The organism is Pseudomonas sp. UBA6323 (genome assembly GCF_002439135.1).
Taxonomy (GTDB): Bacteria; Pseudomonadota; Gammaproteobacteria; order Pseudomonadales; family Pseudomonadaceae; genus Aquipseudomonas.
Genome location: NZ_DJSX01000002.1, coordinates 1 through 55,115, shown reverse-complemented (window position 1 = coordinate 55,115; position 55,115 = coordinate 1). Strand labels below are relative to the sequence as shown.

The 55,115-nt window shown below is 62.9% G+C and carries 54 protein-coding genes and 3 pseudogenes (1 of these 57 running past the window's edge); 32 read left to right on the top strand and 25 right to left on the bottom strand.

The features are described 5' to 3' along the window. A pseudogene (locus B3P22_RS23750) lies at nucleotides 1–698 on the top strand (cache domain-containing protein); its annotated part reaches 130 nt to the left of the window's first position; the annotation flags it as partial. Nucleotides 699–800: 102 nt separating this feature from the next. After that, entirely contained in the window at nucleotides 801–1,556 is a 756-nt protein-coding gene (locus B3P22_RS23745; RefSeq protein ID WP_419096403.1) for a methyl-accepting chemotaxis protein, read from the top strand. A gap of 12 nt (nucleotides 1,557–1,568) precedes the next feature. Here B3P22_RS23745 and B3P22_RS00425 read toward each other — a convergent pair whose 3' ends face one another. Together B3P22_RS00425 and B3P22_RS00420 are read right to left on the bottom strand one after the other, a co-directional pair. Beyond that, entirely contained in the window at nucleotides 1,569–2,741 is a 1,173-nt protein-coding gene (locus B3P22_RS00425) for a cyanate transporter (protein WP_296269447.1), read from the bottom strand. Next, nucleotides 2,738–3,640, bottom strand: a complete 903-nt coding sequence (locus tag B3P22_RS00420) for a DMT family transporter (protein ID WP_197856011.1) — start codon at nucleotides 3,638–3,640, stop codon at nucleotides 2,738–2,740. The genes B3P22_RS00425 and B3P22_RS00420 overlap by 4 nt, the downstream gene beginning before the upstream one ends. Before the next feature lie 85 nt (nucleotides 3,641–3,725). Here B3P22_RS00420 and B3P22_RS00415 point away from each other — a divergent pair, with 85 nt between their 5' ends. Together B3P22_RS00415 and B3P22_RS00410 are read left to right on the top strand one after the other, a co-directional pair. After that, nucleotides 3,726–4,229, top strand: coding sequence for a MarR family winged helix-turn-helix transcriptional regulator (locus tag B3P22_RS00415; RefSeq protein ID WP_296269446.1), 504 nt, complete (start codon nucleotides 3,726–3,728; stop codon nucleotides 4,227–4,229). Between the two features lie 67 nt (nucleotides 4,230–4,296). Continuing rightward, on the top strand, nucleotides 4,297–4,593 hold the full coding sequence (locus B3P22_RS00410; protein ID WP_296269445.1) for a hypothetical protein: 297 nt from the start codon (nucleotides 4,297–4,299) through the stop codon (nucleotides 4,591–4,593). 205 nt (nucleotides 4,594–4,798) lie between these two features. Here the strand turns inward: B3P22_RS00410 and B3P22_RS00405 are convergent, their stop codons facing one another. Genes B3P22_RS00405 through B3P22_RS00395 form a run of 3 tightly spaced genes read right to left on the bottom strand, consistent with a single transcriptional unit; the run spans nucleotide 4,799 to nucleotide 6,391 of the window. Continuing rightward, nucleotides 4,799–5,197 carry a type II toxin-antitoxin system death-on-curing family toxin gene (locus B3P22_RS00405; protein WP_296269444.1) on the bottom strand — a complete coding sequence of 133 codons (399 nt, stop codon included), beginning with the start codon at nucleotides 5,195–5,197 and terminating at the stop codon, nucleotides 4,799–4,801. Beyond that, the gene (locus tag B3P22_RS23695) at nucleotides 5,197–5,484 is read right to left on the bottom strand and encodes a hypothetical protein (protein WP_349681620.1); all 288 of its coding nucleotides are present in this window, start codon (nucleotides 5,482–5,484) and stop codon (nucleotides 5,197–5,199) included. The genes B3P22_RS00405 and B3P22_RS23695 overlap by 1 nt, the downstream gene beginning before the upstream one ends. A gap of 13 nt (nucleotides 5,485–5,497) precedes the next feature. Next, nucleotides 5,498–6,391: a LysR family transcriptional regulator gene (locus B3P22_RS00395; RefSeq protein WP_296269443.1), complete on the bottom strand. Its 894-nt coding sequence runs from the start codon at nucleotides 6,389–6,391 to the stop codon at nucleotides 5,498–5,500. A gap of 95 nt (nucleotides 6,392–6,486) precedes the next feature. Between B3P22_RS00395 and B3P22_RS00390 the strand changes: the two genes are divergently transcribed. Further along, a complete protein-coding gene (locus B3P22_RS00390; protein WP_296269442.1) occupies nucleotides 6,487–7,653 on the top strand; it encodes an MFS transporter in 1,167 nt (388 codons plus the stop codon). A gap of 98 nt (nucleotides 7,654–7,751) precedes the next feature. Here the strand turns inward: B3P22_RS00390 and B3P22_RS00385 are convergent, their stop codons facing one another. After that, a complete protein-coding gene (locus tag B3P22_RS00385) occupies nucleotides 7,752–8,525 on the bottom strand; it encodes an SDR family oxidoreductase (RefSeq protein ID WP_296269518.1) in 774 nt (257 codons plus the stop codon). Next, complete coding sequence (locus tag B3P22_RS00380; protein ID WP_296269441.1) at nucleotides 8,525–8,854, bottom strand: nuclear transport factor 2 family protein; 330 nt, start codon at nucleotides 8,852–8,854, stop codon at nucleotides 8,525–8,527. Before B3P22_RS00380 ends, B3P22_RS00385 begins: the two co-directional genes overlap by 1 nt. A gap of 116 nt (nucleotides 8,855–8,970) precedes the next feature. Here B3P22_RS00380 and B3P22_RS00375 point away from each other — a divergent pair, with 116 nt between their 5' ends. Continuing rightward, a complete protein-coding gene (locus B3P22_RS00375; RefSeq protein WP_296269440.1) occupies nucleotides 8,971–9,888 on the top strand; it encodes a LysR family transcriptional regulator in 918 nt (305 codons plus the stop codon). A 61-nt stretch (nucleotides 9,889–9,949) separates the two neighbouring features. Here the strand turns inward: B3P22_RS00375 and B3P22_RS00370 are convergent, their stop codons facing one another. Together B3P22_RS00370 and B3P22_RS00365 are read right to left on the bottom strand one after the other, a co-directional pair. Beyond that, on the bottom strand, nucleotides 9,950–10,399 hold the full coding sequence (locus tag B3P22_RS00370; RefSeq protein WP_296269439.1) for a carboxymuconolactone decarboxylase family protein: 450 nt from the start codon (nucleotides 10,397–10,399) through the stop codon (nucleotides 9,950–9,952). A gap of 529 nt (nucleotides 10,400–10,928) precedes the next feature. Further along, nucleotides 10,929–12,878: an ATP-binding protein gene (locus tag B3P22_RS00365; protein ID WP_296269438.1), complete on the bottom strand. Its 1,950-nt coding sequence runs from the start codon at nucleotides 12,876–12,878 to the stop codon at nucleotides 10,929–10,931. 175 nt (nucleotides 12,879–13,053) lie between these two features. Between B3P22_RS00365 and B3P22_RS00360 the strand changes: the two genes are divergently transcribed. From B3P22_RS00360 to cyoE, 9 genes are all read left to right on the top strand, one after another. Continuing rightward, complete coding sequence (locus tag B3P22_RS00360; protein WP_296269437.1) at nucleotides 13,054–14,082, top strand: DUF4238 domain-containing protein; 1,029 nt, start codon at nucleotides 13,054–13,056, stop codon at nucleotides 14,080–14,082. A gap of 228 nt (nucleotides 14,083–14,310) precedes the next feature. Next, complete coding sequence (gene hrpA, locus B3P22_RS00355; protein WP_296269436.1) at nucleotides 14,311–18,336, top strand: ATP-dependent RNA helicase HrpA; 4,026 nt, start codon at nucleotides 14,311–14,313, stop codon at nucleotides 18,334–18,336. A 99-nt stretch (nucleotides 18,337–18,435) separates the two neighbouring features. Then, the gene (locus B3P22_RS00350; RefSeq protein WP_275544526.1) at nucleotides 18,436–18,705 is read left to right on the top strand and encodes a hypothetical protein; all 270 of its coding nucleotides are present in this window, start codon (nucleotides 18,436–18,438) and stop codon (nucleotides 18,703–18,705) included. Next, a complete protein-coding gene (locus tag B3P22_RS00345) occupies nucleotides 18,702–19,277 on the top strand; it encodes a DUF6436 domain-containing protein (RefSeq protein ID WP_296269435.1) in 576 nt (191 codons plus the stop codon). The genes B3P22_RS00350 and B3P22_RS00345 overlap by 4 nt, the downstream gene beginning before the upstream one ends. Nucleotides 19,278–20,817: 1,540 nt before the next feature. Beyond that, nucleotides 20,818–21,735 (top strand): ubiquinol oxidase subunit II, encoded by a 918-nt coding sequence (gene cyoA, locus B3P22_RS00340; protein WP_296269434.1) that lies wholly within the window; start codon nucleotides 20,818–20,820, stop codon nucleotides 21,733–21,735. Between the two features lie 2 nt (nucleotides 21,736–21,737). Continuing rightward, nucleotides 21,738–23,726 carry a cytochrome o ubiquinol oxidase subunit I gene (cyoB, locus tag B3P22_RS00335; RefSeq protein WP_296269433.1) on the top strand — a complete coding sequence of 663 codons (1,989 nt, stop codon included), beginning with the start codon at nucleotides 21,738–21,740 and terminating at the stop codon, nucleotides 23,724–23,726. A 2-nt stretch (nucleotides 23,727–23,728) separates the two neighbouring features. Continuing rightward, nucleotides 23,729–24,355, top strand: coding sequence for a cytochrome o ubiquinol oxidase subunit III (cyoC, locus tag B3P22_RS00330; protein WP_296269432.1), 627 nt, complete (start codon nucleotides 23,729–23,731; stop codon nucleotides 24,353–24,355). After that, nucleotides 24,355–24,696 (top strand): cytochrome o ubiquinol oxidase subunit IV, encoded by a 342-nt coding sequence (gene cyoD / locus B3P22_RS00325; RefSeq protein ID WP_197855993.1) that lies wholly within the window; start codon nucleotides 24,355–24,357, stop codon nucleotides 24,694–24,696. The genes cyoC and cyoD overlap by 1 nt, the downstream gene beginning before the upstream one ends. Then, nucleotides 24,696–25,652: a heme o synthase gene (gene cyoE, locus B3P22_RS00320; RefSeq protein ID WP_296269431.1), complete on the top strand. Its 957-nt coding sequence runs from the start codon at nucleotides 24,696–24,698 to the stop codon at nucleotides 25,650–25,652. The genes cyoD and cyoE overlap by 1 nt, the downstream gene beginning before the upstream one ends. Before the next feature lie 240 nt (nucleotides 25,653–25,892). Here cyoE and B3P22_RS00315 read toward each other — a convergent pair whose 3' ends face one another. Then, nucleotides 25,893–26,447 (bottom strand): nucleotidyltransferase family protein, encoded by a 555-nt coding sequence (locus B3P22_RS00315; RefSeq protein ID WP_296269430.1) that lies wholly within the window; start codon nucleotides 26,445–26,447, stop codon nucleotides 25,893–25,895. Between the two features lie 216 nt (nucleotides 26,448–26,663). Here B3P22_RS00315 and B3P22_RS00310 point away from each other — a divergent pair, with 216 nt between their 5' ends. Both B3P22_RS00310 and B3P22_RS00305 read left to right on the top strand, forming a co-directional pair. Beyond that, the gene (locus B3P22_RS00310) at nucleotides 26,664–27,131 is read left to right on the top strand and encodes a hypothetical protein (protein WP_296269429.1); all 468 of its coding nucleotides are present in this window, start codon (nucleotides 26,664–26,666) and stop codon (nucleotides 27,129–27,131) included. Then, nucleotides 27,124–27,486: a hypothetical protein gene (locus B3P22_RS00305; RefSeq protein WP_296269428.1), complete on the top strand. Its 363-nt coding sequence runs from the start codon at nucleotides 27,124–27,126 to the stop codon at nucleotides 27,484–27,486. Before B3P22_RS00310 ends, B3P22_RS00305 begins: the two co-directional genes overlap by 8 nt. Before the next feature lie 70 nt (nucleotides 27,487–27,556). Here the strand turns inward: B3P22_RS00305 and arsH are convergent, their stop codons facing one another. Genes arsH through B3P22_RS00285 form a run of 4 tightly spaced genes read right to left on the bottom strand, consistent with a single transcriptional unit; the run spans nucleotide 27,557 to nucleotide 30,389 of the window. Further along, complete coding sequence (gene arsH / locus B3P22_RS00300; protein ID WP_296269427.1) at nucleotides 27,557–28,243, bottom strand: arsenical resistance protein ArsH; 687 nt, start codon at nucleotides 28,241–28,243, stop codon at nucleotides 27,557–27,559. A 10-nt stretch (nucleotides 28,244–28,253) separates the two neighbouring features. Further along, nucleotides 28,254–28,724: an arsenate reductase ArsC gene (locus tag B3P22_RS00295; RefSeq protein ID WP_296269426.1), complete on the bottom strand. Its 471-nt coding sequence runs from the start codon at nucleotides 28,722–28,724 to the stop codon at nucleotides 28,254–28,256. 15 nt (nucleotides 28,725–28,739) lie between these two features. After that, on the bottom strand, nucleotides 28,740–30,023 hold the full coding sequence (locus B3P22_RS00290) for an arsenic transporter (protein WP_161866543.1): 1,284 nt from the start codon (nucleotides 30,021–30,023) through the stop codon (nucleotides 28,740–28,742). A gap of 9 nt (nucleotides 30,024–30,032) precedes the next feature. Next, on the bottom strand, nucleotides 30,033–30,389 hold the full coding sequence (locus B3P22_RS00285) for a metalloregulator ArsR/SmtB family transcription factor (RefSeq protein ID WP_161866542.1): 357 nt from the start codon (nucleotides 30,387–30,389) through the stop codon (nucleotides 30,033–30,035). A 151-nt stretch (nucleotides 30,390–30,540) separates the two neighbouring features. Between B3P22_RS00285 and B3P22_RS00280 the strand changes: the two genes are divergently transcribed. After that, a complete protein-coding gene (locus B3P22_RS00280) occupies nucleotides 30,541–31,989 on the top strand; it encodes an alpha/beta hydrolase (RefSeq protein ID WP_161866541.1) in 1,449 nt (482 codons plus the stop codon). A 163-nt stretch (nucleotides 31,990–32,152) separates the two neighbouring features. Here B3P22_RS00280 and grxC read toward each other — a convergent pair. Continuing rightward, a pseudogene (grxC, locus tag B3P22_RS00275) lies at nucleotides 32,153–32,406 on the bottom strand (glutaredoxin 3). 18 nt (nucleotides 32,407–32,424) lie between these two features. Beyond that, complete coding sequence (locus tag B3P22_RS00270; RefSeq protein WP_296269425.1) at nucleotides 32,425–32,943, bottom strand: carboxymuconolactone decarboxylase family protein; 519 nt, start codon at nucleotides 32,941–32,943, stop codon at nucleotides 32,425–32,427. A 121-nt stretch (nucleotides 32,944–33,064) separates the two neighbouring features. On the opposite strand from B3P22_RS00270, the gene B3P22_RS00265 reads away from it, so the two are divergent. The 5 genes from B3P22_RS00265 to B3P22_RS00245 all read left to right on the top strand — a co-directional run bounded on the left by B3P22_RS00265 (nucleotide 33,065) and on the right by B3P22_RS00245 (nucleotide 37,320). Then, a complete protein-coding gene (locus B3P22_RS00265; RefSeq protein WP_296269424.1) occupies nucleotides 33,065–33,892 on the top strand; it encodes an AraC family transcriptional regulator in 828 nt (275 codons plus the stop codon). 111 nt (nucleotides 33,893–34,003) lie between these two features. Continuing rightward, nucleotides 34,004–34,528, top strand: coding sequence for a DUF3087 domain-containing protein (locus B3P22_RS00260; protein ID WP_296269423.1), 525 nt, complete (start codon nucleotides 34,004–34,006; stop codon nucleotides 34,526–34,528). A gap of 166 nt (nucleotides 34,529–34,694) precedes the next feature. Beyond that, complete coding sequence (locus B3P22_RS00255) at nucleotides 34,695–35,042, top strand: hypothetical protein (protein ID WP_212630121.1); 348 nt, start codon at nucleotides 34,695–34,697, stop codon at nucleotides 35,040–35,042. 62 nt (nucleotides 35,043–35,104) lie between these two features. Next, entirely contained in the window at nucleotides 35,105–35,848 is a 744-nt protein-coding gene (locus B3P22_RS00250) for an SDR family NAD(P)-dependent oxidoreductase (protein ID WP_296269422.1), read from the top strand. 158 nt (nucleotides 35,849–36,006) lie between these two features. Continuing rightward, a complete protein-coding gene (locus B3P22_RS00245) occupies nucleotides 36,007–37,320 on the top strand; it encodes a CitMHS family transporter (RefSeq protein WP_296269421.1) in 1,314 nt (437 codons plus the stop codon). Between the two features lie 101 nt (nucleotides 37,321–37,421). Here the strand turns inward: B3P22_RS00245 and B3P22_RS00240 are convergent, their stop codons facing one another. Beyond that, complete coding sequence (locus tag B3P22_RS00240; protein ID WP_296269420.1) at nucleotides 37,422–38,159, bottom strand: GntR family transcriptional regulator; 738 nt, start codon at nucleotides 38,157–38,159, stop codon at nucleotides 37,422–37,424. A gap of 175 nt (nucleotides 38,160–38,334) precedes the next feature. On the opposite strand from B3P22_RS00240, the gene B3P22_RS00235 reads away from it, so the two are divergent. Both B3P22_RS00235 and B3P22_RS00230 read left to right on the top strand, forming a co-directional pair. Next, the gene (locus B3P22_RS00235) at nucleotides 38,335–39,156 is read left to right on the top strand and encodes an amidohydrolase family protein (RefSeq protein ID WP_296269517.1); all 822 of its coding nucleotides are present in this window, start codon (nucleotides 38,335–38,337) and stop codon (nucleotides 39,154–39,156) included. Between the two features lie 40 nt (nucleotides 39,157–39,196). Continuing rightward, entirely contained in the window at nucleotides 39,197–40,498 is a 1,302-nt protein-coding gene (locus tag B3P22_RS00230; RefSeq protein ID WP_296269419.1) for an SLC13 family permease, read from the top strand. Between the two features lie 870 nt (nucleotides 40,499–41,368). Here B3P22_RS00230 and B3P22_RS00225 read toward each other — a convergent pair. From B3P22_RS00225 to B3P22_RS00215, 3 genes and pseudogenes are all read right to left on the bottom strand, one after another. Continuing rightward, nucleotides 41,369–41,926, bottom strand: a complete 558-nt coding sequence (locus B3P22_RS00225) for a hypothetical protein (protein ID WP_296269418.1) — start codon at nucleotides 41,924–41,926, stop codon at nucleotides 41,369–41,371. Nucleotides 41,927–41,991: 65 nt separating this feature from the next. Further along, on the bottom strand, nucleotides 41,992–43,191 hold the full coding sequence (locus B3P22_RS00220) for an MFS transporter (protein WP_296269417.1): 1,200 nt from the start codon (nucleotides 43,189–43,191) through the stop codon (nucleotides 41,992–41,994). A 74-nt stretch (nucleotides 43,192–43,265) separates the two neighbouring features. Further along, a pseudogene (locus tag B3P22_RS00215) lies at nucleotides 43,266–44,189 on the bottom strand (LysR substrate-binding domain-containing protein). Between the two features lie 293 nt (nucleotides 44,190–44,482). Between B3P22_RS00215 and B3P22_RS00210 the strand changes: the two are divergent. Beyond that, nucleotides 44,483–45,532, top strand: a complete 1,050-nt coding sequence (locus B3P22_RS00210; protein WP_296269416.1) for an SDR family oxidoreductase — start codon at nucleotides 44,483–44,485, stop codon at nucleotides 45,530–45,532. A gap of 41 nt (nucleotides 45,533–45,573) precedes the next feature. Further along, the gene (locus B3P22_RS00205) at nucleotides 45,574–46,884 is read left to right on the top strand and encodes an NTP/NDP exchange transporter (RefSeq protein WP_296269415.1); all 1,311 of its coding nucleotides are present in this window, start codon (nucleotides 45,574–45,576) and stop codon (nucleotides 46,882–46,884) included. A 43-nt stretch (nucleotides 46,885–46,927) separates the two neighbouring features. Here B3P22_RS00205 and B3P22_RS00200 read toward each other — a convergent pair whose 3' ends face one another. Then, the gene (locus tag B3P22_RS00200) at nucleotides 46,928–47,629 is read right to left on the bottom strand and encodes a glutathione S-transferase N-terminal domain-containing protein (RefSeq protein WP_296269414.1); all 702 of its coding nucleotides are present in this window, start codon (nucleotides 47,627–47,629) and stop codon (nucleotides 46,928–46,930) included. Nucleotides 47,630–47,949: 320 nt separating this feature from the next. Here B3P22_RS00200 and B3P22_RS00195 point away from each other — a divergent pair, with 320 nt between their 5' ends. Then, nucleotides 47,950–48,387 (top strand): HIT family protein, encoded by a 438-nt coding sequence (locus B3P22_RS00195; protein ID WP_296269413.1) that lies wholly within the window; start codon nucleotides 47,950–47,952, stop codon nucleotides 48,385–48,387. 52 nt (nucleotides 48,388–48,439) lie between these two features. Here the strand turns inward: B3P22_RS00195 and B3P22_RS00190 are convergent, their stop codons facing one another. Further along, nucleotides 48,440–48,706, bottom strand: coding sequence for a DUF2790 domain-containing protein (locus tag B3P22_RS00190; protein WP_197855978.1), 267 nt, complete (start codon nucleotides 48,704–48,706; stop codon nucleotides 48,440–48,442). A gap of 184 nt (nucleotides 48,707–48,890) precedes the next feature. On the opposite strand from B3P22_RS00190, the gene B3P22_RS00185 reads away from it, so the two are divergent. Beyond that, nucleotides 48,891–49,316 carry a 3-isopropylmalate dehydratase gene (locus tag B3P22_RS00185; protein ID WP_296269412.1) on the top strand — a complete coding sequence of 142 codons (426 nt, stop codon included), beginning with the start codon at nucleotides 48,891–48,893 and terminating at the stop codon, nucleotides 49,314–49,316. A gap of 86 nt (nucleotides 49,317–49,402) precedes the next feature. Beyond that, complete coding sequence (locus tag B3P22_RS00180) at nucleotides 49,403–50,686, top strand: FAD-dependent oxidoreductase (RefSeq protein ID WP_296269411.1); 1,284 nt, start codon at nucleotides 49,403–49,405, stop codon at nucleotides 50,684–50,686. Between the two features lie 11 nt (nucleotides 50,687–50,697). On the opposite strand, the gene B3P22_RS00175 is transcribed toward B3P22_RS00180, so the two are convergent. Continuing rightward, nucleotides 50,698–51,450, bottom strand: a complete 753-nt coding sequence (locus B3P22_RS00175) for a tetratricopeptide repeat protein (protein WP_296269410.1) — start codon at nucleotides 51,448–51,450, stop codon at nucleotides 50,698–50,700. Between the two features lie 140 nt (nucleotides 51,451–51,590). Between B3P22_RS00175 and pnuC the strand changes: the two genes are divergently transcribed. Then, nucleotides 51,591–52,157 (top strand): nicotinamide riboside transporter PnuC, encoded by a 567-nt coding sequence (gene pnuC / locus B3P22_RS00170; RefSeq protein WP_296269409.1) that lies wholly within the window; start codon nucleotides 51,591–51,593, stop codon nucleotides 52,155–52,157. A gap of 1 nt (nucleotide 52,158) precedes the next feature. Then, complete coding sequence (locus B3P22_RS00165; RefSeq protein WP_296269408.1) at nucleotides 52,159–53,187, top strand: AAA family ATPase; 1,029 nt, start codon at nucleotides 52,159–52,161, stop codon at nucleotides 53,185–53,187. 15 nt (nucleotides 53,188–53,202) lie between these two features. Here B3P22_RS00165 and B3P22_RS00160 read toward each other — a convergent pair whose 3' ends face one another. Both B3P22_RS00160 and B3P22_RS00155 read right to left on the bottom strand, forming a co-directional pair. After that, entirely contained in the window at nucleotides 53,203–53,865 is a 663-nt protein-coding gene (locus tag B3P22_RS00160; RefSeq protein ID WP_296269407.1) for a substrate-binding periplasmic protein, read from the bottom strand. A gap of 118 nt (nucleotides 53,866–53,983) precedes the next feature. Beyond that, nucleotides 53,984–55,115 (bottom strand): FMN-binding glutamate synthase family protein (locus B3P22_RS00155; protein WP_296269406.1); only part of this gene is annotated, 1,132 nt, incomplete at its 5' end.

Genomic DNA, 55,115 nt, shown 5'->3' with positions numbered 1-55,115 from the left:
AGACCCGGGCCAAGCTGGTGGCCGACCGCAAGGCGGAGATCAAGCAATACGTCGAGCTGGCGCTGAACGCGATTGCGCCGCTGTACCAGGCGTCCGCAGATGGCGATATGAATGTGCGCGCCCAGGCCGTCGAGGTGCTGAAGCGCTTGTCATACGGCGCGGATGGTTATTTCTGGGGGTATGACAGCGACGTCCGCCGCGTGCTGCAGGGCAACACCAACGATCGCATCGGCGAGGACTTCAGCGGTTACCGCGACCCCAACGGTGTCTACGCCATTCGTGAGCTGGTGCGAGCTGGCACCGATAGCAGTCATTACGTCGACTACAGCTTCGTCCTGGGCGACAGCAAGGTGCTGGTGCCCAAGGTCGGCTACTCGCACTACCTGCCGAAGTGGAAGATGGTCTTTGGTACCTCGGTCAATCTCGACGGCGTGGAGCGCGACGTCCAGGCCGCGCGTGCGCAGTTCCAGGAGAGCGTCGACCGCCTGCTGATGGTCATGGCCGGTTCTGCCGTCGGCCTGCTGCTGGTGCTGGCCCTGTTGTCCCTGCCGCTGGCGGCGTCGATCACCAAGCCGGTGCAACTGATCAAGAGCAAGCTCGATGACATGGCCGCTGGAGAGGGGGATCTGACCCAGCGTCTGCCGGTCACCAGTCAGGACGAGTTGGGGGAACTGGCAACCTCCTTCAATGCCTTCGTCGCCAAGATTCATGCACTGGTGCAGCAGGTGTCGGTGACCACCGACCAGCTCTTCGGTCTGGTTGGCGGCGTATCCAGCCAGGCCCAGCGTTCCGAACAAGCCATGGCCGGGCAGCGTCACGAGACCGAGCAGGTCGCCACCGCCATCAACGAGATGTCCGCTGCGGCCCATGAGGTGGCGCAGAGCGCCCAGCGCGCCGCCGAGGCTGCGCGCGAGACGGACCAGCAGGGGCAGGAGGCCAAGCGGGTGGTCGATGGCAGCATCGCCCATATCCACGATCTGGTCGGTGAAGTGCGCAGCAGCAGTGAGTCGCTGGACAGTCTGCGTCGCGACGTACAGGGCATCGTCAGCGTGCTGGAGGTGATCCGCGCGATCGCCGACCAAACCAACCTCCTGGCTCTCAATGCCGCCATCGAGGCGGCGCGCGCGGGTGAGGCGGGGCGTGGTTTCGCCGTAGTGGCCGATGAAGTGCGCGCGCTGGCCAGCCGCACCCAGCAGAGCACGGGCGAAATTCAGGGCATGATCGACCGTCTGCAGAATGCCACTGGCGAGGCGGTCGCGGCGATGCAGCGCGCCAGCCAGATGGGTGACAGTACCCGTGAGCAGGCCGGCCATGCCGGCGAGGCGCTGGACAGCATCGCGGTGCTGATCGGCACCATCAACTCGATGAATGCGCAGATCGCCAGCGCCGCCGAGGAGCAGACGGCAGTGGCCGAAGAGATCAACCGCAGCGTGCATCAGATCGCCGTCGCGGTGGACGAAGTCGCCAGCGACGCGGCGCAGGGTGCGCAGGCCGCTCGCGACCTCGACGGCCTGGGCGGTCGCCTGCAGAGTCTGGTCGGTCAGTTCCGCGTCTGAGTATCGAGCGCTTCAGTCCGTCGCGACGCCCAGGGTGCGGCGTTCGTGAGCGGGGCTGAAGCGCACCGCCATGGCCATCAGCAGCACGGTTGCCAGCGCCATCAGCTGCCAGCTCAGGCTCAGGTCTGCGCTGTAGCGGCGCAGCACGCCCGCCAGCAACGGCGCGCACGCTGCAATCAGATAACCGCCACCCTGGACGAAGGCCTGCAGCTCGCCCGTCTGCTGCGGGTCTTCCAGGTGATCCTGGGCGACGACCAGCGAAAGCGGGAACAGACCGCCAATGCCGACACCCAGCAGCAGGGCGACGAGCACCACCAACGTCTGCGGTGCCAGCTGCAGGACGATCAAACCGGCAAGAAGCGACACCAGCACCAGCGCCAGCAAGGGGCGTCGATCCGGGAATCGAGACAGCAGGCTGGAGAGCAGCAGGCCGGCGACTACCTCGCACAGTGTCAGCGCGGCCAGCAACAGGCCACTGGCCTGGGCGCTCCAGCCCAGCGCCGTGTAGTAAGGCGGCAGCCAGGCCAGCACCAGGGTGTAGCCGGCCGTACCAATGCCGAAGAAGCTCATCAGCAGCCAGGCTCTGGGCCAGCGCCAAGGCGCGAGCGTCGGCGTGGCGCTGGCGACGGTTGCCGGTCTGGCCGGCGCTGCACTACGCCATATCGCCGCGCCGAGCAGGGCCGGCAGTGCCCAGCCCGCCAGGGCCCATGACCATCCCACCGACTGCGCCAGCCATGGCGTGAACGCCGCACCGAAAGCGGCGCCTGCCATGATCGCGCAGCTGTAGAAACCGATCAGGCGGCCGCTGTCCGCGGCGAAGCGCGACTTGATCAGGCCAGGCAGCAGCGCCTGAACGAAGGCGATGCCGGCACCGGCGAGCAACGCGCTAATGATCAGCGTGTTGCCGTCGGACAGCAGGCCACGCAGCAGACAGGCGAAGGCGATCAGCAGAGTGCCGAGGAAAATGCCGGCGCTGTCGCCAAGACGTTGACGCAGCGGGCCGGAGGCCAGCGCCCCTAGCCCCATGATGACCACGGGTACGCTGGTCAGCAGGCTGGCACCGACAGAGTCCAGGCCGGTATCGAGCTGGATGCGGTCGAGCAGCGGGCCGATGGCCGCCAGCACCGGGCGTAGGTTCAGGCCGAGCAGGATGATCGCGATCAGCAATAGATTCTCGCGCTTCACTGCTGGGCCTCCTGCGCGCTGCGCCAGGCCACCAGCAGCACGCCGGCGACGATGCACAGCGCGGCCAGCAGCATGCTCAGGCTGCCCTGTTCACCGAGCAGGCCGATGGCGATGGCCGCGCCAGTGATCGCCGCCACCGAACCGATCTGGCTGAGAAAAACGGTGCCGGCCAGGTTCTGCAGGATGAAGAAGAGCGCATAGACCGCCGCGAACAACAACATCTGTGCCGCCAGCAGGCCAACCGCCTTGGCACTGCCCAGATGCGGCGCGAAGTCGACGCCGAGCAGGGCGGTGGGAATGAGCAGCAAGGCGCCGCCCAACAGCATGCCGGGCGCCAGCGACAGCGGGCTGGCGCCACTCGGCCAGTAGCGGGCTCGGTAGATATTGCCCAGTGCCAGGAACACCGGCACGCTCAGCGCGCCCAGCACCCACAGCGTCGGGCTGTCGCCGCTGTTGAGCTTGCCCAGCGCCAGCAGCAGGCTGCCGGCCAGGCCGATGCAGATGCCCAGCAGGCGGATGCGGCTCAACCCTTCCATGCGCAGGGCCAGAGCCAACAGGTAGGTGATCAGCGGCGGGAAGGCCAGACACATCGAGGCGAAACCGGCGCCGACATGGCCGATGGAGCTGAACAGCAGGGCGTTTGGCACCGCGATGCTGAGCAAGCCGGAGGCCAGGTAGTAGCGTTGCTGAGGCAGGCTCATGCCGGGCCGTTCCCCCCGCAGCCAGGCGAACGCCAATAGCAGCAGACCACCACCGAGCAGGCTCCAGAGCAGGAAGGCCATCGGCTGCCATCCGCTGCCGCTGGCCAGCTTGACCAGGTTGCTGGTCAAGCCCATCAACGTACCAATGGTGAACAGCAGCGAAACGGCCAGAAGTGGCCGATATTGAGTGCCCGACATGCACGTGCCTCCTTGGTGTGAATACGCTACGATGGCAACATTCTTTTTGAAAAGCATCTTGATAGCAAGATAAATCGAGGGCGATATGCAAGACCGCGCACAACTGGCCGCTGAACAGTGGCGACGCCAACGACCCGATCTCGATGGTTTCGCCATGGCCGTGATAGGTCGCCTGGGCGAACTCAGTCAGGTGATCAGCCGCGACCATCTGCTGCCGTTCTTCGCCGAACACGGGCTGCAGGCCGGCGAGTTCGACCTGCTCGCCACCCTGCGGCGCTCGGGTGAGCCTTATGCGTTGATGCCTACCGCGCTGTACGAGAGCGCGATGATTTCCTCGGGCGGCATGACCAGTCGCATCGACCGTCTGGAAAAGGCCGGGCTGATCGAACGGCGCAAACACCCCAGCGACCGCCGTGGCGTGCTGGTGGCGCTGACCCCGGCCGGGTTCGAATTGATCGACGGTATGCTCGCCGCCCATGTGGCCAACCTGCAGCGTGTGCTCTCAGGATTGACCGCCGACGAGCAGCGGGCGTTGCATGAATTGACCGGCAAGTTGCTGGCGGGGTTGGCGCAGCAGGGCGCTGGTTGATTGCCGATGGTTGCCACGCAGGGCTTGTGAGCACTTATCCGGGCACAGGGAGGTCGCCGATATCCTTATGAAAAAGAGTGCAATTCTTTTCGCGGCGCCTCTGGCATTGAGCGCTTTATGGCTGAATGTGGGTTTCTATGAAACCTACTTCGCCGAAGACAATCGCACGGTCTTCTTCATCAAGAAATACCCGACGTTGCAGGTTCGATTCGAGAACATCTTCCTGTCGGATCGAGATGACAAAGCCCTAGCACTCCTCAGCGGTGAAGAGCGCGGCGTGGTGATCGCTTACTGCAAGTACCGACTGGGTATCGAGACCGAGCTGAAGACTCAGGATGAGTTGAATGCTTGCAAGGTGAAGTAAGCAAGTGGGCTGGGTTGAGCGTCGGGATACGCCGATTGCCTGGTCGGCGGGGCGCGCAGTCGATGGCCCACTGGTCTTCCGGTGGCTTCGACGTGCCGCGGCGCTACAGGTAGTTGTGGGAGGTTACCACCTGCCGGACGTAGCTGATTTCGATTGCGCTTGGCGGAACACTAATCGAACAGAGGCGCGCGAGTCCCTTCCGGTACTAAGGCTGATTTTGAGAGGCGATGAAGCTGGAGTACAGAATGTCGGCGAAATCATACTCATTGATATCGCCGGTAACTAAATCCCGGACGGCATCCGCCAGAAGATCATTATCTAGCGTAATCTCATAATCATTGAGTGAAAGGTACTCCAGTCCGACTGCCAGCCCGGTGCGTTTATTCGCGTCGGGTAGTGCATGGCCTCGCGCGATACTGGCAGTGTATTTGGCGGCAATTTCAAACACATCGTCAAGACCATCATAAGCGATGGCGTTGTCGATTCGAGCAAGCGCGCCCTGCAGAGTTGGAATGTTTACCACTCCTTTCATTCCGGGCTCGGTAGTCAAGATTTGCGTATTTATCTCGATGACACGTTCAAATGGAAAAAAGATCAATTCCATTACATGTCAGCCAGTTTCTGAAAGGTTTTTTTGTGAGTTCTGAGCGCAAGTTTGGTTTCTGAGTAAACAATCTGCTTACCTTGCTCGCCGCCCAGGTCCAGTTTCTTGGTGGCTTTGATTTTGGGCCTTTCTACTATGGATACGCCATAGGTGTTCAGCTTGTGGTTCATGGCTTGGATACCCCAAACGACTTGATCAATTTCTGCTCGCAAGTTAGCACACTGGTAGGAGGGACGCACCGGGACATCTGCTTCAGGTTTTGGCACTTTTCGCTGTTGGCGGATCACAATCAGCTCCCCCTCACATCCGGTGATGTTCCACCAGAAAATCCACGAACACCCGCACCCGCGCCGGCATGGCCGAGCCGCCGACGAACACCGCATGAATCGGCTCCCTGTCGCCGGGGTTGAAGGCTTGCAGCAGTGGTGTCAGGTCGCCGCGCTGGATGTCTTCGGCCACGCTGAACTCGCCGATGCGCGCGATGCCAGCGCCCATCCGGGCGAACTGCGCCAGCGCCTCGCCACTGCTGCATTCGATGTTGCCGCACACCTTCAGGGAGAACGCCTGGCCATCGCGGGTGAACGGCCAGTTGGGCTCGGCGCGGCGGAAGTTGAAGCGCAGGCAGTTGTGCTGGAGCAGGTCTTCCGGTTGCTGTGGCGTGCCGTGGCGCCGCAGGTAGTCAGGGGAAGCGACCACCACCTGGCCGGTGTCGCCAACTTTTCGTGCGGTCAACGGGCTGTCCGGTAGAAGGCCGAAGCGCACGGCCACGTCCGCCTGGCCGCCGAGAATGTCGACCACTTCGTCGCCCAGGCTGAGGTCGACGGTGATGTTCGGGTAGCGCGCGCTGAACGCCGCCACCAGCGGCACGATGGTCATCCGGCCATGGCCGAGCGCAGCACTGACGCGTAAGCGGCCCCTTGGCACGCCCTGATCGGCGATGGCTTCTTCCACTTCCGCCATATCGGCAAGGATACGCCGGGCACCACGCAGGTACGCCTCGCCCTCGGCGGTAAAGGTGATTGCGCGGGTGGTGCGCAGCAGCAGGCGCGTGCCGAGGCGCTGCTCGGTACGGGCGATGATTCGGCTGACCGCCGAGGGTGTCAGCCCCAGCGCACGCGCAGCAGCGGACAGGCTGCCTTCCTCCGCCACGCTGGCGAACACGAGCATTTCGCCCGATCTGCCGTTGAAGTCCATTTGTGCTCCATAAGCAAAGGTGTTTGCCAGAAATGCTATCTACCGCCGGCAAGGTTTCGATCCTAGCATTCGTGGCATAGATGAGGAGACTTTCCATGCGTATCAATCCACCACTCATTGCACTCGCCATCGGCGCCTTCGGCATCGGCGTCACCGAGTTCGCCCCCATGGGCATGTTGCCGGGTATCGCCAGCGACCTCGGTGTTTCCATTCCGGCTGCCGGCCTGTTGGTCAGCGCCTACGCCCTCGGCGTGCTGCTCGGCGCGCCGTTGATGACCTTGACCACTGGCAAAATTCCCCGGCGCTACCTGCTGATCGGGCTGATGGCCATCTTCACCCTGGGCAACCTGATGTCGGCCCTCGCGACGGATTACACCAGCCTGTTGATCGCGCGGGTCGTGACCTCGCTTAACCACGGCGCTTTCTTCGGCGTCGGCTCCATCGTCGCCGCCAGCGTGGTCGCACCAGACAAACGTGCCGGGGCGGTGGCGGCGATGTTCATGGGCCTGACATTGGCGACCATCGGCGGCGTGCCGCTGGCGACCTGGTTCGGTGAGGTGTTCGGCTGGCGTACGGCTTTTGCGGGTATTACCGGCCTGGGCGTATTGGCCATGCTCGCGCTGTGGTTCGCGCTACCCAACGTGCCGCTGCCGAAAAGCGATGGCGTGCTGGCGGAGATCCGCGTGCTGGGCCGTGGCCCGGTGCTGGCCGCGCTGGCCCTGACCGTGATCGGTTCCAGCGCAATGTTCACCGTTTTCACCTACATCGCGCCGATCCTCAGCAGCGAGACCCAAGCATCCACCGCCTTCATCACCGCCATGCTGGTGCTGTACGGCATCGGCCTGACGCTCGGCAACATCTGGGGTGGTAAAGCGGCGGATCGCTCCGTCGACCGCACCCTGATCGTCTCGCTGAGCGCGCTGATCCTGGTCTTGCTGGCCTTCGCCTTGCTGATGCGCTGGCCGCTACCGGCGGCTGTGGCCATCCTGATCTGGGGCATCGCCAGCTTCGCCATCGTGCCGCCGCTGCAGATGCGCGTGATGGAGGCCGCCAGAGAAGCGCCCAACCTGGCCTCGGCAGTGAATATCGGTGCCTTCAATCTCGGTAACGCCATCGGCGCAGCATTGGGCGGTGCGGTGATCAATGCGGGGTTGGGTTATCCGGCTATCTCCCTGGCCGGCGCGGCGATGGCCGGGCTGGGACTGCTGATGGTGCTGGGGTTTGCCTGGCGCTCCAGGGCGGTGGCGGCTGCGGTGGCGTAAAGGCAGGCAACATGGATCAGGGCGGCTGCGGCTTGAAAGGAACTGCAGTTTGCCCCCCGATTCTCCGGGCGCTGGCGGGTATTTCCGCCAGGCTCCCGCTAAACCGTCGGCACCGTCCCTCCGTCGATGACGAATTCCGTACCAGTGATGGACGCGGCGCGGGGGGAGGCGAGGAAGGCGATGAGATCCGCCACTTCCTCCGGACTGGATGGGCGACCGAGAGGGATGCCGCCCAAGGCCTGCATGATGAGTCGTTTGCCGCCTTCATAATCGGTGCCGGCCTCCTGCGCGAGCCGCTCGGCCAGGGCGACCGAGGCTTCGGTTTCGACCCAGCCTGGCGATACCCGCACCACACGGACACCCTGAGGCGACACTTCTTTCGACAGGCTCTTGCTGTAAGTGGCAAGCGCTGCCTTGGCTGCGGCGTAGGCGGTGGTGGCTTCCGCCAGAGGCAGGCGGCTCTGGATCGAGGTCACGTGGATGATGACGCCCGCCTGGCGTTCCAGCATCGCCGGGAGCAGGGCGCGATCCAGGCGCACGGCCGGCAGCAGGTTGAGATCCAATTCGCGCTGCCACTGGTCATCGTCCAGTACAGCGAAGCCGCCAGCGGGGGCCGATGAGCCGCCCAGCACATGGATGATGATGTCCACCTCGCCCAGGCGCTTGCGTGCTCCCTCGACCAGGGCGTCGCAGCCTTCACGCGTCGACAGATCGGCCTGAATGAACAGTTCATCCGGCAGCTCCTGGCTCACTTGGCGCGCCGAAGTCAGCACCTTGGCGCCTTCCGCGATGAAGCGCTTCACTACCGCACGGCCGACACCCTTGGTGCCACCGGTGACCAGTACGTGCTTGCCGGTCAGGTCGAGGTTCATCACGGTGCGATCTCCAGCGAGCGGATCTGGCCATCCGTGAGTGTGAACAGGTGTTTGAGTAGCACTGGGCTACCGGGGAAGTCGCCAACTACGCGTGCGGTAACGCTCAATCCTTCACCTCGTGGTGAGACTTCCACGGGCTCGACGCGGTAGCTGGAGGCCTGCCGAGCCTCCCGTAGCCACGCCACGATGGCGTCGATGCCCTGGTGTGTGCGTTTCTCGTCGATCACCCTGGCGTCCGGGTGGAAGCAAGTGGCAAGGCGTGCCGGGTCGTCGCCATTGCTGATGGCGAAGTAGGTATTTACGGCTTCGGGCAGCTGCAGGTTCACGGCCTGTTGTCCTCTCGTAATGGTTGGGGCGCTACGGGAGTGATCTTGCTGCTCGATGGATAATTTGCTCAACTGGGACAGAGTTAATGACCTATCCCTAATAGCAGGATAATCCAATGGCTGACCCGCGCCTGGGCCTCAACGAGTTGGAAGCGGTGCTGGCCGTTGCGCGTCGGGCCTCGTTCCGCCAGGCCGCCATCGATCTCGATGTATCCACCACCGCCTTGAGCAACACCATCGCCAAGCTGGAGGCCAGCCTGGAAACCCGCCTGTTCAATCGCACCACGCGCAGTGTGTCGCTGACCGAGGCGGGGGCGCTGTACCTGGAGCAGGTCGGCCCGGCATTGCAGGACGTTCGTGCGGCGCTTGAAGCGGTGCGTGCGCATAATGCCGGGCCGGCGGGGACACTGCGCATCAATGCGTTTGCCAGTGCGGCCCGCGCAACCCTGATGCCGCTGGTGCTGGAGTTTCTGCAGCGTTATCCACACGTACACATCGACATGGTGACCGAAGGCCGTCTGGTGGACATCGTCGCGGGTGGGTTCGACCTCGGGGTGCGCTCGGCGAACCTGGTGCCCAGCGATATGATCGTCATCCCCCTCGGGGCGCCGCAGCGTTACGCGGTGGTCGGCACACCGGGGTACTTCGAACAGCACGGGCGACCGCGCACCCCGGCCGATTTGCTGCGCCATGCCTGCATCCGCATCCGCCTGCCGAACGGTGCGATCTATCCCTGGCAATTCGAGCGGGCAGGGGATGTGACCAGGCTCGATGTCGCCGGGCCGCTCACGCTCGATGAGCCCGGCGTGGCCAAGGCGGCGGTGCAGGCGGGGGTAGGGCTTGGCTTCTTCATGGAGCATGACGTGCTGGATGAAATCGAGGCCGGGCAGTTCGAGCGAGTACTGGAGAGCTGGACGCCGCCTCTGGAAAGGCTGTGCCTGTACTACCCAAACCGCCGCAATCCGTCTGCAGCACTCAAGGCCTTCACCGCCCTGGCGCGGGCGAACTTGGCCGGCAAGGGCGAATCGGGTTGAGTGCCCGGCGTGGAGCTGTTCCACCAAGAACCGTTTGCCAGGTTCTCATGCGTCTTCCGGTTTACGCCTTCGCAGCAGGGCTCAAGCGAAAGCTGACACCCATGCGGTTGAACGCGTTCATGGCTGCGATAGCGGCCGTGAGGTCTACCAGGTCCTTCGGAGTGAACGCGGACGATGCCGCGGCATAAGCCTCGTCAGAAGCATGCGTTTCGCTGACCAGCGTCACTTCTTCCGTCCAGGCCAAGGCGGAACGTTCCTGGTCGGAGAACAGATGCGCGGCCTCATGCCAGACTGGCACCAGAACGAGCTTTTCTACCGACATACCTCCCTTGATCAAGTCTCGCGAATGGATATCGATGCAGTGCGCGCATCCATTGATCTGCGATGCGCGCAAGAACACGAGATGTATGAGCTGAGGCGGCAGGTTCGTTCCGGTGGTGACGTAATGGTGCAGCCCACCCAGTGCTTTGGCTGCACCGGGTGAAGCCTCAAACCAATTCAGACGAGTCATAGAGCAGTACCCTTTGTGGATGGGGGTCGGTAAGGTCTGCTCAATTAAGACAACTAAGAGGATCAAGGTATTGATCCAATTAAAGGCTTAATGAATGGTCCACTTTGCGGCGTGGCCGTTGTGGATTTTGATGCCGTGTGGAGCGGCTGATCTCCTGTTCAGCGTCCATCGTTCAGGCTTTAGCCTGGGGAGCGTTGCGATGCTTGGGGTTCTGGCTATATGAAAGCCTTGCGCACTGGCTTGTGGCTGCTCAGCTCTGTGAACGGTGTCCGCAGAAAATACGATGGCTCCCACGCTCCGGCGTGGTAACGATCATGAAACGACTGCTTTTGGCGGTTTTCTGCGCTTCACGACCGGCTGCAATCGGCCAAAAGCGGACAGTCTTAAGTGCCGGTTCAGGTGTTGAATAACGTCTGTATTGGTCACAAGGAAGGGGCGACGGCATGCGTGTGCTCTTCAGCGGTGAGAGGATGCATCAAAAGCTCCTCTCGCTGTCACTGAATACACTATGAACTTCCACATGTTCAGTTTAGGCGTTTACCGCCTCGCCTAGATCGAGATCTCCCTGCTCCTGCACCGACAGCACCTTGGCGAGAAGCGCGTCGGTTTGGAGGTTGTCGTAGCGATTCTCCAAAGTCTTACGCAATCGCATCAGTCTGAGATTGGCGGTGCTTACCAACGCTCCGTATGTTGTAGCTCTGACTTGGCCATAACGGCGATTCTCGTCGCCGACTGTTTTGTCCGTCCCCACACCAGGCGCAATGGATTGACCCACTACCCAAGCGGTCACATACGGCGCGCCGTGTACAAAGCCTGAGTTCGCAATGTCTTGAACGTATTCGTCAGCCTGATTCACCTCCTTACGATTGATTTTGAAACCGCCCTTTTTGAGCTCAATCAGCAATATATTTTGCATCTGAGCGACAGTTGGATCTTGAGTTTGAAACCCCTCAATGCCGACCAGTTGGAGGGTGCTTTGATCTGGAAGAACAACGACATCAGGCCGCTTCTTCTCATTGATAAATGAAGCGCCTGTGTTACCCCAAAGTTGCTTAGCTACGCTCCGCAGGGTCATGTTCGAGCAGTATTCCATCGACTCGAATTCTGGGCCGAAGAGCCATCGAGATCTCAGGATCAGCGGGTGAAGGGTATGGAGCTCATCGGTATCGGGGTCATTAGCGAGCCTTGCAATGACCTCAATGACGCTGAGCCTGTCATCAATTTCATCCAGGACACGCAGAGCGTCTTTGACCGACCAATCGGCCAGGAGGGAATCAAGTCCCTCCACGTCTGTCGCTGATAGCTTGGCAAGCTTTTGAAGGAGCGACGCACCGCTTTTGGATTTCTCCAGATTGATCACGGCTTTGACCGCCGTCGCTAGGAAATCAGGGGAGATCAACGGGTGGGCTTGGGCAACCGCCTTCGTGAATTCGGTCACCTCAAGTTGCGCACCTTGCCCAAGGGTTTTAAGTTCAGAGCGATTCTGAACAAGGGCGTCTTCCGATGTTGCTTCAACCACCTCTGCGGCGAGCTCATCGGCGACCTGAGTGATGTGTAGTGAGGCGGCCTTGAAAAGCTCTTCCACAGCTGGTGTCGTCTTAAACCCTGTCCAATCCGCATGGACATGGTCATCAAAGCCATGGGTGTCCACGATGACCTTGTACCGCTTAGCAAATCGAGTACGGCCATCGAAGTTCGCTACTTGGCCAATCGCCCAAGATGGATTTCCTACAAGACGGTGGTCTACCCAAAACGCTACACCTTGATGGATAGACGAGTGGTTCTGCTGTGTTGAGTCAATGACAATCACCCGCGCAGATCGACCCTCACTCAAAGAAATGGTCTGTTCCTTCGCGTATTTTTCAAGCTTGGCAAGTGTCAGCGGGGTGCCGTTCACGCGAATCTGAAAGCTGGGGTCATGGATGAAGCGTGCTGCTAGGACAGTCGAGATCTCCGCTGCATCAGGAAGCTTGCGAACGACTGTCACGCGGAGCCTAGTACCAGAGCCCTCTTGCTTATTGAACTCCTCTGATCGAACGACAAACGGGCTTGGGCCAGATTCAGTGCCTACGACGAATTTGCTCAGTGTTCCGTCGCGCCAGGTTTCGACAAGATACTCATCACCGAAGCAAAGAAGACCATGGCGCCCTACACCATTGCGGCCATAGGCTTTCCGAAGCTTTGCACTCCTGCCTTTCGGGAATTCTACTTTCCAGCTTTGATGCTTCAGCCTGTTGTATCGGAGCATCATCCAGCGATTGCTGAACTGCTCCGGCGTCATGCCATGGCCGTCATCAAGAATAGTGAGCGTGCCGCCGAGCTCGGAGGGGAGGAATAGCTCGACCTTGCTCGCTCCCGCGTCCCAAGCATTTGCGACCAATTCGGTAAGAGCGACTTGAGGTACATGGGCAACTGGCCCAAGTTCCCGTAAGAGGTAGTCCTCCTCGAACAGCGATAGATGACGCGTTTGTTCGGGCATGGTTCCCTCCTTGGGGCGGTGCTTATCGTTGAGCGTTTGCGAGTGTTTGCGGACAATCCTACCTCAGTGAGTATCAATGCCGTCGTTTGATCTCACCGAATAGACTACGCGAGACGCTTCAGCAGCTGAGCTAGGGTTCCGGGGGCGTCTGATCCTCCACTGACAAGGCTTGACCATGCACCAATTGCGCAAAGACAACCACTACGTTCCCAAGCTGTACCTGAAGCAGTGGTCGCATGAAGGGCTGATTCCTACCTACCGCCTGTTGGTTCCAAACGAAAAGGTCCCCCTGTGGAAAAGGCAATCCTTGAAGGGAATCGCTTACCGCCAGCACCTCTATACCTACCTTGTTGGGCAAGAGGAGACCGATAAGTTTGAGCGCTGGCTCGACAGTGAGTTTGAGAACCCTGCGGAAGAGGCGATCCGGCGAGTTGTTCACGAGGAGCGATTGGAGCCAGAGCACTGGAGGAGGTTGGTGCGTTTCGCAGGAGCATTGGATGTTCGTACACCAGCCCAACTCAGACGGTTCATTGTCCGTCAGAAAGAAACGCTACAGGAGTTAATTGATACGACCCTGCAGCGCTCCATACAGGAGCTGGAGAACACAGTCGCGCGAGGGGAGTCGATACCGCGTCTAGCTGATGATGCCCACGATGACGCGCCTTCGATCTTCAAAGTATCCATCGAGGAGCTGCCAGAGGGTGGTGGGCAAATAAGGGCAGAGACTGTTGTTGGGAGGCAGCTCTGGATTTGGCAGATGAAGCACTCCCTTTCGACAACTCTAAGCCGTTTGCCGATTGAGAACTGGACGATCTTGCATGCCCCTGTAGGTGTGTCTTGGCCCACATCTGATGATCCACTCATCCGCCTAAATCTCCATGACTCAGGGAGATACGACTTCAATGGGGGATGGGGCAATAGGGGTGGGATCATTTTGCTCCCTCTGAGCCCGAAGCACCTCCTTTACACCTGCATCGGCAGCCGGCCCGTATTGCGGGGTAGCAAGGTGGACGTAGCGACAGCTCATCTGATAAGGAAGATCATCATCGAGCACGCGGATCGCTATGTGTTCTCCAGTGAACTGAGTGATATCCACTTGATACGACCTAGGCGGGTCTGCGCGGCCACTCATAAGAACGAGCAGGCATTCTGGCAGCGCTGGCACCACGAGCAGTCCCAAGCTGAGAGAGAGCTGCAAAGCTGATCTCTCCCAGAGACCAGAAGGTATCAGCGATCTGAAACGAACTGGGTTTTGTAGGCACCAAAAGGTTTCAATTGATGCAGGCTAAGTCCTGAGCGATCGCCCGCTTTTGGCCGAAAGCCACCGCTCTCTTTACGCCTTAATCTCGCGCTCTTCCGCTGCTGCATAGCCTGCCCGCCATAAGCCGTAATCTGCGACAATCCCGCCTTTGCCCAGATTGCCCCGATCCAGATGACTGACCTCGCCACGCTGCAGAAGAAACTCGACCACGTCATGATCGCCGAGCGCCATCGCTTGCGCCGGCAGTTACATGAGCTGCAGAAGCATCCCGACGAGGCCAAGCTGGCGCAGTGGCTGGAGCGTTTTCAGGCCTCCAGCGATAAAGTGGCGGCGCGGCGCAGCAGCATCCCCGCCATGCGCTATGACGATGCGCTGCCGATTGCCGCCAAGCGCGACGAGATCAAGGCCGCGCTGGAAAAGAGCCAGGTGGTGGTGATCGCCGGTGAGACCGGCTCGGGCAAGACCACGCAGTTGCCTAAGATTTGCCTGGAAATCGGTCGGGGTGTGCATGGGCTGATCGGTCATACCCAGCCGCGTCGGCTGGCGGCGCGCAGTGTGGCGACTCGGGTAGCGGAAGAGATCGGCACGCCGCTGGGCGAGCTGGTCGGCTATCAGGTGCGTTTCGAGGATCAGAGCAAGGACGGCACGCTGATCAAGCTGATGACCGATGGTATCCTGCTCGCCGAGACCCAGCACGACCGCTTTCTGGAAAAGTACGACACGATCATTGTCGACGAGGCGCACGAGCGTTCGCTAAACATCGACTTCCTGCTCGGCTACCTGAAGACCCTGCTGCCGCGTCGACCGGATCTGAAGCTGATCATCACGTCGGCGACCATCGATCTGGAGCGGTTCAGCAAACACTTCAACGATGCGCCGATCATCGAGGTGTCCGGTCGCACCTACCCGGTGGAAACCTGGTACCGCCCGCTGGCGGCCGAGGTGGACGAGGAGGGCGAGCGCCTGCTCGATGACCTGTCCATCGACCAGGGCATTCTCGCCGCGCTGGACGAGATCGCCGAGCACGAGCGCAGCGTGGGCAAGCGCCCCGGCGATGTGCTGGTGTTCCTGCCCGGCGAGCGCGAGATTCGCGAGGCGGCCGAGGTGCTGCGCAAGGCCAACCTGCGCCATACCGAGGTGCTGCCGCTGTATGCACGGCTGACGCCGGCCGAGCAGCAGAAGATCTTCGCGCCCATGCCGGGGCGCAAGATCGTGCTGGCCACCAACGTGGCGGAAACCTCGCTGACCGTGCCGGGCATCCGCTACGTTATCGACAGCGGCACCGCGCGCATCAGCCGCTATAGCTACCGCGCCAAGGTGCAGCGCCTGCCCATCGAGCCGGTGTCGCAGGCCAGCGCCAATCAGCGCAAGGGCCGTTGCGGGCGGGTCGAGCCGGGCATCTGCATTCGTTTGTACAGCGAGGAGGATTTCCTCGGTCGCCCGGAATTTACCGACCCGGAGATTCTGCGTACCAACCTCGCGGCGGTAATCCTGCAGATGCTGCACCTGCGCCTGGGCAGCATCGAGGACTTCCCCTTTATCGAGCCGCCAGACGGCAAGGCCATCAGCGACGGCTTCAACCTGTTGCAGGAGCTGTCGGCGGTCAACCGCGAAAGCCAGCTCACGCCCATCGGCCGGCAACTGGCACGTCTGCCCATCGACCCACGCCTGGGGCGCATGGTGCTGGAAGGCGCCAAGCAGGGCAGCCTGGAAGAAATCCTTATCGTTGCCGCCGCGCTGTCGGTGCAAGATCCACGCGAGCGACCGATGGATCGCCAGCAGGCCGCCGACCAGGCGCATGCGCAGTGGAAGGATGTGGATTCGGACTTCGCCGCGCTGATCAACCTGTGGCGCGGCTTCGAGGAGAAACGCCAGGAGCTGGGCAGCAACCCGCTGCGCACCTGGTGCAAGAAGAACTTCCTCAACTACATGCGCCTGCGCGAATGGCGTGACGCGCACCGACAATTGGTGCTGATCGCCCGTGAGCTGCAGTTGCAGAGTGGGCGTGGTCGCGATGCTGCCGCTGCGGCGAGCAATCGCGGTCAAGACCGCTCCCACAAGATTGCGCCCACCACCGATACCAAGGTCAACGTGATCCTGCGCGAGCAGGCCGAGGCCAGCGAGGCGGCGGTGCGGGCGAAGAACTACGCTGCTGTGCACAAGGCGATTCTCGCTGGCTTGCTCAGCCAGATCGGCCAGAAGACCGAGGAGGGCGACTACCTCGGCGCACGCCAGCGGCGCTTCTGGATTCACCCATCCAGCGTGATCGGGCGCAAGAAACCCAACTGGGTGATGGCCGCCGAGCTGGTGGAAACCACCAAGCTGTTCGCCCGTATGGTGGCGAAGATCGAGCCGGACTGGATCGAGCCGCTGGCGGCGCATCTGGTGAAGAAGAACCATCTGGAACCGCATTGGGAGAAGAAGCGCGGCCAGGTGGTGGCGTACGAGCAGGTCACCCTGTACGGCATGATCATCGTCGGTCGCCGCCCGGTGCATTACGGTCCCATTGATCCGCCCGTGTCGCGTGAGATGTTTATCCGCGAGGGCCTGGTGCGTGGCGAGATCAACAGCCGCGTGCGCTGCCTGACTGCCAACCGTCAGTTGCTGGAACGCCTCGACGAGCTGGAGGCCAAGTCGCGCCGCCGCGATATTCTCGCCGACGAGGAAACCCTGTTCGGCTACTACGAGGCGCGCATCCCGCAGGACATCTACCAGGCCGCCAGTTTCGAGAGCTGGTACAAGAAAGGCAGCGCCGCCGACCCGCAGCTGTTGATCATGCGCGAGGAAGACGCCCTGGCCCGCGATGCCAGGGAAGTCACCGCCGCACAGTACCCGGACACTTTGCGCATCGGCGAGCTGCAATTGCCGCTGAGCTATCACTTCGAACCCAATCATCCGCGTGACGGCGTGACCCTGCGCGTGCCGGCGCCGCTGTTGCCGCAACTGCAGCCCGAGCGCCTGGAATGGCTGGTGCCGGGCCTGCTGGAGGCCAAGTGCATTGCCTTGGTGCGCGGCCTACCCAAGGCACTACGCAAGAACTTCGTGCCGGTGCCGGACTTCGTCGGCGCCGCGTTGGACAAGCTGGTATTTGGCCAGGGCTCGTTGCCGCAGGCGCTCGGCCAAGAGTTGCTGCGCATGACTGGTGCGCGGGTATCCGACGAGGCTTGGGCAGAAGCGGCTGCAAGCCTGGAAAACCATCTGAAGATGAATATCGAGGTGGTGGATGCGCGCGGCAAGTTCCTCGGTGAAGGCCGCGACCTGGCCGAGCTGACCGCGCGTTTCGCCGAAGCCAGCCAGGCCGCGTTGGCCATCCCGCAGCAGAGCGACAAACCGAAAGCGGTGGAGGCCAAGGTCTTCGCCGAGGTGGCCGAGAAGGCGCAGCAGAAGATTGCCGGGCTTTCCATGACCGTCTACCCGGCGCTGGTGGAGGAGGCGGGTGTGGTCAAGGAAGGGCGCTTCCCGACCCAGGCCGAGGCCGACTTTCAGCATCGCCGTGCGTTGCAACGTCTGCTGCTGCAACAACTGGCCGAGCAGGCCAAGTTCCTGCGCGGCAAGCTGCCGGGGCTGACCGAGCTGGGCCTGCTTTATCGCGATATCGGCCGTATCGAGGCGCTGGTCGAGGACATTCTGTTGGCCAGCCTGGATGCCTGCATCCTCGAAGGCGAAGCGACCCTGCCGCGCGATGGCGCGGCCCTGGCGCAGCTGGCCGAGCGCAAGCGTGGCGACTGGACGGCGCATGCCGAGCGTATCGCCCGCCAGGTGCTGGAGATTCTCAAGCTGCACCATGACCTGCAGAAGCGCTTCAAGGGCAAGATCGACCTGGCCCAGGCCATGGCGCTCAACGACATCAAACTGCAACTGGCCAATCTGGTCTATGCCGGCTTCGTGCGCGAGACGCCGGGCGAGTGGCTCAAGGAAATTCCGCGCTATCTGAAGGCCATCGAGCAGCGCCTGGACAAGGTCGGCGCGCAGGTGCAGCGTGACCGCGTATGGACCGGCGAGCTGACCGGCTACTGGGAACAGTACAAGGCGCGTGCTGGCAAACATGCCCAGGAAGGCAAGCGTGACCCGCAGCTCACGCTGTATCGCTGGATGCTGGAGGAATACCGCGTGTCGCTGTTCGCCCAGCAACTGGGCACCAAGATGGCGGTGTCGGACAAGCGCCTGAGCAAGCAGTGGACGCTGGTTGAAGCGTGATCGGCGTGGCCTGGGCTGCACTGCCCGGGCCGGCGCGGCAAGGTAGGGCGCCTGGCGTCCGATTCGAAGTGGGTTCCACTGTGAAGGTTGAAGTGAGACATGAGCGCAAAAGATGAAAGCGCTGGGCTGAGCCGCAGTGGCTGCCTGGGGCTGTTTGTGGTGGGGCTTCTGTTTGTAATTTCGTTGGTTGCCGGTTTTATCTATTTCGTCACCCGCCCGCAGGGTGGCGAGATTGAAGCGGGTGAGCGCGCGGCCATCGCAGCCTGCTGGGAGCGCACCAAGGGCGCCGACAGTGAGCGTGCCTTCACCGTGGAAAGTTGTCAGGAAATGGAAAAGCAGTTCCTGCGCAAGTTCGGCGAAAAACCATGAGTGTGTTTCGCCGCCTGACGCTCAAGCACTTTGTGCTGGGCTTCTTTGCCGTGGTGTTGGCGGCAATCGTGTTGATCTGGTGGCTCAGCGGCGCGGCCTATCTGCGGCCCTATGCCGAGCAGACGGTGATCTTCGGTCAGGGCGAGTTGAAACTGCCGCCCGAGCTGGCCGGGCCCAGGCCGATTCGCGTGGTGCACTTCTGGGACCCGGATTGCCCCTGCAACGCGGAAACCGACGCGCACCTGCGCTACCTGATCGGCCTGCATCGCAATGCCGATGTCGAGTTCTACAGCGTGCAGAAGCCGGGCAGCACAGGTGAGATCGCGCCGTTTCTGCGCGGGCGGATGGAGCCCCTGCCGGGTATCGAGGGTATGGAGTCGCTGCCGGCCAGCCCGGCGCTGGCGATCTGGGATCGCGACGGCAATCTGGCCTATGCCGGCCCTTACAGCGAAGGGCTGGTGTGTAACTCCAGCAACAGCTTCGTCGAGCCGGTGCTCGAGGCACTGACCCAGGGGCGCCATGTCTCCCTGGCCAGCGGCCTGGCGGTGGGGTGTTATTGCGCCTGGAAGTAGTGACTTAGGATGGTTGCGGGGCGAGCAGGGAAAAGGCATTGCCGCGTGAAAAAGGGGCGTCTTTCCGGCGTAGGAGCGAATTTATCCGCGATGCTTTTCGCGGCTAAAACTCCCCACAGAAGGCGTTGCCGGCGGCAATTGCTTAGAGCATGCGGAGGCGCCTTGGATAGCAGGCGGCTACGGAAGCTGTGGGAGCGAATTTATTCTTGATCCTCCTATCGCGGATAAATCCGCTCCCACGGGGTTATGGGGCGGCTGTAGAACGGGTGCACGAGTCTGAATCTGTAGGAGCGAATTTATTCGCGATCATGGTCAGGCGCCGAACACTATCGCGGATAAATCCGCTCCTACAGAAACTGTTGCCGGCGCCATTGCGCCTTGCGGGACGCAAGGCTTCGCGGACGAGTCCGCTCCCACAAGGGCGACTGTGTCAGCGCTGCGAGCGCTGTGCTTCTGTGGGAGCGGACTTGTCCGCGATAATGCTTTGGATCGAGAGGTATCTGCGGGCGCAATCGCGTAGCCCGGATGCAATCCGGGGCGGATTGCGGTGAAGCCAAAGCAATCGCGGCTGAAGCCGCTCCTACAGAAACTGTTGCCGTCCGCCATTGCGTCATACAGGACGCAAGGCTTCGCGGACGAGTCCGCTCCCACAAGAACGCTGTGTCAGCGCAGCGAGCGCTGTGCTTCTGTGGGAGCGGACTTGTCCGCGATAACGCTTTGGATCGAGAGGTATCTGCGGGCGCAATCGCGTAGCCCGGATGCAATCCGGGGCGGATTGCGGTGAAGTCAAAGCAATCGCGGCTGAAGCCGCTCCTGCAGAAATTGTTGCCGGCTGCCATTGCGCCTTGCAGGACGCAAGGCTTCGCGGACAAGTCCGCTCCCACAAGAACGCTGTGTCAGCGCTGCGAGCGCTGTACTTCTGTGGGAGCGGCTTCAGCCGCGATGCTTTTTGGCCGCGCTCAATTGCCCCGGATTGCATCCGGGCTACAACACTGTAGGAGCGAATTTATTCGCGATCATGGTCAGGAGCCGAACTCTATCGCGGATAAATCCGCTCCTACATGATCGGCCTTGGGGTTGGCTCATCCGCTTAACGAGGCGTGCTCGTATTCGGGCTGACGCCGTCTCGCTAGAGATCCATTCTCGACTTTGTTTCAGTGTCAAGGGAAACCTTGGCGCCGGTTGGCCGCATCTTCTGTGTCATTGATTCCTGTCAATTTGCTGACAAAAAGCTCTAAACCGGGGCTGTGGTCTTTTGTCGCACCCGTTCGCTTCTTTGCTGGCTTCTTTCAACAAAGTGTTTCAAATCTTTGCATATATGTTGCGAAATATGTCGGCCACGGGTGGTCAGCTGGCTCATAAGTAGGCTGCTAACTAATTGTGCAAGGCTGTCGAACCCTGCAACATCCGCGCTTCCCACGGTTCACCGCTTCGCTTGCACGGATGCTCGAGCTCTGAGTTTTTGCTGCCGGCCTTTTACTCGATGGGCCGCACGGCAACTGAAGCCGATCGTGGGGCTCACTCAGTTGAAGGTCGTGACATGAAAGAAGAGAAATACCATCGTTGTGCGCGCTGGCTGGTGATGGCGATTGCCTTCTCGGCGCTCGGTGGATGTGACTGGGCACTGTTCAACTCGAAAGGGCAGATCGGTGTCGAGCAGGGCAATCTGATCCTGATCTCCATCGGACTCATGCTGATCGTGGTGGTACCCGTGATCATCATGACCTTCCTGTTTGGCTGGCGTTATCGCGAGTCGAACGAGAAGGCCACCTACATGCCCGACTGGGCACATTCGCACAAGATCGAACTGGTCGTCTGGGGCGTTCCCCTGATCATCGTCGCCGTTCTGGCGGTCATCATCTGGCAAACCTCGCATTCGCTCGACCCCTATCGCCCGATCGAATCGGACAAGCCGGCGCTGAACATCGAAGTCGTCTCGCTCGACTGGAAATGGCTGTTCATATATCCGGACCAGGGCGTGGCGGTGGTCAATGAGCTGGTGATTCCAGAGAAGACGCCGGTGACCTTCCACATCACCTCCGACACGGTGATGAACGCGCTGTCGATCCCGCAGCTCGGCGGGATGATCTACGCCATGGGCGGCCAGCGTACCCAGCTCAACCTGATCGCCAACGAACAGGGCGAGTTCTTCGGCCAGTCCGGCAATTTCAGCGGCGAAGGCTTTTCGGCCATGCGCTTCACCACCCACTCGGTCAGCGATGAAGACTTCGCGCAGTGGGTCGACAAGGTCAAGCAGTCGCCCGATGTCATGGACTTCGCCGCCTTCAAGCAGGTGGGCGAGCCCGGCGAAATGGTCAACCACCGCTACCCGGTCTACCCGATCCGTTACTTCGGCCAGGTCGAACCGAACCTGTTTAACAAGGTGATCGGGCAGTACGTGACCCTGAAAGATTCCCACAGCACGGCCATGCACGAAGCAGCGGAGGTGCAGGAGTGAATATGTTTGGAAAACTGACTCTGGATGCGATTCCGTACCACGAGCCAATCATCATGATCACCCTGGCCGTCGTGGCGCTGGGTGGTCTGGCGTTGTTCGCGGCGGTGACCTACTTCAGGAAGTGGGGCTACCTGTGGAGCGAGTGGCTCACCTCGGTGGACCACAAGAAAATCGGCGTGATGTACATCCTCGTCGCGCTGGTCATGCTGGTGCGTGGCTTCGCCGACGCCATCATGATGCGTACCCACCTGGCGATGGCCCACGGTGACGGCCAGGGCTACCTGCCGCCCGAGCACTACGACCAGATCTTCACCGCGCACGGCATCATCATGCTGATCTTCGTGGCCATGCCGCTGGTCACCGGCCTGATGAATATCGTCGTGCCGCTGCAGATCGGCGCGCGTGACGTTGCCTTCCCCTACCTGAACTCGCTGAGCTTCTGGCTGTTCGTCGGCGGCGCGCTGCTGATCAACCTGTCGCTGGGCCTGGGCGAGTTCGCCAAGACCGGCTGGGTGGCTTATCCGCCGTTGTCAGGGATTCAGTACAGTCCCGGCGTGGGGATGGATTACTACATCTGGAGCATGCAGTTATCTGGCTTGGGGACGACGCTGACGGGGGTCAACTTCATCGCCACCATCCTCAAGATGCGTGCACCAGGCATGAGCCTGATGAAGATGCCGATCTTCACCTGGACCATTCTGGTGACCTGCGTGCTGATCTGCGGCGCCTTCCCGCCGCTGACCGCGACCCTGGCGATGCTGTCGCTGGACCGCTACCTGGATTTCCACTTCTTCACCAATGAACTGGGCGGCAACCCGATGATGTACGCCAACCTGTTCTGGATCTGGGGTCACCCGGAGGTGTACATCCTCATCCTGCCGGCGTTCGGCGTGTTCTCCGAAGTGGTGGCGACCTTCTCGCGCAAGACCCTGTTCGGTTATGCCTCGATGGTCTGGGCGACCGCGGCCATCGGCGTGCTGTCGTTCGTGGTGTGGCTGCACCACTTCTTCACCATGGGCTCGGGGGCCAGCGTCAACGCCTTCTTCGGCATCATGACCTCGATCATCGCCATTCCCACCGGCGTGAAGATCTTCACCTGGCTGTTCACCATCTTCCGTGGCCGTCTGCAACTGAACGCCATGACCTGGATGACCCTGGGCTTTCTGGTGACCTTCTCCATCGGCGGCATGACCGGCGTGTTGATGGCGGTACCAGCGGCGGACTTCGTGCTGCACAACAGCCTGTTCCTGATCGCCCACTTCCACAACGTGATCATCGGTGGTGCGGTGTTCGGCTACCTGGCCGGCATCATCTACTGGTTCCCGAAAGCCTTCGGTTACAAGCTGATCGACCGCTTCGGCCGCTACTCCTTCTGGTGCTGGCTGATCGGCTTCTACTTCGCCTTCATGCCGCTGTACGTGCTGGGCTTCATGGGCATGACCCGTCGCCTCAACCACTTCGACAACCCGGCCTGGGTGCCGTGGGTGCAGGTGGCCGTGGTCGGCGCCGTGCTGATCGGTATCGGCATCGTCTTCACCGTGGTGCAGTTCGTCACCAGCTACATCAAGCGCAAGGAAAACCTCGACGTGAGCGGCGACCCCTGGGATGGCCGTACCCTGGAATGGGCGACGTCCTCGCCGCCACCGTTCTACAACTTCGCGGTCATCCCGACGGCGGACAAGATCGACGCCTTCTATGAAGCGAAGAAGAACGGTGTCGACCTGATGCCCGCGCCGGAGCACTACGAGCCGATCCACATGCCGAAGAACACCGGCAACGGCCTGGTGGTGTCGGCGTTCGTCATCGCCTTCGGCTTCGCCATGATCTGGCACATCTGGTGGCTGGCCATCGTTGGTCTGGTCGGTGCCGTGGTCAGCTTCATCGTGCGTTCCTACGACAATGACATCGACTACTACGTGCAGCCCGAAGAGATCGCGCGGATCGAGCAGGCGCACCATCAAACCAAAGCCAACGCAGTCGTACAGGCCTAACCATGACCGCTTACGAATCCCATTTTCCACATGACGCTCATGGCCACGGCCATGAGCACCACCACGACACTAGTGGAATCAAGCTGTTCGGCTTCTGGGTCTACCTGATGACCGACCTGCTGATCTTCGCCACGGTGTTCGCCACCTTCGCGGTACTCAGCAATTCCTTCGCCGGTGGTCCCACCGCCAAGGAAATGCTCAGCCCGGGCCTGCACCTGGTGCTGGTGGAAACCTTCGCGCTGCTGTTCTCCAGCATCACCTACGGCATGGCCATGCTCGCCACCTACCGTGGCGACAAGGGCGCGGTGCTGCGCTGGCTGGGCATCACCTTCCTGTTCGGCGTGACCTTCATCTGCATCGAGCTGTACGAGTTCCGTCACCTGATCCACGAAGGTGCCGGGCCGCAGGTCAGCGCCTACTGGTCGGCGTTCTTCACCCTGGTCGGCACCCACGGCCTGCACGTCAGTGCCGGTCTGCTGTGGATGCTGGTGCTGATGTTCCAGGTTGGCAGCCGTGGCCTGACCGACACCAACAAAACCCGCGTGGGACTGCTCAGCCTGTTCTGGCACTTCCTCGACGTGGTGTGGATCTGCGTATTTACCGTCGTCTACCTGATGGGGGTGCTGTAATGGCTCACCAAGACATTCACGTCGCGCATGACAGCCATGTGGGCTTCAAGGATTACCTGACCGGTTTCATCCTGTCGGTGATTCTCACGGTGATTCCGTTCGCTCTGGTCATGCACCCTGAGCTGTTGGGCCTGAGCCGCGGCGCGACGCTGATCACCGTGGTGCTCTTCGGTCTGGTGCAGGTGCTCGTCCACCTCGTGTACTTCCTGCACATGAAGACCGACGCGGAAGGCCGCTGGAATGTCGTTTCGATGATCTTCACCGTGCTGATCATTGCGTTCGTGGTCGGCCTGTCGGTCTGGATCATGTGGAGCATGCACTATCACATGATGATCAACTGATGCTGGCGCTCCTGAAGCAGTACCTCAACCTCGCCAAGCCGGGCATCGTCTTCGGCAATCTGATTTCCGTGACGGGTGGTTTCTTCCTGGCTTCGCGCGGCGATGCGAACCTGGCGCTGTTCCTCGCGACAGCGCTGGGGGTTTCCCTGGTGATCGCCTCAGGCTGCGTGTTCAACAACTACATCGATAGGGACATCGACCAGAAGATGGAGCGCACGCGCAATCGCGTCTTGGCACGGGGGCTGGTTTCACCTGCGCACGCCATCGTCTATGCCTTCGCGCTCGGGGTAGCCGGGGTGGCCGTGCTGTACGCCGCCACCAATACCCTGGCAGTGATGCTGGTGCTGATGGGCTTCGTGGTCTACGTCGGCCTCTACAGCCTGTGGCTCAAGCGTGGCTCGGTGTACGGCACTCTGGTCGGCAGCCTGTCCGGGGCGGCTCCGCCCGTGGTCGGCTACTGCGCGGTGAGCAACGAGTTCGATGCCGGCGCCGCCATCCTGTTGTTGATCTTCAGCCTGTGGCAGATGCCGCATTCCTATGCCATCGCCATCTTCCGTTTCAATGACTACCAGGCCGCGAACATCCCGGTGCTGCCGGTCATCAAGGGCATCTCGGCTGCCAAGCGGCAGATCGTGCTGTACATCGCGGCCTTCGTGGTCGCGACCCTGATGCTGACGCTCAGCGGCTACGCCGGCTACAGCTACTTCGTGGTCGCCGCGCTGAGCGGTGCCTACTGGCTGTGGATGGGCGTGTCGGGCTACAAGGCCGCCGATGATCGAGTGTGGGCGCGCAAGCTGTTCACCTTCTCCATCATCAGCATCACCATGCTCAGCGTGATGATGTCGGTGGATTTCATCTCCTCGCCCGAGCAGGTATTGGTGACCTCCATCAATCACCTGTGCAGCCAGTTCGTCGGCAGCGCGCAGGGTATCTGCGCGGTGGTCGCCGGTATCTGACCTTGGCTTCGTGGGAGGGGCTTGAGCCGCGATTGTCGCCGCTGAAGCGCCTCCCACGATGTTCTTGTCATAGGTTGGATTCGCGCTTCACATCCCCCGCCGGTGGGCATGTAGTCAACTTTGTAGGAGCGGCTTGAGCCGCGATTGTCGCCGCTGAAGCGCCTCTCACGGTGTTATCGCGGTAGGGTGGATCACGCTTCACCGATCCACCATCGGTGGATGTAAAAAGCGACATCCACCCTACGGCAGCACCTTCAGCTTCGGCCAAGTCGCCAGCCAGTTCTTGTCGCGCAGTCGTTGCTGGTAGATCGGCTGCTTTTCATCCTTGAATCTCCCCGCCGGACGTACCACGAGGTCGAACAGGTCTTCCAGGCCGAGCGGTGCGGCAACTTCAACCTCATCTTGCTCATCCAGTCGCACGGCCACCGCCGTCGCGGTCTCCGGCCAGTGCCGCATCGCTTCGGTAGCCGAGGCATAAGGCGCATCGCCATTTCGCAGATGCATGCGTGCCTGATTCTTCACCGACCACTGCAGCGATTCGTCCTGTTGGCGCAGCATCGTCTCCAGTTCAGCGTCGCGAGCAGGGGAGATTTGGCTGCGGTCGAACCAGATCACGTCGATATCTTCCGGCAGCGGGGATGGCGTGCGTTGGTGCAGGTGATCCCAGACCGCGCTGCGCACGAAACCGGCGGCTACCCAGCAATCGGGCAGGTCGAGCCCGCGCACCTGTTGCAGGATGCGCAAGCGCTGTGGGTCGTTGGCAATGAGGGTCTGGAGTTGAGCGGCGAGATTCATGTGCGCAGCCTATCAGCGGTGTCCCTTGCTTGCCTGTTCAGTTGATCTGGTCTTTTGAGCTAGCGCGGCGCGTTGATCGCCCGGCACCAATACTGTTTCGGAAGGTCTGAAGCGCTGAGCCGCTCAGGAGTGCCCGTTTGTGTGATCGTTCATGGCAAGGCGGACCGCATTGCTCCAATCTCCGCGGTTGATTCAACTCTACATAGGGAACATGTAATGGAAATGAAGATCCTGGCCAGCGGCGTCGGCGCGGCCATCCCCAAGACCAGCATTGGCTTCAATCTGTTTAGTGGCGTCTACATCCAGATCAGGCGTGCAAGCGCCGATAAGCCGCAGGTGTTCGGTATCGCTACCGGGCCTGAGGTCGGTGGTAACAGCGGCACGCTGATCGCCGGCCATATCGAGACCAGCTGGATGAAGATCGACGCGGGCAAGCACGCCTGGCTGTGCAGTCGCTCATCGCTGGTCGGCAAGCTGCGGGAAGTCGAGCTCAAGGGTACGTTGCTGTTCAGTGGCAGCGTGGACGTCAACTTCACCATCTATGACGCCAACAACGAGGCCGGCTTTTCGCTGAGCCGCGTGAAGGTCGAGTCGAGTGGCGGGCAGTTGGCCGACACCAAGGTGCGTGGGGTGATCAAGGACATGATGGGGCAGACCCAGAATGGGGGCCTGCTCTGTGGCTAACCGTGACCGAGGTCGTTTCCCGCGCTTGAAGACGCTCTGCAATCTGGCATTGCTCCTGCTGCAGTTGATCACCTTGGCAGCCTACTGGGGCATGGTCAGCGCCAGGCCCAGCTACATGGCGATCAGTCAGGAGCTCTACCCGAGCAGCGAGCGACTGATGAACAGCTGGCTGGCCGACACGCTGGTCTCCATGCCGGCGATGCTGGTGGTAGGCGCCATCTTCGTGTTGAGCGTCGCCAAGGAGTTTGCCGGTCTGAGCAAGGTCCGGCGCATTCAACTCAATGCACTGATCCTGAGCGTGCTGCTGGTCGTGCTGTATTTGGCCGCCTCGCCGCTCTACGTCGCGGCCGCCTGATCAGCCTGCACTCGATTCCGTAGGAGCGGCTTTAGCCGCGATTGTCGCCGCTAAAGCGCCTCCCACCGTCTCAGATACTGTTCTGATTGACCCGCTGCATCAGCTCCTCGGCCGACTCCTTGCGTTCTGAGTAGCGATCCACCAGTTCCGGGTGGTCGCGCAGCAGCCAGGTGAAGCGCATCAGCTCTTCCATCACATCCACCAGGCGGTCGTAGTAGGGCGAGGGTTTCATGCGGTTGTCGTCGCCGAATTCGAGGAAGGCCTTCGGTACCGAGGACTGGTTGGGGATGGTGAACATGCGCATCCAGCGGCCGAGCACGCGCAGCTGGTTGACCACGTTGAACGACTGCGAGCCGCCGCACACCTGCAGCACGGCGAGGGTCTTGCCCTGGGTCGGACGCACCGCGCCCATGGCCAGCGGCACCCAGTCGATCTGCGCCTTGAACACCGCCGACATGGCGCCGTGGCGTTCCGGTGAGCACCACACCTGGCCTTCCGACCACTGCATCAGCTCGCGCAGTTCATGCACCTTGGGGTGCTCCACCGGGGCATCGTCCGGCAGGGGCAGGCCGGACGGGTCGAAGATGCGTGTCTCGGCGCCCAGGTGCTGGAGCAGGCGCGCGGCTTCTTCGACCAGCAGGCGGCTGAACGAGCGCTCGCGGTTGGAGCCGTACAGCAGCAGGATGCGCGGCGCCGGGGCGTCGCTGGGGGCGGCCGCTGGCAGCAGGTCGCTGTCGAGGTTGGGCAGATCGCTCATGCGATTCTCCTTACAGTTCGCCGATCTGGTTCAGTGCCTGTTGCAGCTCGGCGCGGCTCAGGTTGCGCAACGGCAGGGCGAGGAAGGCGCGGCAGCGCCGCTCGATATGCGCCAGGGTGGCGTGGAAGGCAGCGTCGATGGTGGCCTCATCGCCTTCCACGTGGGAAGGATCTTCCAGGCCCCAGTGCGCCTTCAGCGCCGGGCCGAAGTACACCGGGCAGGCCTCGCCGGCTGCCTTGTCGCAGACGGTGATGACAATGTCCGGCGGGCTATCTTCGAAGGCCTCGTTGCCCTTGCTCGACAGGCCGGCGGTGGAGATGGCGGCCGCCTCCAGGGTGCTCAGGCTGCGCGGCAGTACCTGGCCGCGGGGGAAACTGCCGGAACTGACGGCCTGATAGCCGGGCGGGGCAATATGGTTGAACAGCGCCTCGGAGAGAATGCTGCGGCAGCTGTTGGCCGTGCACATGAACAAGACTTTCATCAGGAAGGCTCCGGGTCAGAGGCTCAGGCGCAGGGCCAGAGCGGCAAGAGTCAGCAGGAGGATCGGCAGGGTGAGGATGATGCCGACCCTGAAGTAATAGCCCCAGGTAATACGGATGCCCTTGCGGGCCAACACGTGCAGCCAGAGCAGGGTGGCCAGGCTGCCAATGGGGGTGATCTTGGGGCCGAGGTCGCAGCCAATCACATTGGCGTAGACCATTGCCTCACGTACCAGGCCGCTGGCCTGGCTGGCGTCGATGGCCAGAGCTCCGATCAGTACGCTGGGCATGTTGTTCATGATCGAGGAGAGCAGGGCGCTGAGCAGGCCGGTGCCGATGGCGGCGGCCCAGATGCCTTGCGCAGCCAGCGCGTCGAGCAGGGTGGTGAGGTCCGCCGTGAGGCCGGCGTTGCTCAGGCCGTAGACCACCAGATACATGCCCAGCGAGAACACCACCACCTGCCATGGCGCACCGCGCAGCACCTTGGCCGTGGCGATGTGATGGCCGCGCGCGGCCACGCCGAACAGCACCGCCGCGCACACTGCAGCAATCGCGCTGATCGGGATGCCCAGCGGCTCCAGCGCGAACAGACCGAGCAGCAGCACCAGCAGGACGATCCAGCCGGCGATGAAGGTGTGTGGATCGCGGATCGCCTCACGCGGCGCCGGTAGGCTGCCTACGGCATAGCGCGCAGGAATGTCACGGCGGAAGAACAGCCAGAGCATGCCCAGGGTGGCGGTCACGCTGACCAGATTCACTGGCACCATCACCGCGGCGTAGGCGCCGAAGCCTATGCCGAAGTAGTCGGCCGAGACGATGTTGACCAGGTTCGACACCACCAGTGGCAGGCTGGCGGTATCGGCAATGAAGCCGGCGGCCATGACGAAGGCCAGGGTCGAGGCCGGCGAGAAGCGCAGCGCCAGCAGCATGGAAATGACGATGGGCGTGAGGATCAGCGCGGCGCCGTCGTTGGCGAACAGCGCCGATACCGCTGCGCCGAGTAGAATGCACAGGGCGAACAGGCGTGCGCCATGGCCGCCGGCCCAGCGCGCCATGTGCAGCGCAGCCCACTCGAAGAAGCCGGCCTCATCCAGCAGCAGGCTGATGATGATCAGGGCGATGAAGGTGAAGGTCGCGTTCCACACGATGTCCCACACAGTGGGAATGTCGCCGGGGCTGACCACTCCGGTGAGCAGGGCCAGCACCGCGCCGAGCGAGGCACTCCAGCCGACGCCAAGGCCGCGCGGTTGCCAGATGACCAGAATCAGAGTGAAGACGAAGATGGCGGCGGCGATAAGCATGCGGGCTTCTCAACAGCAAGTGGCGAGGCGGGCAGGGCGGTCGCCCATGTTGGCGAGACGGCTGGCATCCTGCTGCAGCCAGGTGCGGTTGGCAGCCAGGGTGGCGGCCAGCACGTCACGCACCCATTGCGGCAGATCCGGCGCCAGGCGGTAGTACACCCATTGGCCCTGGCGGCGGTCCTGCAGCAGGCCGCTCGTGCGCAGTTGCGCCAGGTGACGTGAGATCTTCGGCTGGCTGTCGGCCAATGCGCAGACCAGCTCGCATACGCATAGCTCACCTTGCTCGACGATCAGCAGTACGGCACGTGCGCGGGTTTCGTCGGCCAGGGATTTGAACAGTGCGGGTGGGGACAGTTGATCGGACATTGGCGGAGCCCAAATATGTGGTTTTCCGAATATACGAAAATCCATATGTGTAAGGCAAACCCGGTGGAGCTCGTCGGGGCTTTGCACTACAGTCCCCGAGCCGGTCGCCGGGACGGATTTTCCCGGCCAGAGATTTCAAGGGAGGCGCTTGATGCGTTTACCGCGCATGCGCAACGTGATGGCCTGGACGCTGGTGGTGCTGTTGTTGATCCTGGTGGCCTTGCTCGGCATTCGTATCGCCGGGCTGTCGGCATTGCCCGAGTTGGAGCCCTGGCACCGCCTGGTGCCGCAGGAGCTGGAGGTCAGCGAGCTGGATGAGGGCGACTGGCAGGCCTACCTGGCTGCCGAGGCGGCCCTTTTCGAGCGCCTGCAACGTGATCTGATCGAGCCGGTCACGGTCTCCGGCACGGCGCCATACAGCCGTTATGCCAGCGACAGCCCGGTCTACCCCGGCAATCTGCCGCATGACTGGAACCGTTCCTTCATCCTGCCGCCTTCGGGCCCGGCGCGAGGCGTGGTGGTGTTGCTGCACGGCCTGACCGACTCGCCCTACAGCCTGCGCCATATCGCGCGGCATCTGAGCGAGCGGGGGCTGCTCGCCGTGGTGCCGCGCATGCCCGGCCATGGCACGGTGCCGGCGGCGCTCACCGCTGCGCATTGGGAGCAATGGTTGGCCACCACGCGCCTGGCTGTGCGCGAGGCGCGGCGTCAGGTACCGGACGGGCCGCTGTATCTGGTCGGCTACTCCAATGGCGGGGCGCTGGCACTGCGCTACAGTCTGGCGGCGCTGGAGGATGAACGTCTGGCCATGCCGCAACGTCTGGTGCTGATCTCGCCGATGATCGGCGTCACCAGCTACGCCCGTTACGCCGGCTTGGCGGCCCTGCCGGCGGTGCTGCCGGCGTTCGCCAAGTCGGCGTGGATGAACGTGCTGCCGGAGTTCAATCCGTTCAAGTACAACTCCTTCCCGGTGCAGGCGGCGCGGCAGACCTACGAGTTGACCCGCGAGGTGCAGAGCGCCTTCGATGCTGCCGAGGCCGATGGCCGTCTGTCGCGGCTGCCACCGGTGCTGGCCCTGCAATCACTGGCCGACAGCACCGTGAGCACGCCCGCGGTGGTGCGCCAGCTGTTCGCGCGCCTGCCGGCCAACGACAGCGAGCTGGTGGTGTTCGATATCAATCGCTCGCAGGCCGCCAGCTCCCTGTTGCGAGCCGATATGAGCGGATTGCTGGAGCAACTGCTGCCAACGGCTCGGCGTGACTACGACCTGACCGTGGTCGGCGTGGTCACCGAGCAGGGCCGTGCAGTCGAGGCCCGACGTATCGCCGCAGGCAGCCAGCAGGTTCAGCGTCAGCCGCTGGGCGTGGACTATCCGAGTCAGCTGTTCTCGCTGTCGCATGTGGCCTTGCCGTTCCCGCCGAGCGATCCGTTGTACGGAAGCGACCCGGCAGCGGACGAATCCTATGGCGTATCGCTCGGCACCCTGGCGCCGCGTGGTGAACATGGCGTGCTGGTGGTGGGGTTGGACAGTCTGCAACGGGCAACTTCCAACCCCTTCTACGACTACCTGCTGCAGCGCATCGACGAGCACTTGGAGTGAGCGCCGAGGTGGGCGGCCAGCATGCGTTTCTTCCCCTTTTATGGGCGCGAACACCGGCCGCGTGGCGTGCCTGCCGATCGCTGCTGGCCATCGCGGCAACAGGCGCGCGTTGATAGCGGCGACCAGCAGGGCGGTGGCCGCCCACCAGGCCGGCCGTCGCCGCTCAGTCTTGCAGCAGCGCGTCCAGCTTGCCTGCACGCTCTAGCGCGGCCAGATCATCGAAGCCACCGACAGCTGCTCGCCGATGAAGATCTGCGGCACGCTGCGGCGCTTGCTGCGCTGCAGCATTTGCGCCATCAGCTCGGGCGAGCGGCTCACGTCGATCTCCTCGTAGGTCACGCCCTTGCGCGTCAGCAGCGCCTTGGCATTGATGCAGTAGGGGCAGTACGCAGTGGTGTAGAGGGTGACGGCTTGCATGGTGGACCTCCGGCGTCATCAGACGGCTGCTGGTGGAAAGTCGACAACGGTTTCGGCCAGGTTGTTGAGGTAATTGGTCAGCGTCATCAGCGCGACGTTGGCTACCACCTCGACGATAGCGGCGTCACTCAACCCGGCCTCGCGTGCGGCTTGCAGCTGCGCATCGCTGATGCGGCCACGGCTGTCGATGACCTGCCGGGTCAGGCGCGCCACGGCATCGAACTCGCCATTGCGGGCGCTGCGAATGTCTGCCTCGCTCAAACCGGCCTTGCCGGCGAACAGGGTGTGCGCGGCCAGGCAGTAGTCGCAGCCGTTGACCTGCGAGCTGGCCAGCGCCACCACTTCGCGCGCCCTGGCGTTCAATGTGCCTTTGCCGAGGGCCTGGGACAGCGCCAGGTAGCCGCTCAGCGCGGCCGGGGCGTGGGCCAGGGTGGCGAAGGTATTGGGGATGAAACCGAGTCCCTTGCGGATGCCTTCCAGTTGCGCCTGGGCGCTGGCAGCGGTTTGCTCGAAGGGCAGTGCGGCGATGCGAGTCATGGTGATTCTCCAGTCTTGGTGGGGAGCTTGTCGTTCAAGCCTGGAGTCAGATTATTGAAACGAGCTGGCCTTTCGGATTCAGATCGTCGATGTTATGCGACAGATCGTCCAAGAGACCGAAATGAACATGGATCGCCTGTCCAGCCTGCTGCATCACTTCAATCTGCACGCCAGCACCTTCCACCGTGGTGGCTTCTGCGGCACCAGCAGCCATGGCGAGCATGAGCCGCACGGTTACATCCACCTGCTGCGCGCCGGACGCATGAGCTTTCGCGAGGGCGATGGCCGCGAACTGCATCTGGCCGAGCCGAGCCTGATGCTGGTGGCCAGGCCGCGCCTGCACCAGATGAGCGCCAGCGAGGCCGACGGCGCCGAACTGGTCTGCGCCACCCTGGCCTTCGATGGTGGCATCGACAATCCGCTGTCGCGGTCGCTGCCCGGGGCCATCGTCAAACCCTTGCGCGAGCTGCCGAGTCTGAGCGGTTGCCTGGACTGGCTGTTCGCCGAGGCGGCGGGGGAGGATTGCGGGCGTGAACTGGTGCTCAACCGCCTTTTCGAGCTGATGGTGATCCAGCTGCTGCGCCATCTGATGAACAATCGCGAACTGGCCTCGGGGATGATCGCGGGCCTTGCCGAACCGCGCCTGGCGCGCGCGCTCAATCGGATGCATGAGAAGCCGCAACATGGCTGGTCGGTGGCCGAGTTGGCTGCGCTGGCCGGCATGTCGCGGGCCAGTTTCGCTGCGTATTTTCACCAGGTGGTAGGCGCTACGCCGGCCGATTATCTGGTGGGCTGGCGCGTCAGCCTGGCGCAGAAGCGCCTGCGTGAAGGCAGGCCCATGGCACTGATCGCCGATGAGGTCGGCTACGAAAGCCCCTCGGCCCTGGCCCGCGCGTTTCGCCGCAAGGTGGGAACGAGCCCCAGTGAGTGGCTGAAGCAGGGCGGTTGAGTATCACGCGGCAGCTTTGATCTGCGGCAATCGGGCTGTTGATCGGGCTCGACCACAGTGCCCCGATAGTGCATGGTGGCGCCCCACGCTGCCTGCTTCGAGAGTCGCGCCATGTTCGAAATCCAAGCCATCGACCCCGCCTATTACCGCCAGCAGACACGCCGCAGCACGATGGTGATCGCGGTCGTCTTCGTGGCGCTGGCCATGCTCTGCGCCACGCTGAGTACGCAGGTGTTCGGCACGCCCGGTGGCGACAACTTCAGGTGGAACCTGCTCGGTGTGGCAGCGGGTCTGATGCTCACCGTCGCCCTGGTGCGCCAGCAGCTATGGTCGCGGCCGTTCATGGCACCGGCCGTTTATGGCTGGCGGCTCAAACGCAGCCTGATGCGCATCACCAACGTCATGCATCACGTCAAGGCGGGTGTGGCGCAGGGGGATGAAAGCGCGATGAAACTGCTGCGTTTCTATCACCTGGGGGTCACCCAGATGCACCAGCTCGACGGCAATTCCAGTGAGCTGAGCCAGATGGTGCGCGAGATCGACGATCACCGCGAGGCGATGCAGCAGCGTGGGCTGGATATCGAGCAGACGCGGCTCGATCCTGCCTCGCTGGAGTGGGTGAAGTCCTTCAACTGAACACTTCGTTATCGAGTCACAATGACTTATTTGCTGTTATTTTGACTTTTATTTTCTGCTGTCATTAGTACCTTTATTTTTCTATCTATTTGTTTTTCAAGATAAAAATATGTGGCACGAAATCTGACTATCTCCGGGTGCAATGCCCATTACAGGAGAAAATCAGATGAAACCCCTTGCCTTGCTCGCTTTTTCCCTTGGCCTTGCGGCCACCAGTGTCTTGCAGGCGGCCGAAGTGGTCGCCGAGCGTGAGGAAAACTCCGTCGGCGCCGGCTTCGGTGGCCTGTCCGGCCTGATGCTCGGCGCTGCCGCTGGCGGCCCCGTCGGTGCGCTGGTTGGCGCTGCCGCCGGGCTTTGGTCCGGAGCTCAGGTTCAGTCCGCCAGTGGCAACAGCGGTACGGCCTATGTCGTGCGTCATGAAGACGGTCGCGAACAGTGGGTGCGCTCGCCTAATGAGCGCTTCGAGTTGGGCCAGCAAGTGGAAATGAACGGTATCCGTCTGCTGGCTCAGTAAATCGATTTGGCTGGGAGGTTACTCAGCCACCGCATTCACTTTTTTCGCTTCGAGGACTTTTCATGAATACGAATTTTCAGGGCCGTCTGGCGGTCGTGACCGGGGCCAGCTCGGGTATTGGGCTGGCTGTGTGCGATCTGTTGCTGCAGCGCGGTGCGCGAGTGCTTGCCTTCTCGCGGCGCCTCGGTGCACTGGCCGCGTTGCAGGCGTCCTACCCCGAGCAGCTGCACTGGTGCGCCGGCGATGTCACCGATATCGACTCCCTGCACGCACTGGCCGAGCGGGCCGGGCGACTCGGTGCCGTGGATTATCTGGTGCCCAATGCCGGTATCGCGCGGCTCGCGCCGGGCGGCGACATGCAGGCATTCGAGCAGCAGTGGCGGGTCAACGGCGCTGGCGCGGTGAATACCTTCGAGGTGATCAAGCCGCATCTGGCGCGGCCGGCGTCCGTGGTGTTCATCAGTACGTTCCTGCGCCAGCTTGGTTTCGCCGGGCTCGGTGGATACATCGCCAGCAAGGCAGCGTTGTCGGCGCTGGTGCGCAGCCTGGCACTGGAACATGCCGGCGAAGGGCTGCGGCTCAATCTGGTTTCGCCGGGACCGACGGCGACGCCGATCTGGAACAGTCTGGGCTTGGCCGAGGATGCCCTGGCGGGTGTCGCCAGTGAAGTGAACAAGCGCCTGGTCAATGGTGAGTTCCTCGAACCGCAGGCGATCGCCGAAGTGGTGCTGTTCCAGCTGGGCAACGGAGCACGCGGCGTCTATGGTCAGGATTGGGTGGTGGACAAGGGTTATACCCTGCAGTGAGCGGTTCAGGGGCGGCATGGCTGCCGCCCCGACTGCGCGACATATCCCCTGACATTTGCTCAACCTCACGGTCAACGCTTAAAGGTTATTGAAAGGTTCGCCTCTTAGCCTCCCCACGCGCCTTTCGCGTGCTTACAAGAAAAAGAGGAGAAAGCGGTTTGTTGACCCTGATTGGCCTGTTGACCATTTGCAGCCTGGTTGTGCTGTTGCTCATCGGGCGCATGTCGCCTGTTCTGCCGTTGATCGTGGTGCCGCTGCTCGGCGCCTTGGCCGCGGGTTTCGGCCCGGAGGCAATTTCCGGTTTCTTCACCGATGGCATCGGCCGCGTGACGGCGATCGCCACCATGTTCGTGTTTGCCATCACCTTTTTCGGCGTGCTGCAGGACACCGGGCTGTTCCGCCCATTGATCGGCGGCATGGTGCGACTGACCCGCGGCAACGTCATCGCCGTCACCGTGGCCACGGCCATCATCGGCATGCTGGCGCACCTCGATGGCGCTGGCGCCACCACCTTCCTGCTTACCGTTCCCGCGCTGTTGCCGCTATACAAGCAGCTGCGCATGAGCCCCTATCTGATGCTGCTGTTGCTGGCGCTGGGCGCCGGTATCTTCAACATGGTGCCCTGGGCCGGGCCGTTGGGGCGCGCTGCGGCGGTTACGGGTATCGATGTCACCGATTTGTGGCGTCCGCTGATCGTCATTCAGGGTATCGGCGTGGTGCTGTTGATCGCCCTGGCTGCCTTGTTGGGCGTTCGTGAACAACGCCGCATCGCCGCAGGCAACAGCAGTGACGAGGGCGTGCTGGTGGACACCAGTGGCGACCTGCACATGACGCCCAGCGACGAGGAACGTGAACTGGAGCGCCCGCAGCTGCTGTGGGCAAACGCGGCTCTGTTCCTGCTGGTACTGGTGGCGCTGTTCACCGGTATCCTGCCGGCCGGCTATGTATTCATGATCGGGCTGTCGCTGGCGCTGCTGCTCAACTACCGTGGCGGCAAGGCGCAGATGCAGCGTATCGCCGCGCATGCGCCGGCCGCGCTGAGCATGGGCATGATTATTCTGGCGGCGGGTTCGATGCTCGGCATCTTCACCGGCACCGGCATGCTCACCTCCATCGCCCAGGATCTGGCCGGCGTGCTGCCAGCGTCCCTGGTGGGCCAGATGCATATCGTGCTCGGCCTGTTCGGCCTGCCGATGGAACTGCTGCTTAGCACCGACGCCTATTACTTCGGCCTGCTCCCGGTGACCCTGGAAGTGGTTGCGGGACATGGCGTGGAGCCGGCCAGCGTGGTCTATGCGCTGATCATCGGCAATATCATCGGCACCTTCATCAGTCCGTTCTCGCCGGCGTTGTGGCTGGCTCTGGGCCTGGCCGGGCTGGATCTGGGCCGGCACATCCGCTACTCGCTGTGGTGGATGTGGGGCTTCTCGCTGGTGCTGTTCGGCTCCGCCTGGGCGTTGGGCATGTTCTAGCACTTGGTAGGGCTCGCTTCTCCTGGTAGAGGCGAGCGAGCCACAAAGTCTCTCGCGCCCGGGCTTGCCCGGGCGTGCTGCATCTGGCGGGTGAAAAGCCGCTAGCTGATTTCCACCTGATAGCGGAAGTTTTCCGCCGCCGCGCGTGACAGGCGATATTCCAGCGGGGTGCGGTCATAGCCCAGCGCGGTTCGTTCGATCACCACGCTCGGGCTGGCCTCGGCGACGCCCAGAATGGCGGCGAGCTCGGCATCGGCGGCAGAAACCGTAAGGGTTTCCTTCGCCGAAGCGATGCGCTGGCCGCAGTGCTGCTCGTAGAAGGGGTAGAGCAATTGTGGAAAATCGCCGGGTGCGACATCCAGTAAGGCGCCGAAGCGCGAGGCGGGTAGCCAGATGCGCTCGTGGAACAGCGGACGGTCGTCGATCAGGCGCAGGCGCTGGAGGAAGACGCAGCGCTCGCCTTCAGCCAGTTGCAATGCCTGGCGTGCTGCCGCGTCCGCAGGCTCGAGGCGGCATTCGAGAATGCGGCTCTGCGGCACCTGCGACTGGCCGCTGGCGCTGACCTGGCGGAAGAAGCGAAACAGCGACCCATCGAAGTTCGGCCGTCGCACGAAGGTGCCGCGACCCTGGGCACGTAACAGCAGGCCTTCGGCAACCAGGGTTTCCACGGCCTTGCGCACCGTTCCCACGGCCACGCCGTACTGGCGGGTCAACTCCGCTTCGGTAGGGATGGCCTCGCCGGGCAGCCATTGGCCAGCGGCAATCTTGCCCAGCATTTCGTCTCGTAGCCGCTGATACAGCGGCAGGCGTTCGTCCTGTCCCAGCACGGTGGTGGCCATAAACCTCAATTCCACAATTAGACCGGCCGTCACTTTACCACCGGGTAGCGCGTTGACAGCACTCGATCTCTGTCTATACAGTCATCTATTCATATATATGACTGAATGTCTGTATAAAATGGCGGCGCAAAGGCTGCTCTTACAAAAACGACAGAGGTATCGCTTCGTGACGTCCATGCCTTATGCCGGGATCACCGGCATCGACACCCACGCGCACATCTTTCGCCAGGACCTGCCCATGGTCCCTGGCCGCCGCTACAGTCCCAGCTATGACGCTACCGTGGAGCAGTACCTGGCTCATCTGGACGCCTGCGGCCTGTCTCATGGTGTGCTGATCCAGCCGAGCTTTCTCGGCACCGACAATCTCTACATGGTCGCGGCGTTGCAGCGTTTTCCCGAGCGCCTGCGCGGTGTGGCGGTGGTCGATGCACAGGTCAGCGATGCCGAGCTGGACGAGCTGGCCGCTGCCGGTGTGGTGGGCGTGCGCCTGAATCTGATCGGCAAGGCGCTGGAGGATTACGCCGGCCCGGCCTGGAATGATCTGTTCCGGCGCCTGGCCCAGCGCGGCTGGCAGGTGGAAATCCAGCGCGGCTTCGATGATCTGGCGCTGGTCGTGCCGGCAATCCTCGAGTCAGGAGTGACGGTGGTGATCGATCATTTCGGCCTGCCGGCACCGAGCGTGCAACTGGACGATCCGCAGCACGACGCCTTCTTCCATCTGCTGGGCCAGGCGCCGGTGTGGATCAAGCTGTCGGCAGCCTACCGCAGCCAGTCCGATCTGGCGCGAGCACAGGCCATCGAAGCGCGCCTGCGCGAAGCTTATGGCGGCGTCGGTCGCTTCCTCTGGGGCAGCGACTGGCCCAACACCCAGTTCGAGTCGCAGACCCGCTACGATCAGCAGTTCGCGCTGCTCGAGGCCCTGCTGCCCAACCCCGAGGAGCGCCGTCGCGTTCTGGTGGACAACCCCGCAACCCTGTTCGGTTTCGCCTCGGCATGAGCGCCGCTCACATCAGAACAACAAAAGGAGTCAAATCATCATGATGAGCTTGCTCGTCGTCGTCGCGATCGTTCTTGCCGTCGCGCTGGGTTACACCACCAAGATCAACATCGGCCTGTTCGCCATCGCCTTCGCCTACCTGCTCGGCTGTTTCGGCATGGGCATGAGCCCGGGTGAGATCATCAACATGTGGCCGCTGAAGATCTTCTTCGTGATCTTCTCGGTCTGCCTGTTCTACAGCTTCGCCACCGTCAACGGCACCCTGGAAAAGCTCGCCGGGCATCTGCTGTATCGCTGCCGTGGCGTGCCGCACCTGCTGCCCTATGCCATTTTGCTGACTTCGGGGGTGATCGCTGCCATGGGCGCCGGTTACTACACCGTACTGGCCTTCATGGCGCCGCTGACCCTGCTGCTGTGCCAGCGTACCGGCATGAGCCTGATTCTCGGCGGCATGGCGGTGAACTACGGCGCGCTGGCCGGGGCCAACTTCGTCTCCAGCCAGAGCGGCATCATCTTCCGCGGCCTGATGACCGGCGCCGGCATGCCCGAGAGCGAAGCCTTCGTCAATGCCCTGGCGATCTTCGCCAGCACGGCGATCATTCCGGTTCTGGTGATTTCCGCCTTCGTCTTCCTCGGTGGCCATGGCCGCAACCTGAAGAATGCGGTACTCACCGCCGACATGCCGGAAGCCTTCAATCGCGAGCAGAAACTGACCCTGCTGCTGACGCTGCTGATGATGGTACTGGTGCTCACCGCGCCACTGGCGCTGCTGGCCTTCCCGGACAACGCCACGGTCAGGTTCGTCAACAGCAAGGTGGATATCGGCCTGATCGCCAGCGTGTTCTCGGTGATCGCACTGCTGCTCAAGCTCGGTGACGAGCGCAAGGCCATTGCCTCCGTGCCCTGGGCCACGCTGATCATGATCTGCGGCGTCGGCATGCTGATCTCGATCGCGATCAAGGCCGGCACCATCGATGCGCTGGCGTCCTGGATCGGCGGCAACATTCCGCCGCTGATGGTTCCAGTGGCATTCGGTGTGGTGGCGGCTCTGATGTCGATCTTCGCCAGCACCCTGGGCGTGGTGACGCCGGCGCTGTTCCCGATGGTGCTGCCACTGGCGGCTTCGATGTCGATCGATCCGATGATCATCTTCGTCGCCATCGTGGTCGGTGCGCAGGCCACCTCGATCTCGCCGTTCTCTTCGGGCGGCAGCCTGCTGCTGGGCTCGTGCACCGATGACAAGGCGCGCTCGACGCTGTTCTCGCAACTGCTGCTGCGCGCTGCGCCCATCGGCTTCGTCGCCGCCATGCTGTTCAACCTGGCGCTGACCTTCCTGTTTTGATGAAAAAGGTTCTTCGCATAGTTTGGGGAAGGTGTGAGTTGATACCGGACTGGCAAGTTTGTGTGCGTATCGCTTACTGACTCAGCACTATCCGTTACCGCGTGCGCTGAGCGTTTGGGTTGCGCCCCTTACGGGCGCCACACCTTTCTTGCTTGCCCAAGAAAGGTGTGCCAAAGAAGGGCACCCCGACATCCGGGTTTCGCTACGCGAAACTTGATTCGCTTTGCTCACCCTGCGGGCCAGCCTGCGGCTGTTACTCCGCTTCGCTGCGTTTCCTCGCTCCGGCGCCGCTCCGGGGGCCGGCTTACAAGGGCCATCCTTGGCCCTTTAAGCCTCTCGCCGCATCCATGCGGCTCACGCCCCTACGCAACACCTCCACTCGGCCTCCTGAAGGGGACCAGGTCGCGAGCTTGCGACATCTCCGGAAGATCCAAGTCAGTAGCGTTTGGCTTTTGCTCTTGAAGCGCGATCTCACAGGCGACGCCCAAATCCCCTTCAGGAGGCCGAGTGGAATCACCGTGGAAGGGGTTGAGCGACATGGATGTCGCGAGAGCCACGATGGGCCAGGGATGGCCCTTCGTGGCGTGCCCCTGGAGTGGTGATGGATCGAGGGAACCCCGGCGCAGCCGGGGCCGTATGTCGGGGTGCCCTTCTCTTTGGTTACTTTCTCTTGGGCAAGCAAGAGAAAGTGACTCGCCCGTAAGGGGCGAAACCCATCAGGCCAGGCGGCGTGCTAATGGATAGTGCCCAGTCATCGACAGCTGACACTTAATTGCCAGTCTGGTGTCATGCGTATCCCGAGAATGCGAAGAACCTGAAAAAAACCGGCATCGCGTGATGCCGGGGCTCTATCCCAGCAAGTCCGTATCGCTATTTCAGCCGATAACGCGCCAGTTCATCCGGGCCCAGCAGACGCAAGCGCCCTGGCGCGACCTGATAGATAGCTTCTGCCAGGCGTATGTCGACACCCATGTCGCGAAAGTACTTGGCCGGGCTGAACGCCTGGCGGCCATGGGCAGCCTGAGCCAGTGCCGAGTCGCCAGCAGGGAAGGGCGGGCGGCGCAGGGCAACGTGGCCATTGACCGTGCGTTTGTTGCCAGCCGCCAGCAAGTAGATGCAACTGCCCTGGCACATGCCGCCGGAAGGGACCAGCGCCTCGAAGCCGGTTTCGCGCAGCAGGCGCCCCATGCGTATGGCTTCCGGAGCGCTGCCGCCGATGCTGTCGAGCAGCACGACCTTGCGTTTGTGCTTACCCGGATTGGCGCGCAGGCCAGCCAGCAGTTTCTCGTAGTCGCCTGGAACGATCTCTTCGGAAATCTTCGCCGCCAGCATGCCGGCATTGGCCTCGACTTCCACCTGTGCCTGGACGCTCAGGGCTGTGAAAAGGGTGGTGGCGATCAGGGCGAAGCGTAAACGCTGAACAATCATCGGGCAGGTTCGTCGGTGGCTCGGGAGGTAGAAGATACCTTGCCCGAGTCACCTCACGCACCTGTTCAGATCGCTGCGTTTTTCTGCTGCACCTGCCACGCCCAGACGAACAACAGCAGGCCGCCGATGGCGGTCGCGGCGCCGATGTAGCCGGTCACCGTCCAGCCCATGCCGGCGCTGATGGCCAGGCCGCCGAGCCAGGGGCCGAGCGCGTTGGCGACATTGAACGCGGCGTGATTGGAAGCGGCAGCGAGGGTCTGCGCGCCAGTGGCGACGTCCATCAGGTGGGTCTGCAGCGCCGGGCCGAGGGCGATCATGGTGCCGAGAGCGAAGATCGCCGGCAGGATCGTCCACAGGCTGTGCGCCGCGAACGGGAAGACCAGCAGCACCAGCGCGCTCCAGGCCAGAATCCAGGCCACGGCGCGCAGACGCAGGCGGTCGAACAGCCAGCCGCCGGCGCTGTTGCCGACGATGCAGCCGGCACCGAACACGCCCATGGCCAGGGGAATCCAGCCGGGGCCGACCTGGGTGACATGCAGCAGGGTCGGCGCCATGTAGCTGAACACGCAGAACATCCCGGCAAAACCGATCGAGCCGATGCCCAGGGCCAGCCAGATCGGCGCGCGGTTGAAGGCGCGCAGCTCGCCCGACGGGCTGCTGCGCTGCTCGTTGGGGTCTGCCGGGAGGAAGATCGCCACCATGGCGATGGTGGTGATGGCGATCACCCCGACCAGGGCGAAGGCGTAGCGCCAGCTCATGAACTGGCCGAGCCAGGTGGCCAGTGGGTTGCCGATCAGGATCGCCACGGTCAGGCCGGCCAGCACCCGGCTCACCGCCTTGGCGCGTTTGTGCGGCGGCGCCATGGACGCCGCCACCAGCATGGCGATGCCGAAGTACGCGCCGTGCGGCAGGCCGGCGATGAAGCGGAAGATCAGCAGCGGCTCGTAGCTCGGCGCCAGTGCGCTGGCGAAGTTGCCGAGGGCGAAGCAGCCCATCAGCAGCAGAAGCAGGATGCGCCGTGGCAGGCGCGCGCCGAGCAGGGCCAGCACCGGTGCACCGACCACCACGCCGAGGGCGTAGGCGCTGATCACGTGGCCGACTTGCGGCTCGCTGACGCCAAGGTCGGCGGCGACGTTGGGCATCAGGCCCATGATGGCGAACTCGCCGGTGCCGATGGCAAAGCCGCCGAGGGCCAGGGCGAGCTGAATGAGAAGGATCGCGCCCGGCGACAGATGCGTCGCGGCGTCGGATGGAGAATCGTTCATGAGTGACCTGGAAGGGGGAAAGCAAGCGCGGAATTATAATCTCCGAGTGTCGTGCCTGGATATTGCCGCCCGCTCTATATCGGGCTTTGAGACGAATGGTCGGCGTTGTTCAGGGCTTTCACGTAATCGACGAAGGCGCGCAGCGGCGCCGGCACGTTGCGCCTGCTGTGGTAGTACAAATAAGGCCCTTCGAAGTGCTGCCACCAGTCATGCAGAATGGGTTGCAACTGGCCGCTGGCGAGATGCGCCGCGATGTATTCCTCGAAGGTGTAGAGAATGCCGTGGCCGGCGCAGGCCGCGGCGATCAGCAGGTCCTGCGATGAGCTGACCAACCTGCCCTCCGGGGCGATGCGCAAGGTGCGTCCATCCTGCTCGAACTCCCAGACACCCAGCTTGCCGCTGGCGAAGCGGTAGCCGAGCAGGCGGTGCTCGCTCAGTTCGCCTGGATGCTTTGGCGTGCCGTGGCGCTACAGATAGCTGGGCGCAGCGACTGCCATGAAACACTGCCGGCGCGGCCCGATGGGGATGGCGATCATGTCCTTGGCCAGGCTTTCCTCGTAGCGAATGCCGGCGTCGTAACCGGCGCCGATGACGTCGATGAAGGTGTTATCCATGTTCACCTCCAGCGCGATGCCGGGGTAACGCGCAAGAAAACCGTCGAGCAGTTGCGGCAGGATGTGCCGGGCGATTACGCCAGGCACATGCAGGCGCAGCGAGCCGACCGGATGCTCCGGGTCTTCCTGCAGATCATTGAGTGCGGTGTTGATCTCGTCCAGCGCCGGGCGCAGGCGCTGCAGCAGGCGTGCGCCGATTTCCGTCGGCGTCAGGCCGCGCGTGGTGCGGTTGAGCAGGCGCACGCCCAGCTCCTTTTCCAGGCGGCGTATGCAGTCGCTGAGTGACGAGGCTTCCGTGCCGCGGCGCTGCGCTGCGGCACGGAAGCCACCGGCCTCGACCACGGCGGCGAACAGAGCGATATCGGACAGATTCGGTTGGCGCATGGCGGCGACCGGCTAATGGCGAAGCCTTCGATAATGCGGCGCAGCGCCCGCTTTGCCAATCCTGACACGGTGCTGGGTGGCAAGCGTGGGAGCGGCTTCAGCCGCGATCTTCACCGTAGCCGGATTGCATCCGGGCTACGGTTCGCGCCTTTGAAACCCCCGGTAACTGTACGCCTGGCCGTATACGGTGTTCGCTCGTGACCGGCTTATCGAACAGTCTCTTTGCTTTCACCCTATGTCCTGCGCCGTTGCCCGATTTGGCGCATCGAGCTAACGGATAGGAGGAAGCTGCAATGAGCAAGAGAAACGAAGCGGGGCTGGGCCATACACGCCGTGAAGCATTGAAACTGTTCGGCATGGTGGGCGGCAGTCTTGCCTTGCAAGGTGTGTTGGGCGGTGTGCCGACGCTCGCCTGGGCCGACACTGCAACGGGCTGGCAGGCGACGGACATACCGCCTTTGACCAGCAAGCGCATGCTGGTCACCGGTGGCACCAGCGGTATGGGCTTCGAGGATGCTTTGGCCCTGAGCGGGGCCGGTGCGCAGGTAATCATCGCCGCGCGCAACGCGCAGCGTGGCGTCGAGAGCATCGAACGTATTCGTGCCCAGGTGCCGGATGCGCGGGTGCGTTTCGAACAATTGGACCTGGCCGATCTGGCCTCGGTACGCAGCCTGGCCCGGCGCGTGAATGCCGAGGGCGAGGTGCTGGATGTGCTGATCAACAACGCCGCGATCATGGCGCCGCCGCAGCGCGGCGTGTCTCGCGACGGTTTCGAGATGCAGCTGGCGACCAACTTTCTCGGCCATTTCGCTCTGACCGGTTTGCTCCTGCCATCGCTGCGCAAGTCATCCGATCCGCGTGTGGTGACACTGGCGAGCATCGCGGTCAATCGTGGTCGGATCAATTTCGACGATCTGCAGTCCGAGCGCAGCTATGACCCCTATGCGGCTTACGCCCAGTCGAAGCTGGCCTGCCTGATGATGGCCTTCGAGCTGCAGCGGCGCAGCCTGGCCAAAAACTGGGGCGTGCGCAGCATCGCCGCGCATCCTGGCGTGGCCGTTACCGAACTGGTCGAGCGTGGGCCTGGACTGGAAAGCGAGTTCGCCCGCCAGTGGGCAAAGGATCGCGAGGTCTATCACTCGGCGGCGCAGGGGGCGCTGTCGTCACTGTTCGCGGCTACGGCGGCTGAAGCCGAGGGTGGTCGTTACTACGGGCCGACCGGCGAAGAGGAAAAACGCGGCCCACTGGGCCTGGCCAAGGTGCCGGCTGCCGCGGCGGATGCCGATGATGCGGCGCGCCTGTGGTTGGTGGCCGAGCGCCTGACGGGCGTGAAATACGGCTGAATCTTGGCGCGCCTTGAGGCGCGCCCTTCGAGGATTTTCCCATGTCATCTTCAACGATGGCGCAGCGCGTGGCCGTGGCCATCAACGCGCAGCGCAGCGAGCTATGGCCGGCGCTGGCCGGTTTCACTCTGTTCTTCTGCCTGTTCTCGGGCTACTTCATGCTGCGGCCGATCCGCGAAGCCATGGGCATCGTCTCCGGCGTAGAGAACCTGCAGTGGCTGTTCACCGCCACCTTCGTGGTGATGCTGATCGCAGTGCCGTTGTTCGCCTGGCTGAGTTCGCGGGTGCCGCGGCTCCATTTCATCGACTGGGTGTATGGTTTCTTCACCCTGAACCTGGCGTTGTTCGCCCTGTTGTTCTTCAGTGCGGATGAAAGCGTGTGGCTGGCGCGCAGCTTCTATGTATGGATTTCGGTCTACAACCTCTTCGTCGTCTCGGTAGCCTGGAGCCTGATGGCCGACGTGTTCGACAGCGAGCAGGCCAAGCGCCTGTTCGCCTTCATCGCCGCCGGTGCCAGTGTCGGCGGCCTGGTCGGCCCGGCGCTGAGTGCCTTGCTGGTGGGCACGCTGGGGCAGAGTGGGCTGATTTTGCTGGCCGCGGTGCTGCTGGCCGTGGCGCTGTCGCTCAAGCAGGTGCTGATGCGCTGGCGCGAGGAGGGTGGCGCGGGACGGGCCGGCGCCGTGCAGGCGGAAAGTCCGCGGCGTCCGGTGCCGGGCAACCCGTTCAGTGGCCTGATGCGTGTGCTGTCTTCGCCCTACCTGTTTGGTATCGCCGGTTTCGTCATCCTGCTCGCGACGGCCAGCACCTTTCTCTTCTTCGAACAGGCCCGCCTGGTGGCCGAGCTGTTTCCGGATCGCGCCGCGCAGGTGCGGGTGTTCGGGGTGATCGATTTCGTGGTGCAGGCCGGCGCGCTGATTTCCCAGTTGTTCATCACCGGGCGCATCGCGCGGCGTCTGGGTGTGCGCGTGCTGTTGGCCTGTGTGCCGCTATTGGTATGCGTCGGCTTCATCGGTCTGGCCTTGATGCCGACCTTCGCCATGCTGGCAGCGCTGATGATCGTACGGCGCATCGGTGAATACGCCTTCGTGCGGCCGGGGCGGGAGATGCTCTTCGCGCCGCTGGATGCCGAGAGCAAATACAAGGCGAAGAACTTCATCGACACCGTGGTCTACCGCGCCGGCGATGCGATGAGTGGCTGGCTCAAGAGCCTGCTGGACATGCTCGCACAAGGCGCCTGGCTGGTGGCGCTGGTGGGCGCGGCCAGCGCGGCGCTGTGGGGGTTGCTCGGCTGGTATCTGGGGACCCAGGCGGACCGCAAGGCCGCCGAGCGGCAGGAACTGGTGGTTACATAGAGCGGACTTTGCAGGAGCCGCGGGCACGGCTCCTGCAAACTCGTCAGCTGCGCGCGGGGATGTTCAGGCCGCGCTGCACGGTCGGGCGCGCGAGGAAGGCGTCGAGCACGCGGCGCACGTTGCCGAAACGTTCGAACTGCACCAGATCGCCGGCCTTGTAGAAGTCCACCAGGCAGCGCACCCAGGGGAACACGGCGATATCGGCAATGCTGTACTCGCCGGCAATCCAGCTACGGCCCTCCAGGTGTTGGTCGAGCACACCGAGCAGGCGAGCGGATTCGGCGACGTAGCGATCACGTGGGCGCTTGTCCTCGTACTCGGCACCGGCGAACTTATGGAAGAAGCCGAGCTGACCGAACATCGGGCCGAGACCGCCCATCTGCCACATCAGCCATTGAATCGTCTCGTAGCGGGCTGCGGCGTCCTGCGGCAGCAACTTGCCGGTCTTTTCCGCCAGGTAAATCAGAATCGCCCCGGACTCGAACAGCGGCAGCGGGTGGCCATTCGGCCCGTCGGGATCGAGGATCGCCGGAATCTTGTTGTTCGGCGCCAGCGAAAGGAACTCGGCGCTGAACTGGTCGTTGCTGTCGAAGCTGACCAGGTGCGGCTCGTAGGGCAGGCCGATCTCCTCCAGCATGATCGAGGCCTTGACGCCGTTGGGCGTGGGCAGCGAATAGAGCTGCAGGCGCTCGGGATACTGCGCGGGCCATTTGCGAGTGATGTGGAAGGGGCTGAGGTCGGTCATGTGGAGTTCCATGTCGAATGGGCCTAAGAGCCTGTTCACGATCTGCTGCGCGTCGGCGCTACTGCGTTAAAAACAAGCTCGGAATGCTCATGTACAAAAGTACACTCTGCTTCCTCGCTTGTTTTTGCCTTGTATCGCTCTAGCTCGCGAGATCCTGAACAGCCTCTACGAAAGGGGCGATCAGAACACGAGTGGCAGGTACGCAGGAAATCGATCCAGCAGCTAGTAGTCATCGACTCGGACGATCCTGCCTGGTTCCCTGTGCGCGACCGAGGCGGTATGGTGCGGGTTTTCATCCACCCGGCACGGAGCCCATCGGCATGAGCCTGCACGGTACCTACGATTCCCAGAACATCTTCGCCCAGATCATTCGTGGCGACCTGCCTTGCTACAAACTCTACGAGGACGACGATGTGCTGGCGTTCCTCGATCTGTTCCCGCAGTCCAAGGGCCACAGCCTGGTCATTCCCAAGCGCGCCGCCGCCCGCAATATCCTGGAAATCGACGAAGCCAGCCTGGCCAAGGTCATGGCCGTGGTGAAGAAGGTCACCCAGGCGGTGGTCGACGAATTGCAGCCGGCCGGCGTGCAGGTGGCGCAGTTCAACGGCGCGCCTGCCGGGCAGACGGTGTTCCATATCCACATGCACGTGATCCCGCGCTTCGAGGGCGAGGGGCTGGGTATTCACGCGGCCACCAAGGCCGATCCGGCCGAGCTGGAAGCGCTGCAGGTGCGTCTGGCGAAACGTCTGCAAGGCTGAAACGGCATCGCCCCGGACGAGCGTCTCGACCGGGGCATCAGCGGGTGGTGATTTAGCCGTTCTGGCTGCTCAGACCGCCCCATTCGACGAAACGCACCGCGTGCACCTCACCCTGGCTGTCGCGGTAGACCAGTACACTCGGCACCACGCCGCTCTTCTGGCTGTTGTCGGTGCGCTGCAGTACCTGGTCGATATCCAGATGCATGCCGTACTGGTACTGCTGTACTTCCACGTTGCTGATTTCAGAAGCCTTCTCACTGGCGAAAGCGATAGGAGCGAAGGCGGCGAGGAGGGTGGCGTTGAGGGCTGCGAATTTCATCTTGATAGTCTCCGATAGGTGGCGCCGGGAAGGTTGGCGCTGGGCTCGAGAGAGATGAAAACACTGTGCCCTTCATTGCAGAAATCGATGCGTCTGCTAGCGAAAATCGCCGCCATCGATACCTTGCTCACAGACGCGCCAAGCCCAATACTCAGCCCGCACTCATCTGCCCATGGAGGGCTTCATGCGTTCGATCCTCATCGCTCTACCCCTGGTGTTGCTGGCTGGCTGTTCGTCGTTTCGAGGTAACCCCGAGGATATCAAGCCGGTGCCGGAGGACCGCCTGCTGGCCTTTCAGGATGCGCAGGAAAATGGCGCGCAGATCGTGGTCAACCGCGATTTCGGCATGATGGGCGGCGGCTGCTACGTGGCCATCGAAGTGGATCGCAAGGTCGCCGCGCGCATCGGCGTCGGTGAGGTCGCAACCTTCCAGGTACGCCCGGGCACTCGCGTGGTCGGTATCACGCCGGATCGCATGGACGACACCCTGTGCGGCATGGGCCGCCTGCTGCGCGAAGTGGCTGTGCCGGTGAAAAGCGGGGAAGTCCAGCACCTGCGCATTGTCAGCCAGAACAAGGGCGGCTTCGATATACGCCCGGACAAACCTTGATGACCACGCTGGCGCTGTGCGGGCGGTCATACCGCCAGTGATGCCAGACGGTTAGTATTCCCTGCAGCCAATCAGGGAGCACGAACGTGAATGGATTGCCAATCGCGATAGTAGGGGCAGGGACCGCCGGCCTCGCCACTGCCATATTCCTCGCCCGTCAGGGCTATGCAGTGCGGCTGCTGGAGCGGGTCGAACAGCTGCAACCGGTGGGCGCCGGCATCCTGCTGCAGCCTTCCGGCCTGGCGGTACTGCAGCGCCTGGGCCTGCTCGCCGAATGCACCGCACTCGGCGCACCGGTCAGCCGACTCTACGGCACCAGTTGCCGGGGGCGGGTGATCCTCGATACCCGTTATCACGACTGGCAGCCCGGCAGCTTTGGCCTTGGCATTCACCGCGGTGTATTGATGACGGCGCTGCTCAATGCGGCGCAGCGCATTGGCGTGCAGGTGCAGACCGGGGTGAGCGTCAGCCGTTTCGAACAGGCAGGCGGTCATGTCCGCCTGTTGCATCAGGACGAAGAGGGTGTTGAGCGACCTCTGGGGGATTTTGCCGCGCTGATCCTGGCCGATGGCACTCGCTCGACCCTACGCGCGCAGATGCAGGTGCGCCAGTGGTCGCGGCCGTATCCCTGGGGCGCGCTGTGGAGCATGTTGCCGACTGCAGCGTCGGCCGAAAGCGGCGAGCTGCGCCAGTGGTATCGCGGCTGCCGGGAAATGTTCGGGCTGATGCCCACCGGCTGCACCCATCAGGCGCGCGAATGCTCGCTGACCAGCCTGTTCTGGAGCCTGCCGCTCAGTGAGCACGAGAGTTGGCGAACGAGTGGCCTGGATGCCTGGAAAACCCGTGTACGCAACCTGGCTGGCGAAGCTTCAGAGGCCTATCTGCAGCAGATCGATGATCCTGCGCAGCTGACCCTGGCGGCCTATGCCGACGTGCGCATGCAGCGCTGGAGCGATGGTCGCGTCCTGGCCATCGGCGATTGTGCCCACGCCATGAGTCCGCAATTGGGCCAGGGCGCCAACATGGCGCTGGTGGATGCTGCCGCGCTGGCCGATGCGCTCGGCAATGCGGGTGACGAACAACAGCATGCGCTCGACTGGAGCGCCATCTTCGCCCGCTATGGCGAAGCTCGGCGTGACCATCTGCGTTACTACCGCCAGGCCAGCCGGCTGTTGACGCCGCTGTTCCAGTCCAACAGCAACACCCTTGCCGTGCTGCGCGATATCGCCCTGATGCTCGCCCGGCATAACCGCTTCGGCCGCCAGCATGCGGTCAGCACGCTGGTCGGTGCGCGCAGCGGCTGGCTATGGTCCGGCGCGCAGAAGCGCGAGCTGCATGCCTGGACCGGTGAGCGGGAGGCGTGGGAATAACCCCACACTGTTCAGTTGCGCTGCAGATTGAGCAGCGCCTTCTGGCTCAGATCCAGCCACTCCTTGTGCAGAACCCGGTAATGCCGAGCGGAGCGGCGGGCGTGGGTATGGATCTGCTGCAACAGTTCGATGGCTTCGCGCTGGCGGCCCAGTCGGCGCAGCAGCAGGGCATAGCGATAGTTGGCTTCCGGGCCGGCGCTGTAGCTGCCAAGCGCGCGGTACTCCTCTTCGGCCTTGAGGTCGTTGCCCTGGCCTTCCAGCGCACGGGCATACAGCAGGTGGCCCTCGGTAGAGCGGAAATCGGGGTTGTGGGCGATCAGTTGGTCGAGACTTGCCTGGCAACCGGCGAAATCGCTTAGGGCGAAACGCGCCCTGGCCAGGCCGAGGAGGATGTCCGGGGCATCGCTGTGGATACCCCGCAGAGCCGCCTGATAGTGCTGGGCCGCCTCTTCGGCCTGCCCCATGCGCAGCAGCTCGTCGGCCAGGTTGACGCGGGTATCGCGCGTGTCGCGGATTTCCAGCTCATCGCGCAGGGTGCGTAGATGGCGCTGCGGGTCGATGCTGTCGTGCAGGCGGTTGAGCGTGCGGCGCCCGCGGCGGCTGCCGAGCAGCTCAGGCAGCATGATGCCGAGAAAGTAGATCAGGCAACCAAGGCCCGGCAGAGCAATGATCAGGTACAGCCAGTAGCGATCCTGGCCGCTGCGAACCACATGCAGGCCGCAGGTGACTTGACAGGCGATGACGAGGAGGGCGAGCAGGGGCATGGTGCGGTCCAGTCCTTTGGAGTGCGAAGGGCGCCCATGAGAGCACGGATCGGCCTGCTTGTCAGGTGAGCCATGCACGGCTGTGGCATGCGTCACGTGATAGGCTGCGCGGCTGATTCCATGTCCATAAGGATGCGTGCATGCCGTCGTCGCTGGAGATCTTCGCCAACCTTTTCTATCTGGTTTCGGTGCTGCTGGCGGCGCGTAACTCGGTGCATACCTGGGCGGTCGGGCTGGTCGGTTGCGTGCTGTTCGGCTGGCTGTTCTTCAGCGTGCAGCTGTATGCCGACGTGACCTTGCAGGGCTTCTTTATCCTGACCAGTCTGATCGGCTGGTGGAGCTGGATGCGTGGGCGCGGTGGCGACGCCATGCCGATCAGCCGTACGGCCTTGCCAGGATTGTCCCTGGCGCTCGGCGTTGCGGTATTGGTGGCGCTGGCCTATGGGGCCTTGCTGCATTATTTCACCGACGCCTACGCGCCCTTCATCGACTCGCTGGTGCTGACCTTCAGCGTACTGGCGCAGCTACTGCTGATGCGCCGCAAGCTGGAAACCTGGTACGGCTGGCTGCTGGTCAACACCCTCGCGGTGCCGTTGTTCGCCTCGCGTGAGCTGTACCTGACCGCCTTCATCTACCTGCTGTTCTGGTGCAATGCCTGGTATGGCCTGTACCGCTGGCGCCGCGAACTGAAGGCTGAGATGGTCTGATATGGGCAAGCGATTCGCAGTCGGCCTGGTGGTGGGCAAGTTCGCGCCGTTGCATCTGGGTCATGAATGGCTGATCCAGCAGGCCCAGGCCCAGTGCGAGCAAGTGGTGCTGCTCAGTTGGGCGCGCCCCGAACTGGCAGGTTGTGAGCCTGAACGACGGGCGAACTGGCTGCGGATACGCTGTCCCGAGCTGCGCAGCTGGGTGGTGACGCCCGAATGGGTGGCTGCCCAACGGCAGGCGGGGCTGAGACTGCCGGACCTGCCGCACGAGTCCGAGGCGGATGCCGCGCAGCGCGAATTTGTTGCCGCGTTCTGCCTCGCCGTGCTGGGCCAGCCGGTGGATGCGGTGTTCACCAGCGAGGCCTATGGCGACGGTTTCGCTGCGCACCTGGCGGCGCGCGTCCAGCGCCCGGTGGTGCACGTCGAAGTGGACCGGGCGCGCCAGCAGGTGCCGATCTCGGCTACACGCCTGCGCGCCGATATCCATGGCCTGCGTCACTACCTGGCGCCGCAGGTCTACGGCGATTTCGTCGAGCGCATCGCCTTGCTCGGCGGTGAGTCCACTGGCAAGAGCAGCCTCGCCCTGGCGCTGGGCGAGGCACTGGATACGCGACATGCCGCGGAATACGGCCGCGAGCTCTGGGAGGAGCAGGGCGGTGTGCTCGCCTATGACGATCTGCTGCGCATCGGCTGCACTCAGGTCGCACGTGAGCAGGCGTTGGCCGGGCAGTGCCGGCGTTACCTGGTTTGCGACACCACGCCGCTGACCACGCTGTTCTACTGTCGCGAGCTGTTCGGCCGGGCCGAGGCCGAGCTGGAGCAGTTGGCCGAGCGGCGTTATCACCACCTGTTCCTGTGCGCCGATGACTTCCCCTTCGTGCAGGACGGCACTCGCCAGGACGAGACCTTTCGCCGCCGGCAGAACCAGTGGTACGAGCAGGAGCTGCTGCGGCGCGGCCTGGCCTTCACCCGCCTGACCGGCTCGCTGGCGCAGCGCGTCGAGCAAGTGCTGCTGCGCTTGAGCAGCTAGTCGCGCGCAGTGGGTTCAACGATAGCGGGCGAGAATGGCGTCGAACTCGCCGTCCTCCTTCATCTGCACCAAGGCACGCAGCAACGCTTGGGTCGGTATGTCCGGTCCGTCGCGGACGAGGCAGGAGATTGGGTCGGCGCTGACCTCGGCGAGTGCATGCAGCTGCTTCTCGCGCGGTTGGTTGCGATTGAACCAGTCCAGGCTGAGCTGGCTGCTGATCGCATAGTGATAACGGCCGGCCCCGAGCTTTTCCAGGGTCAGCTGCTGGGTGCGGGCATCCTCACGCTGGATTTCGCCGCTGGCCAGTTGTGGCTCCAGGCTGGGGTAGCTGAACCCTAATACGGTACCCAGGCGCTTGCCGTGCAAACGCGCCAGAGTGAAGTCGGCTTCGGCGCTGCGCCCGACGATCAGGTCGCGTTGCACCATGAAAGGCAGGCTCCAGATGTACTGGTGATGGGGTTCGCTCAGCCAGTCTGGATTGACGTAACAGCGCACGTCGAGTTCGCCGCTGGTCAGCAGGCGCTGTACGCGCAGGCGCGGCAACACCAGCATCTCGGCGCGGCGGCCGACCTTCTGCGCCAGACGCAGCTGCAAGTCGTAGAGAATCCCGCCGCGGGCCTGGCCGTCGACGATGCTGACCATCGGCATGGCCCAGCTCTCGTTCACCGAGAAGTGCAAAGGGCGTTGCTCCTGTGCTGCGCTTGTCAGACTGAGCAGAACTAACAGAAGGCAGAGCGAGAGACGCATGTAATTACCGAGTTGAAGGCGTTTGCTGTTCAGCCTAGACGACCAGCGTTCAGGCTGGCGCCGGCTCGAAACTGTCGGCGCGGGCCATGCGCCACATGCGCTGGTAGAACTCGCCGCTGACCTCACCGTTGAGCAGCTCGCCCGGTGCAAGGAATACGTGCTGCTGCGAGAACAACTTGATCTCGGTGGCCGACAGGCGCTGCACCAGGTGCTTGGCATCGATCTGCGACGGGTGGTCGAGGCCGGCGGCGGCGAGCATCTCGGCCAGCGCTCTGAGCGTGTTGCGGTGGAAGTTGTAGACGCGCTGGGCCTTGTCCTCGACTACCAGGGCGCGCTGGCGCAGCGGGTCCTGCGTGGCGACGCCAGTGGGGCACTTGTTGGTATGGCACGACTGCGACTGGATGCAGCCGATGGCGAACATGAAACCGCGCGCCGAGTTGGCCCAGTCGGCGCCGATGGCCAGCACGCGGGCGATATCGAAGGCACTGACGATCTTGCCGCTGGCGCCGAGCTTGATCTTGTCGCGCAGGCCGCTGCCGACCAGGGTGTTGTGGACAAACATCAGGCCCTCGCGCAGCGGCACGCCCAAGTGATCGGTGAACTCCAGCGGCGCCGCACCGGTGCCGCCTTCCTTGCCGTCGACGACGATGAAGTCGGGCAGGATGCCGGTCTCCAGCATGGCCTTGACGATACCCATGAACTCCCAGGGGTGTCCCAGGCAGAACTTGAACCCCACCGGCTTGCCGCCGGAGAGCTCACGTAGCTGGGCGATGAACTGCAGCAGCTCGGTCGGCGTGGAGAAGGCGCTGTGGCGTGACGGCGAGATGCAGTCCTCACCCATGGGCACGCCTCGGGTGTTGGCGATTTCCTCGGTGACCTTGTGCTTGGGCAGGATGCCGCCGTGGCCCGGCTTGGCGCCCTGGCTCAGCTTGATCTCGATCATCTTCACCTGCGGGCTGGCCGCCTGCACGGCGAAACGTTCGGGATCGAAGCGGCCGTCCGAGGCGCGGCAGCCGAAGTAGCCGCTGCCCAGCTCCCAGACCAGATCGCCGCCGTGCTCGCGATGGTAGGGGCTGATGCTGCCTTCGCCGGTGTCATGGTAGAACTCGCCGAGTTTCGCCCCTTCGTTGAGGGCGCGAATGGCGTTGGCACTGAGTGAGCCGAAGCTCATCGCCGAGATG

Bases quoted from the DNA above. Each gene is read 5' to 3' on its own strand.
- B3P22_RS00255 (WP_212630121.1), top strand. From the start codon at position 34,695: ATGAAACCCCTTGCCTTGCTCGCTTTTTCCCTTGGCCTTGCGGCCACC.
- B3P22_RS00205 (WP_296269415.1), top strand. From the start codon at position 45,574: ATGTCATCTTCAACGATGGCGCAGCGCGTGGCCGTGGCCATCAACGCG.
- B3P22_RS00185 (WP_296269412.1), top strand. From the start codon at position 48,891: ATGCGTTCGATCCTCATCGCTCTACCCCTGGTGTTGCTGGCTGGCTGT.
- hrpA (WP_296269436.1), top strand. From the start codon at position 14,311: ATGACTGACCTCGCCACGCTGCAGAAGAAACTCGACCACGTCATGATC.
- B3P22_RS00295 (WP_296269426.1), bottom strand. From the start codon at position 28,724: ATGAAAGTCTTGTTCATGTGCACGGCCAACAGCTGCCGCAGCATTCTC.
- B3P22_RS00350 (WP_275544526.1), top strand. From the start codon at position 18,436: ATGAGCGCAAAAGATGAAAGCGCTGGGCTGAGCCGCAGTGGCTGCCTG.
- B3P22_RS00210 (WP_296269416.1), top strand. From the start codon at position 44,483: ATGAGCAAGAGAAACGAAGCGGGGCTGGGCCATACACGCCGTGAAGCA.
- B3P22_RS00240 (WP_296269420.1), bottom strand. From the start codon at position 38,159: ATGGCCACCACCGTGCTGGGACAGGACGAACGCCTGCCGCTGTATCAG.
- B3P22_RS00410 (WP_296269445.1), top strand. From the start codon at position 4,297: ATGAAAAAGAGTGCAATTCTTTTCGCGGCGCCTCTGGCATTGAGCGCT.
- B3P22_RS00175 (WP_296269410.1), bottom strand. From the start codon at position 51,450: ATGCCCCTGCTCGCCCTCCTCGTCATCGCCTGTCAAGTCACCTGCGGC.
- B3P22_RS00385 (WP_296269518.1), bottom strand. From the start codon at position 8,525: ATGAACCTCGACCTGACCGGCAAGCACGTACTGGTCACCGGTGGCACC.
- B3P22_RS00265 (WP_296269424.1), top strand. From the start codon at position 33,065: ATGAACATGGATCGCCTGTCCAGCCTGCTGCATCACTTCAATCTGCAC.
- cyoB (WP_296269433.1), top strand. From the start codon at position 21,738: ATGTTTGGAAAACTGACTCTGGATGCGATTCCGTACCACGAGCCAATC.
- B3P22_RS00260 (WP_296269423.1), top strand. From the start codon at position 34,004: ATGTTCGAAATCCAAGCCATCGACCCCGCCTATTACCGCCAGCAGACA.
- B3P22_RS00395 (WP_296269443.1), bottom strand. From the start codon at position 6,391: ATGGACTTCAACGGCAGATCGGGCGAAATGCTCGTGTTCGCCAGCGTG.
- pnuC (WP_296269409.1), top strand. From the start codon at position 51,591: ATGCCGTCGTCGCTGGAGATCTTCGCCAACCTTTTCTATCTGGTTTCG.
- B3P22_RS00315 (WP_296269430.1), bottom strand. From the start codon at position 26,447: ATGAATCTCGCCGCTCAACTCCAGACCCTCATTGCCAACGACCCACAG.
- B3P22_RS00270 (WP_296269425.1), bottom strand. From the start codon at position 32,943: ATGACTCGCATCGCCGCACTGCCCTTCGAGCAAACCGCTGCCAGCGCC.
- B3P22_RS00195 (WP_296269413.1), top strand. From the start codon at position 47,950: ATGAGCCTGCACGGTACCTACGATTCCCAGAACATCTTCGCCCAGATC.
- B3P22_RS00250 (WP_296269422.1), top strand. From the start codon at position 35,105: ATGAATACGAATTTTCAGGGCCGTCTGGCGGTCGTGACCGGGGCCAGC.
- B3P22_RS00375 (WP_296269440.1), top strand. From the start codon at position 8,971: ATGGCTGACCCGCGCCTGGGCCTCAACGAGTTGGAAGCGGTGCTGGCC.
- cyoD (WP_197855993.1), top strand. From the start codon at position 24,355: ATGGCTCACCAAGACATTCACGTCGCGCATGACAGCCATGTGGGCTTC.
- B3P22_RS23745 (WP_419096403.1), top strand. From the start codon at position 801: ATGGCCGGGCAGCGTCACGAGACCGAGCAGGTCGCCACCGCCATCAAC.
- B3P22_RS00225 (WP_296269418.1), bottom strand. From the start codon at position 41,926: ATGATTGTTCAGCGTTTACGCTTCGCCCTGATCGCCACCACCCTTTTC.
- B3P22_RS00405 (WP_296269444.1), bottom strand. From the start codon at position 5,197: ATGGAATTGATCTTTTTTCCATTTGAACGTGTCATCGAGATAAATACG.
- B3P22_RS00200 (WP_296269414.1), bottom strand. From the start codon at position 47,629: ATGACCGACCTCAGCCCCTTCCACATCACTCGCAAATGGCCCGCGCAG.
- cyoA (WP_296269434.1), top strand. From the start codon at position 20,818: ATGAAAGAAGAGAAATACCATCGTTGTGCGCGCTGGCTGGTGATGGCG.
- arsH (WP_296269427.1), bottom strand. From the start codon at position 28,243: ATGAGCGATCTGCCCAACCTCGACAGCGACCTGCTGCCAGCGGCCGCC.
- B3P22_RS00290 (WP_161866543.1), bottom strand. From the start codon at position 30,023: ATGCTTATCGCCGCCGCCATCTTCGTCTTCACTCTGATTCTGGTCATC.
- B3P22_RS00220 (WP_296269417.1), bottom strand. From the start codon at position 43,191: ATGAACGATTCTCCATCCGACGCCGCGACGCATCTGTCGCCGGGCGCG.
- B3P22_RS00360 (WP_296269437.1), top strand. From the start codon at position 13,054: ATGCACCAATTGCGCAAAGACAACCACTACGTTCCCAAGCTGTACCTG.
- B3P22_RS00345 (WP_296269435.1), top strand. From the start codon at position 18,702: ATGAGTGTGTTTCGCCGCCTGACGCTCAAGCACTTTGTGCTGGGCTTC.
- cyoE (WP_296269431.1), top strand. From the start codon at position 24,696: ATGCTGGCGCTCCTGAAGCAGTACCTCAACCTCGCCAAGCCGGGCATC.
- B3P22_RS00310 (WP_296269429.1), top strand. From the start codon at position 26,664: ATGGAAATGAAGATCCTGGCCAGCGGCGTCGGCGCGGCCATCCCCAAG.
- B3P22_RS00365 (WP_296269438.1), bottom strand. From the start codon at position 12,878: ATGCCCGAACAAACGCGTCATCTATCGCTGTTCGAGGAGGACTACCTC.
- B3P22_RS00370 (WP_296269439.1), bottom strand. From the start codon at position 10,399: ATGACTCGTCTGAATTGGTTTGAGGCTTCACCCGGTGCAGCCAAAGCA.
- B3P22_RS00390 (WP_296269442.1), top strand. From the start codon at position 6,487: ATGCGTATCAATCCACCACTCATTGCACTCGCCATCGGCGCCTTCGGC.
- B3P22_RS00235 (WP_296269517.1), top strand. From the start codon at position 38,335: ATGCCTTATGCCGGGATCACCGGCATCGACACCCACGCGCACATCTTT.
- B3P22_RS00190 (WP_197855978.1), bottom strand. From the start codon at position 48,706: ATGAAATTCGCAGCCCTCAACGCCACCCTCCTCGCCGCCTTCGCTCCT.
- B3P22_RS00280 (WP_161866541.1), top strand. From the start codon at position 30,541: ATGCGTTTACCGCGCATGCGCAACGTGATGGCCTGGACGCTGGTGGTG.
- B3P22_RS00285 (WP_161866542.1), bottom strand. From the start codon at position 30,389: ATGTCCGATCAACTGTCCCCACCCGCACTGTTCAAATCCCTGGCCGAC.
- B3P22_RS00420 (WP_197856011.1), bottom strand. From the start codon at position 3,640: ATGTCGGGCACTCAATATCGGCCACTTCTGGCCGTTTCGCTGCTGTTC.
- B3P22_RS00230 (WP_296269419.1), top strand. From the start codon at position 39,197: ATGATGAGCTTGCTCGTCGTCGTCGCGATCGTTCTTGCCGTCGCGCTG.
- cyoC (WP_296269432.1), top strand. From the start codon at position 23,729: ATGACCGCTTACGAATCCCATTTTCCACATGACGCTCATGGCCACGGC.
- B3P22_RS00415 (WP_296269446.1), top strand. From the start codon at position 3,726: ATGCAAGACCGCGCACAACTGGCCGCTGAACAGTGGCGACGCCAACGA.
- B3P22_RS00165 (WP_296269408.1), top strand. From the start codon at position 52,159: ATGGGCAAGCGATTCGCAGTCGGCCTGGTGGTGGGCAAGTTCGCGCCG.